The following is a 54,687-nucleotide window of genomic DNA, read 5'->3' on the forward strand; positions in this document are numbered from 1 at the left end:
CGTGCGCCCCGATGACTTGCAGTCGTTGACCCAGCCCGGCTCCGTGTCGGTGCGTGGGGACCTCGTCCTGGTGAACGTCTCCACCCCGGACGTCGCCGCGAACGCCTACCGGGGCGGACTGCACCGCGTCGCCCTGGACGGCGGCGGGACGAGGCGTTGGACGTGGGCGGAACGCGACCTGGCACCCCGGATCTCCCCGGACGGCCGCTGGGTCGCGTTCCTGCGCGTCACGGCGCGCGGCAAGGCGCCCCAGCTGCACGTGATGCCCGCCGACGGCGGCGAGGCGCGTGCGCTCACCGACCTGACGCTGGGCGCGGGCGCGCCGGTGTGGGCGCCGGACTCGCGGCGGATCGCGTTCACCTCGCGGGTGCCCGAAGCCGGTCGCTACGGCGCGCCGCTCGTCGAGGGCGGCGAAGCGCCGACGCCGGACGCCGAGGCGCCGCGGCGCATCACCCGGCTGGACTACCGGCTGGACGACGTCGGCTTCACCGCCGACCGGCACGCGCGGCTGTTCGCCGTGGACGCGCTGGACGCCGACGCCGAGCCGGTCGAGCTGACCGACGGCACGTTCTCCGCCGCGGAGCCCACCTGGACGGCGGACGGCGAGGCCGTGCTGTTCCTGGCCGAACGCGACCTCGGCGCGACCGAGGGGTTCAACAACGACGTCTACCGCGTGCCCGCGACCGGCGGGGAGCCCGAGCTGGTCGTGCAGACCCCCGGCTGGGCCGCGCACCCGGTCGCGCTGCCCGACGGCGGCGTGCTCTTCTACTCGCCCGAGCAGGCGCCGCGCACCGCCGCCATCGCGCGGAACATGAGCCTGTGGCGGTTCGACGGCGAGCGGCTCACCCGGCTCACCGACATGGAGACCGTCGACTGCGAGAAGGGCTCCGGCGCGCCGGTCGTGACCGACGCGGGCGTGCTCGTGGCGGTCCGCAACCGGGGCGCGGTCGAGCTGCGGCGCGTGCCGCTGGACGCCGACAACGCCGTGCTCGCCGACCTGGAGCTGCTGGCGGGCGAGCAGGCCGAGGTGAAGTCGTTCGCCGCCGACGGGGACCGGGTCGTGGCCGTGGTGTCCACGGCGGACAACACCGGCGAGGTCGAGCTCGTCGGCGGCGGCACGCTCACCGACTTCGGCTCGACCGTGCCGCTGCGGCCGTCGGTCGAGCTGACCGGCGCCGCGCCGGACGGCTACCCGGTGCACGGCTGGCTCGTGCTGCCCGAGGGCGAGGGGCCGCACCCGGTGGTGCTCGCCGTGCACGGCGGTCCGTTCATGTACCACGGCTGGGGCTTCTTCGACGAGGCCCAGGTGTACGCCGCGGCCGGCTACGCGGTCGTGCTGCCCAACCCGCGCGGGTCCGCCGGGTACGGCCAGGCGCACGGCCAGGCCGTGATCGGCGCGTTCGGCACGGTGGACGTGGACGACATCCTCGCCGTGCTCGACGTGGCGCTGGAGCGCCCGGACCTCGACGCCGACCGCGTGGGCGTGATGGGCGGCTCCTACGGCGGCTTCATGACCTCCTGGTTGGCCGCGCACCACGGCGAGCGGTTCCGCGCCGCGTGGAGCGAGCGCGCCGTCAACGCGTGGGACTCGTTCGCCGGCTCGTCGGACATCGGCTGGTTCTTCACCGACGCCTACTGCGGGTCGAGCCTGGAGACCCAGCGCGCGATGAGCCCGCTGACCTACGCCGAGAAGATCTCCATGCCGTTCATGGTGGTGCACTCCGAGCACGACTGGCGCTGCCCGCTGGAGCAGGCGCAGCGGCTGTTCGTCGCGTTGCGCCGCAACGGCGTCGAGGCCGAGATGCTGGTGTTCCCCGGCGAGGGCCACGAGCTGACCCGCTCGGGCAAGCCGCGCCACCGCGCGCAGCGGTTCGAGGCCGTGCTGGACTGGTGGGCCCGCCACTTGGCCTGAACCAGGGGGAATCAGGGGTCCACCTCCTCCGCGACCGGCACACTGGTCCTTGGCGGAGGAGGTCGATCGGGATGGCGATCGCATCGGGCTGGCCCACCGGCACGTACCTGGAGACGGTGTCCGACGCCGGTCGCGCGGCGCTGCTGCGGCTCGGCGTGCAGAAGGTGTTCCGGCGCGGCGACGCGCTCGTGCGCGAGTCCGAGCGGTCCGACCACGTGATCCTGCTCGTCCAGGGCCTGGTCAAGGCCACGGCGACGCTGGAGAACGGCCGGGTCGCGCTGCTCAACGTCAAGGTTGGCGGCGACCTGGTCGGCGAGATGTCGTTCCTGACCGGCGGGCCGCGTTCGGCGACCGTGACCGCGTGCGTCGACACCCGCACGCGGGTGATCACCGCGGCGCAGTTCACCGACTACCTCACCCGGTTCCCGGCCGCGCACTTCGACCTGGACAAGATGATCCTGCGCACGCTGGAGTGGAGCGAGCAGCGGCGCACGGACTTCAACGGCTACCCGGCGGCGGTGCGGCTGGCCCGGGTGCTGTCGTACCTCACCGATGCCTACGGCCACCGGGGCGTCGAGGGCATCGCGTTGAAGCTCAACCTCACCCAGGGGGAGATCGGTTCGCTCGTCGGGGTGGAAGAGGACACCGCGCGCCGGGATTTCCGCACGCTGCGCGATCGCGGCGTCCTGACCATGGGGTACCGGACCATCACGATCGTGGACCACGACGTGCTGAGGAAGATCGCCGAACTGTGAAACGGGAAACCCGGTGATCGCCCTACTTCCGAACGCCGACCGGGACGATGCTCCTCGTGTGACGCTGGAAATGGTGACGCCCCTCCGCGGACTGGTCTACCGCCTCGTGGTGGCCGTGGACGTCGAGGGCTACAGCAAGCTCGACGCGTTGGACCAGTCGCTGGTCCAGTCGCGGCTGAGCGACGTGCTGGACGTGGCCGCCCGCAAGGCCGGGCTGGACCGCGACCTGTGGTACCGGCAGGTGCGTGGCGACGGCGAACTGGCCGTGCTGCCACCCGACGCCGACGCCGCGTGGGTGGTCGCCCACTTCACCGAGCAGCTCGCCGAGGCGTTGGCCGACCTGCGCCGCGCGGGCACGCCGCTGCGGCTGCGCGTGGCCATGCACTGCGGCCCGCTCACCGCGGGCGCGTTCGGCCTGGTCGGCGACGCCCCGATCGTGACCTGCCGGCTGCTGGACGCCAAGGTGGTCCGCGACGCGCTGGCGGCCACCGACGACGACCTGGTGCTGGCGATCTCGCAGCGGCTGCACGACGACGTCGTGCGCACCCGGTTCCACGAGCTCGACCCCACCCGGTTCCGGTCGACCCGCTTCCGGGTGAAGAGCCGGCCGTACTCGGGCTACGTGTGCACCGGCGCGCCCCGACTCGGTTGGACCAATGGCTAGCGGACGGCGGCGTGGTTGCGGCACTCTCACCGGATGCAGTGGACCGTGCGGGCCGGGCGGCCCGACGACGCGCCCGAGATCGCCAGGATCAACGTGGACGCGTGGCAGCACTCGTACCGCGGGATAGTGGACGACCCGGTGCTGGACCGGATGCTGCCCGAGAGCAGGCTCCCGTCGTGGTCGCGCGTGCTGCGGCTGCCCGAACCCAGTCGGGTGTTCGTGGCGGTCGACGAGAGCACCGGCCGGATCGGCGCCTACTGCGCCGTCGACGCGGTCCGCGAGTCCCAGGACGCGCACCCCGACCTGCACACCGGGGAGCTGGTCGCGATCTACGCCGACCCGCGCTACCACGGTCAGGGCGCGGGGCACGAGGTGCACGAGGCCGGGCTGCGCCACCTGATGGACCAGGGGTTCCGGTACGCGGTCCTGTGGGTGTTCCAGGACAACGCCCGCAGCCGCGGGTTCTACGAGTCGCACGGCTGGCGGCACGACGGGCTGGTGCACTGCTACGAGCTCGGCGACCAGGAGCTGCCCGAGGTCAGGTACGGCCGGTTCCTCCCGGCGCCGCGCCGTCGCGGTCAGCCGAGCAGGGTGTAGTTCAGCTCCTCGCACACCCGCGCCAGCGGCAGGTCGAGGCCGGGGTGCTCCAACGGCAGCAGCACGTCCGGCGAGGCGGGCAGGCCGGTGCCGCCGGGCGGGTCCCACAGGCACACCGCCGGGTCGCCGGAGTCCATCGACGAGCGGTACCACAGCCCGTCCAGCTCGGGGTAGGCCGCGCGGATCGCCCGCGCCCACTGCTGCGTGATCGCCTTGGGCCCGGCGCTGATCTCCTGCGACGCGCCCGCCCGGGTCGGCCACAGGCCGGTGAGGTCGAGCAGCCGCAGCGTCCGGCGTGGCCGCAGCACCACCAGGAACGGGCTGCGCGTCCGCCGGTCCACCACCGACGTCGCCTGGAACACCTCGGCCACCGACGTCCGCACGGTCAGGCCGAAGTACAGCACTCCCTGGTCGTGCGCGTGCGTCGGCCCGCCGTCAGGGCCGGGCGGCTGGGTGTCGAACCGGGCGTGCGGCAGGGGACCGGTGTAGCGGAAGCTGTTCCACCGCTGCGGGTGCAGCCCCTTCGCGGCGAAGATGCGCACCAACCGGGTGGCCCGGTGCACCGCCACGACGTCCTCGGTGCGGCGCAGGTTCGCCTGGAGCACAGCGGGAGAGGGCGGCTGGGGGAGCCGTGACATGCGTGTCCAAGGTTCTCGGCGACAGGGGGTGGGCGCCCGGTCAGGCGGGCGTGCCCAGCTGCGCGGCCAGTGCCGCGACGCGGCGTGGTTCACCGCCGGCCAGCAGCCACTCGCGCGGCGTCGTCGGCGTGCCGTCCACCACCAGGTCCTCCTGATCGGTCGTCATGAACCCGGCGACCACGAGCGCGGGTTGGTCCGGTGGCACGGCCGCGAGCACGGCCTCCAGCCCCGGCAGCACGCCGGCGCCCGCGAACTGCCAGGCGGGCAGCCGCCAGCTGCCCCGGTCCTTCCAGCCGACCAGGCGGCCCACGCCGAGCCGGTGCCGGATGCGGCTGGTGTCCACGCCCAGCTGCCGTGCGGCCTCGGCCACCGTCAGCGCCGAGTCTCGCAGCACGGCGTGCGCCACCACGCTCCGCGCGCGTCCCTGGTCGTCGGTGACGCGGTGCGGGCTCAGGTCGAGGCCGACGTCCTCCAGCGCGTCGCGCTGGTCGGGTGGGAAGTAGCTCGCCGGGTCGGGGTGTGGCGGCGCCAGCTTCTTCGCCGCGTCGGCCACGAGCGACAGGAACTCGTCGGGGGTGACCTGCAGACCTGCCTTGGCCAACACCGCCTCCAGCGCGGGACTCATGCGCACAGGGTATCCCGGTCGTGCGCTTCTGTGCGCATACGTAACCCGATCGTCGGACCGCGTCGACAGAGTGCGCACATCTAGCGACTCTACGTAAACATCCGAGGTGGAGCATGGTGACCTCGGCCTCACTCACGGGGCAGGCCACGCCACGTCCGCCTCGCTCGTCGGAGCGGGAAGCACGAGGGCCGTACCGGCGAATCGTGCGCGCGGCACGTGACGTGGCGGCCGGTCGTCGTGCGGTGGCTCAGGCTTCGCCGGTGATCAGCGCGACCGCGCGGTCACGGGTCGCCTCGTCCACCTCGTCGAGCCGGAAACCGCGGGCCACGACGTGCGCCACCAGGTCGGGCTCCGGCGGGAGGCCGTGCTTGCGCAGGTAGTGCGGCACCGCGCCCGCCCAGATCCAGACGCCGTCGGTGCGGAAGTTCAGCGGCACGTCCTGGTCGCCGGGGATGAACTCGTCCACGTCCAGGTTGCGCGCGGCCAGCACGACCGGCGCGCCCTCCAGGTAGGTCAGCAGCGCGTCGACCAGCTGGGGGTCGAGCATCTGCCGGTTCACCACCGGGCGGCCCGCCTCGTCACGGCCGTCGTAGACGTGCGCGGTGCGCAGGTCGCCGTCCTGCTGCGTCGCCTCGGGTTCGGGCTCGGGCAGCGGCGGCAGGCCGACGCGCTGACGCAGCCACGGCGGGATCCGCTCGTCCTGGCGGGGGAACGTGCGCAGCTCGTCCTGGAAGCCGATCACCGGCGGCGGGTTGCGCCAGCGCGGCTCGTCGTCGGCGTTGAAGTCGACCGAGAACGCGGCCGGCGCCTCGATCTCGTACACCGCGCTCAGCCACGTGCCGCGCACGGGCTCGTACATCCCCGCCCGCAACTGCCCGAACAGCTGCACCACGTCCATCGGCGGGCGCACCGGCCGCCACTGCCCGTCGGGGCCCGCGAACGCCAGGTCCACCTCGATGTGCCGACCGGCCGCCCGGTACTCCGCGCGGATCCGCTGCCAGTCCGGCGGAAGGGCGGGGAGCATGGCCCGGCCGATCTGCTTGACGAGCTGGTTCTGCTCCTGCTCGGTCAGCGGTGTGGCTGGCTGGCTCATGCGTCGAACACCCCTTTGGCTCCCCCCGGACACGGTGGGCTGATCTTAACGGCCACAACACGCCGGCGTGGTCCGGTTGGGTGAGACCACAGGTCGGCGGTACCGCCGCCGGCCCTCGCACCGCTCGCCGCCCGGGTGCCGGCTCCGCCGGTCCCGGACGACCGTGCCGACCTCGCTGACGCCCTCGTCCTTCACCGGCCCGTTGGGGCACCGGCCTCCGGCGAGGTCAGGCAGGGGCGCCCTGCTCGTCCCACCGCCTCCTCGCCAGCTCTCGCCCGTGGTCGTCGAACTCGAGTTCCGAGGCGAGCCGTCCGTTGGGGTGCCACTCGCGGTGCAGGCCGACGGGCAGCCCGTCCCGCATCGTGCCTTCCTTGGCGACCTGCCCGCCGGCGAACCACTCGCGGTAGGGCCCGTGTGGGAAGCCGAACCGGTAGGCGTAGGAGGAGATGACGAAACCGTCGTCGGCCACGTCGACGAGCTCCCCGGTGAACCCGCTGCCCTCGTACAGGGCGCAACCGTCGGTGTCCCAGGTCACGTCGTCCATGGTGACGCGCATGTCGCTCATTCCGACTCGATCTCCACGTTGTTCGGGTCACCGGGCACCGACGAGTTGCGCCCGGTGCTGCTGGGCACGCCGGCGATCATGTTGTTGCAGTTGGCGCAGCACTTGGCCTTGGACGGGAACGGCTCCCAGTGCGGGAAGACGTTGGCCACCCTCATCCCGCGCAGGTGCTCGGCCAACTCCTCCGGTGAGACGTCGTCCGGCACACCGCGGTCGCGCAGCATCTGGTTGACGTTCTTCACCTCGGCGTGCCGCAGGGGGTTGTCGTTGATCGGGAACTCGGTGTGGTTGAGGACCTCGCCCGTTCGGCGGTCGAACTGGGGGTAGCCCTCACCCTCCACCGGGTCGCGGCGCATGTCCTCCATGCGGTCGCGCAAGGCGCCGTGCAGTTGGTCGTCGGGGATCACCGACGTCCGCGGCCCGTTGATCGACTCGTAGATCCGACCGGTCTGGCGGTCGACGGACACCGAGGTGCACATGACGTTGTTCTGCACCCAGTTCTTGGGCTTGCCCGGCGCGTTGTTCGGCGGCAGGGAGCCGTCGTTCATCATCGTCTGCACGACCCGCGCGCGGTCCACCATGACGTCGTTGAGGTAGGACTTGATGTCCTGGCCGTTGTAGTGCGTGATGAGCCCGTCGCCGTCGACCTCGCACAGCTTCGGGTCCAGTTCCTGCAACAGCCTCGGTTCGTGCGGCGTGGACGGCAGGTCGTCGGGCAGGCGGTCCGGGTTGCCGTCCTCGGAGAAGCGCGGGTCCCGTTCCTGGCGGTCGACCTCCGACTCCGGCTTGTCGTCGCCCCCGCGGTCGCGGGCGTCGTCCGGGGTGGTGTGGTCGGTCTTGTCGCTGTCGTGGGTGCCGGGTGCGTAGCCGTCTTCGCTCGTCTTGGTCCTGGTGCCGTCGGGGCGGTGGGTTTCCCATTCGCCGTTGGGCGGGATCTTGGGGTGGCGGTTGCCGTCGGGACCGGTGGTGGCGTCGCTGGTGTAGACGCGGCCGTTGCTGTCGGTCCAGGCGGGTTTGGTGGGTGCGAGGACGTCGGCGTCGGTGTGGCGGGACAGGCGGTTGGCGAAGTCGTTGGTGCCGGCGTCGCAGCCGATGAGGCGGATGGGTGTCCTGCCGTCCCAGCCGTTGCGGCGCAGCAGGTCGCCGTACTGCTCGGGGGTGTAGGTGTGGTTGCCGATGCGTGCACGGCCGTCGGGGGTGATGTGGACGTCGGCGGTGAAGTAGCGCGGGTCCGGTAGGACGCGGTGGGGCAGGTCGCCCATGTCCGAGTCGCCTCGGTGGTGGGAGATGCCGGCGGGGGTGGTCTCGCCGTGGCGGGCGTGCGCTTCGTCGATACTCGGCCGGTCGCCGTCGGGGCTGTCCGGGCGATCCGAGTCCGGGCGGTCGGTGTCGGGGCTGCTGTCGGGGCGGTCGCCGTTCGGGGTGTCGTTGTCCGGCCGGGTGGTGCCCGGGTCGGGGTCGCGGTGGGGCGGGGTCCACGCGTCCGGGTCGCGGCGCTGGGGCGGGATGCCGCCCTGGTCGTGGCGCGGCGGGGTCTGCGCATCCGGGTCGCGCCGGGGCGTGGGCGTCTGGGCGTCGGGGTGCCGCTGGGGTGGTGGGCCGTCGAACGGCCGGTTCGGGGTGTGGGGAGCTGGGCCGTTGGGGTGCGTGCCAGGGGCGGGGCCGCCGCGTTGCTGGGGCGGTCCCGCGGGTGAGTGCGGCGGGTTCGAGTGCGGCGCGTTGGGGTGCGGCGCGTTCGGGCCGGTCGGACCGGTGTGGGTCGGGCCGGTGCCCGCCGGACCGTGAGGCCTGGGGCCGGCGTTGCCCGGACCGGGGTTGCCGGGGTCGGGGTTGGACGGACCGTGGTGGGGACCGCCTGGTGCGTTCGGCCCGGCGTGCGAAGGACCGGTGCTGCCCGGCCCGGTGTGTGAAGGGCCGGTGTTACCCGGCCCGGTGTGGGTCGGGCGCGGGCCGGGGCCCTGGTTGGGTGGGCCGCTGTGCCCGGGACCGGGGTGGCCGGGGCCGTGGGCAGGTCCGTTGCCGGTAGGGCCGGAGGGCGGCTGGCCGGTGTGCGGTGGGCCTGCGGGTGGTCCGGCGTGGGACGGACCTGCGTGTGGTGGGCCGGCGTGGGACGGGCCGGTGCTCGACGGGCCGAACGACGACGGCCTCGGGCCTTCCGGGCCGCGCGGGGTCGGGACGCCCGAGCCGAGGTCGCCCCGGCCGCTCGGCACGGTGGGGCTGTTGCTCGGGGCACCGGGGCTGCCGGGCGTGCCGGTCCAGCCGCCACCGCCCGGCCTGCCGCCACCACCGGGTGAGCCGCCGCCGGGAGCCCCGCCACCCGGTGCACCGCCGCCTGCGGGCGCGGTTCCGGGTGCTGAGGTGGGCTGGTTGCCCTGCGGGGTGGTGCCAGGATCGCGGGAGGGTGCGGAGGTGTTCGGCTGGTCGGGGCGTGCCGGGGCGTCGGGGGTCGCGGCGTTGGCCGCGGAGGTCTGGTCGAAGCGTGGTGCGGGCGCGGGGTTCGGCGCGCCGCCGCCAGGGCTGCCGCCACCGCCGCTGTAGGAACCACCGCCGCCGCTGCCGCCACCGCTGGACGAACCGCTGCCGCCACCACCGCCGTGCGATCCACCGCCGCTACCGCTGCCATAGCCGCCGCCGCTCGGGCCGCCGCCGGTGGGGCTGCCGCTGCTGCTTGAACCGCCGCCAGTGCCGCCGCTGCTGTGTGAACCGCCGTTCGGGCCGCCGTTGCCGTAACCGCCGGGTGCGGGTTGTCCGCCGGGGCCGCCTCGGTGTTCGCCGATGGGCGGGTTGCCGGCGGGGTTGCCGGGGGTGGGGGTGTTGCCGCGTGGGAGGTCGTGGTCGGGGCTGCCGGGGTCGCGTCCCGGGCGGGTGGTGGGGGTGGGCACGTCGGTCGGGTCGCCCCGGCCGGGCCGCGACGCCGAGGACGTCGTGGGATCGGTGGTGGTGCCGGATGCGGAAGTGGTGTCGCCCGGCCGGTTCGACGACGGTGTGGTGCCGGTGCCCGGAGTGTCCGAAGTGGACGGATTGCCGTTGCCGGGGGAGTTGTTGCCTGAAGAGCTGTTGCCGGGGGAGTTGGTGTTGGAGGGGCTGGTGTCGGGGCTGCCGGAGGGCGTGTCGATGTCGGCGCGGCCGGTCCGCAGGAAACCGCCCGGCGTGATGTTGCCGGGGCTGAGCACGTCCAGGCCGGTGACCTTGCCGGCGAGTCTGCCGACCACCTTCATGATCTTCTCGAAGACCTCGACCAGACGCTTGAGCATCGGGGAGACCTTCTTGATGGTGTCGAGCAGGTCCTGGACGATCTTCGCGATCTTCGCGGCCCACTTCGAGATCGCGGTGACCGCCTGCGCCACGATCACCGGGGTGCCGAACCCCAGCGAGAACACCGCTTCCAGCACCCACGCGATCAGCTTGCCCACCAGGTCGGCGATCAGGTCGCGCACCACCTCGCGCACGAACCCCACCACCATGCCCATCAGACCCACGACCGTGCCCACCGTGCCCGCCGCCGACGCCGCACCCGTCAGCGCGTCACCGTGGACCTTCGAGTTGGTCAGGTAGGTCTCCGCCGCCGCACCGGTCCACCCCTCGGTGCCCCGCGCCACCCCGGAGGTGTACTCCTCGGCGATCTTCCCCAACTCTTCGGCGACGTTGTTCCACGTCGTGGAGTAGGACTCGATCACCGGCGGGTTCCCGGCCAGCCAGTCCAGCATGTCCTTGAGCGGCTGCATGTGTTCCATCAGGAACGACGCCGCCGAGGACAACAGGGTGCCGAACGGGTCGATCGCCATCGCCGCCGCGTCCGCCGCCAACCCGACCATGCCCAGGCCGGCCTCGACCCAGTTGCCGTCCTTGATCCCGTTGAACGTGTCCATCGCCGACTCCGCGATGGAGATCCCCGTCGCCCACCCGTTGTCACCGGTACCGGCGTTGAAGAACGACCCCGACTCCGCCGCCGGCGCCTCGACCAGCGGGTTCTCGCCCGCCATCAGTCACCGGCCTTGAAGCTGTCGCGGATCGCCTCTTCCATCTCCCGGTACTGGTCGACGGTGCCCTTCACGGCCTTGCCGGCGGCGTCCATCGCCTCCACCGCGCCCTGGAGCGCGTCCAGCCCGTACTGCTCGACCGGGTCGAGCATCATCCGGAACGGCTGGCAGATGATGCCGTAGGCGTCGGTCGGCATGCTCACCGTCTTCGCCGCGTCCACCGCGCCCTGAAGCCGCGAGCCCAGGTCGTCCAGCTGCTTGCTGTGCGCCTCGAGCGTGTCGGCGACGATCTCGAAACCGGCCATGTGATCCCCCTGGAAGGCTGGTCAGGAAAGGAAGGACTGTCCGCCGAAGTCGTCGTCCTCGTCCGGCCTGCGCGCGGGCCGGCGCGTGGGCGGCGGGGCGGACGGTGGCGTGGACGGCGGTCCGGGACGCGAGGCGGGCGGCGCGGACGTGTCGTCGTCCTCGATCCCGAAGCGCATCTCACGGCCCACCGGCGGCGGCGCGGGCTCTTCGTGCGGCGGCGTGGGGAAGTTGCGCTTGGCCTCGTTGAACAGCACGTTGGCCGTCTCGTCCTGCGTGCCGATGGTCTCGGCCATGGCCTGCTGGAGCAGTTCCGGGATGCGCGCCTGCGCGCGTTGCAACGTCCTCATCACCTCGGCCGACACCTCGGCCATCCGCTTGTCCCGCGCGGATTCGGCGATCTCCAGGTTGGTCAGGATGCCGTTCGAGCCGATGGTGAGCTTCACCGAGCCGTCGCGCGACGCCTCGGAGATGGTCATGCCCTGCACGCGGGCGGCCATCTCCTGGTAGCGCTCGGCCTTCTGCTCGATGCTCTGCTGCCACTGGCCGAGCATCCGCTCGGACGCGCCGATGTCCTCGGGCACGACGGCTCTCCCCCTCGAAGATGACGCGCGGTTGGTCCACTCAGGATGACGCAATGGGGAACGGCCCGGTTCCGATCCCGGGTCGAATGCTCCGATCGGAGCAGAGGTCACAACCGGGCCGTGCCGGCGCCAGTGCCGTGGCCGGGGGCCCTTGCCCCGTGCTCCGACGGTCGGACGGGTGGATCGCGGTGCCGGCCCCGCGTCCTCATCCTGGTCGGCTGTGGACGCGGGGCCGGTGCCGCGAGGCGCCCCGCCGAGCGCCGGAAGACGCGGCGAAGGTCGCCGGTCACGGCACTAGTTCACGCCGAGCAGGTCCACCACGAAGATCAGCGTCTCGCCGGGCTTGATCACGCCGCCCGCGCCGCGGTCGCCGTAGCCCAGGTGCGCCGGGATGACCAGCTTGCGCCGGCCGCCGACCTTCATGCCCGCGACACCGCGGTCCCAGCCGGCGATGACGCGGCCACCGCCCAGCGGGAAGCTGAACGCCTCGCCGCGGTCCCAGGAGGCGTCGAACTGCTCGCCGGTCGAGTGCGACACACCGACGTAGTGCACGTGCACGAGCTGACCGGGGGCCGCCTCGGGCCCGTCGCCGACGGTGATGTCCTCGATCACCAGGTCGGCGGGCGGGGCGCCCTCGTACGGCTCGACCTCGGGCTTGCTCGGGGCCATTTGACTCTCCTGTGGTCGCTCCGCCCCCGGACGCGAGGGCGTTGGGCAATCGGTCCTGCCCTACTCAATCATGTCGTCCCGGGTGCGGCCGACCGGCCTGCACCCGGACCGCAATCGAGGCCGCGCAACCCTTTGCCCCGTCCGTCCCGTCCTGGGTGCATGAGGCGATGGTCCTGGGGTACGCGTGCGGCGCTGTTCGGCGGCGCGGCACTGGTGGTGGGGGTGAGCGCGGCCTCCGCCGGGCCCACCGAGGCGGAGGACTGGCGGATCGTGCCGCCGATCGAGGCCGTGCCGGTGGAGCTGGTGGCGTTCGACACGTGCGACACCGCGCTGGCCGAACTGCGGCAGGCGATCTCGCCGCACGTCGGCGTGCACGGGGTGGGCGGTCACACCTTCCTGGCCAAGACCGACGGCGACGTCGCGATGGAGAGCCAGGCGGGCACGCGGGTGGGCAGCACGGCGCGTGACGCCGCCGCCGTGCCCGAGCACTCCAAGACGAACGCGCACGAGGCGGGCGTCGACGAGCCGGACCTGGTCAAGACCGACGGCAAGCGGGTCGTGACGGTGGCCGACGGCAAGCTGAGGGTGCTGGACGTGGCCACCCGGCAGCTCACCGGCACGCTCGACGTGCCCGGCGGCCACGCCTCCCAACTGCTGCTGCACGAGGACCGCGCGCTCCTCATCGGCGCCCGGCACGGCATCGCCGAGCGGGGGGTCGAGTTCGACAGCCCCACCGAGGTGCACGCCGAGGACTCGTCGGTGACGTTGGTCGACCTGTCCGCCGCGCCGCGCGTCCTGGGCACGCTCAGCGTGGACGGCCGGTACGTCGACGCGCGGCAGGTCGGCGGCGTGGTGCGGATGGTCGTGCACTCGGGGCCGCGGCTGCCGTGGGTGTACCCGACGAACGGCCGCAGCGAGGCGGAGTCCCTGATCGCGAACCGGGAACTGGTCGCCACCGCGCCGATCGAGTCGTGGCTGCCGCGCTACGAGCTGTCCGACGTCGACGGTTCGCGCTCGGAGGGCACGCTGGTCGCGTGCGACCGGGTCAGCCACCCCCAGGAGCACTCGGCCACGTCGATGCTCTCCGTGCTGACGTTCGACTTCCCGGGCGAGCTGGGCAACGGCGACGCGGTGACGATCATGGCCGACGGCGACACCGTCTACGGCACGGGCACGTCGCTGTACGTGGCCGACGACCACCACCTGCGGCCGATGACGCGGTTCGCGCCCACCACGTCCGCGACCACGGCGATCCACCAGTTCGACGTGTCGCAGCCGGGCCCGCCGAAGCACGTCGCCTCCGGGCAGGTCGCGGGCACGCTGCTCAACCAGTACTCGCTGTCCGAGCACCAGGGTCACCTGCGGGTGGCGACGACCTCCGGTGACGCGCCGGGCATCCCCGAGCGGGCGCCCGCGACGCAGAGCGCGGTCACCGTGCTCAAGCGGGACGGCGCGAAGCTCGCGGAGGTCGGCAAGGTCGACGGGCTCGGCGTCGGCGAGCGGATCTACAGCGTCCGGTTCGCCGGGCCGGTCGGGTACGTGGTGACGTTCCGGCAGGTCGACCCGCTCTACACGCTGGACCTGTCCGACCCGGCCAAGCCGCGCAAGGTCGGCGAGCTGAAGATCACCGGCTACTCGGCCTACCTGCACCCCGCCGGTGACGGGAAGCTGATCGGGGTCGGCCAGGAGGCCACGGAGCAGGGCCGCGTCACCGGCACGCAGGTGTCGCTGTTCGACGTGTCGAACCCGGCGGCGCCGACCAAGGTCGCGGGCCACCACCTGCCCGGCGCGAGCTCGGAGGTCGAGTTCGACCCGCACGCGTTCCTGTACTGGCCGGCCCGCGACCTGGTGGTGCTGCCGGTGTTCGGGTCGGGCGCGAGCGGGTCGTCGGCGGGCGGCCTGCTGGTGCTGCGGCTCGGTGACGGCGCGTTCTCCGCGCTGGGCACCGTCCGGCACGAGCAGTCGACCTACGACCCGGGCATCCGCCGGGCGCTGGTGATCGGCGACGACCTGTGGACGGTGTCCGCCGTGGGCGTGGGCGTGGACCGGATCGACGGGTTGGCGCGGCAGGCGTGGGTGCCGTTCACCTGATCTGGTCGTGGAGCAGGCGGTGCGCGAGGACCGTGCCGCCTGCCATCGCCGCCGGCAGCACCACCAGCGCCGCCAACGGGATCAGGCACAGCAGGTAGGTCGGCACGGCGAAGCCGAGCGTGACCGCGCGCCGCTTGCGCAGCGTCCGCCTGCGCACGTCGAGCTTGAGGCCGCGCCGGGTGAACGGGATGCCGGTCAGCTCGATCGCCAGCAGCGACGCGTTGACGAGCACCGCGACCACCGGCACCGCGGTCTGCCCGACGACCGGGATGAACCCGGCGGCGAACAGCGGGATGGCGAGCAGGATCGCGATGCCGACGAGCACGATCGCGTCCCGCGCGCCGACCGCCGCCGACTTCAGCCAGCTCACCTGCTCGGCCTCGGGCACGCCGCCGAGGTGCGTGTCCTCGACGGTCTCCGCGATGTGCTCGTAGAACGGTCCGCCGATGATCAGCGTGATCGCGGTGAACAGCAGCAGTCCGATCGCGACGAACGCGCCGATGATCGAGAACCCGGCGGCGAACCGGGTGGCCGCGCGCAGGCCCTCGTTCCAGTCGTCGGCGAACGGCGTGACCCAGGCGGCGATGTCGTCGATCCACAGCGCGAGCCCGACCAGGCCGCCGATCAGCAGCACGGTCGTGATCAACGCCGGGATCGCGCCGATGAGCAGCAGTTTCGGCGAGCGGAACACCAGCGAGAAGCCCTGGCCGAGTAGTCCGACACCGGTCGAGAAGTCCCGCAGCACCCTGATCACCGGCGGAGCATATCCACCGTGAGGCCCGTGAAGTCGAAAAACAGTGGTCGCGCCGTTCTGGGAGCGGTGCCAGACTGAGGGTCTCTGGGGAGAGGACGTTTCGTCATGGCACTGGATCACACCGAGCCCGTCCTGCTCGTGCGCAAGCGCGCAGACCTCGTCGGCGAGTGGGAGCGGAGCTGCCACCTGGCGCCGTTGCCCGACGACGGCACGCGGTCGACCCTGCTCACCTTGTGCGGGGAGCAGCTCGACCTGGACACGGCGGAGCTGCTGCCCGAGCCCGAGGGGATGCCGTGCGTGGCGTGCCTGCTCATGGTGCCGCCGCCGCACCGCTGAACCGCGTCGTCGTCCACCCGCCGTCGTCAGCCGACGCGGCGGGAGAGGGCCCGGAGGTCCTTGCGGAGGTTGGCGCGCACGAACCGCGCCACGAGAGGGCCGACCAGCCGGTAGTGCCGGCCCGCGTCGCCGCGGACGCGGATGGACGCCATCGTGCCGCCGGCGTGGGCGGTGTCGAACCGGTAGGTGACGTGCATCGGGAACGGCCCGGCGACCGACTTCATCTCCAGCAGCGTCGGCGGCTCGTGCGCCACGACCCGCAGCACGTAGTCGATGCGCCTGCCGAGGAAGTGCGCGGTGCGCGTGACCTCCGCGCCGACGCCGAACCCGCCGCCGGGCGCGGGCGCGCTCAGCTCGGCGCGCTTGATGCCCCGCGTCCACTCGTGGTCGTGGCGCCAGTCCATCGCGTACCGCGCCACGACCTCGGGCGGCTGGTTGACCAATCGGCGCGCGGACACGTCCACGCGCCGATTGTCCATCCGGGACGGCCCCCGCACCCGACGGGGGCCGTGCTCTCCTAGCGGCGACGGCGGAAGCTCAACGCCCGCGCGCCGGCGCCGACGCCGGCCAGGTGCAACGCCACGCACAGCAGGCCGGCCAAGAGCAGCGTCCCGCCGTCCAGGACCGAGCCCAGCGAGGCGTTCGCCAGGTCCAGCAGGAGGGCGAGGCCGAAGATGACCGCGGCGATGATCGCTAACACGGGAAACCTCCCTGGTGAGGTGGGGTGACCACCAGTTACCCCGCGGTGGGGTCCCCCAAGCGCGCGTTCGGCCGCACTTCGTGTGCCCAGGTAGGTCAACGGCTCCGCGTTCGGCACGTCGACCTCGTGGAGGCCACGCGACGATGGTCGGCACAAGCTCGGTGCCGGGAAAAGGCCTGGTCAGCGCGTCACGAACACCCGGTCAGCCGCGGCACGCCGGCACCCGCGGCGGCCCAGGCGACCAGGCCCGCCACGTCCACCCCGTGCGGCGGGTCGTCGCGGTACGGCGTGATGTTGCGCGCGCCGCGGCTCAGCAGCGCCGAAGCGCCCGAGGCGTTGCCGCGCGCGGCGTGGGTCATGCCCACGGCCAGTTGCGCCAGGCCGCGCCACAGCTCCCGCTCGGGCTCGGGCGCGGCCTTCCACGCGTCCTCCAGCACTTCGTGCGCGTGGAACGGCCGGCCGAGGTCGAGCAGGCGCTGGGCTTCGACGAGCGACTCCTCGGGCGTGCGCGGCACGCCTTCGGGCTGGCGCTCGACGCCCGGCAGCCCGTAGGGCAGCGGGCGGCCGAGCCCGTCGCGGGGGCGCGCGTTGCGGGCGCGGCCCTGCTCGTCGCGGTCGCGTGGGCTGGTCGACACGCCTTGATCGTGTCACGGACCGAGCCGTCGCGAAACGGCGCGGTTCAGCTCTTGAGCGGTTCGGAGAACCTCAGGTGGTTGCCCGAGGGGTCGCGGAACGCGCAGTCGCGCACCCCGTACATCTGGTCCACCGGCTCCTGCATGACCTCCGCACCCGCCGCGCGGAGCCGCTCGAACGTGGCGTCGCAGTCGTCCACCCGGAAGATGGCCGCGCCCAGGGAGCCCTTGGCCATCAGCTCCATCATCGCGGTCGCGTCGTCCGCGGGCCTGCCCATGCGCGGGTCCTCCAGGACGATCTCCACGTCGGGCTGGCCGGCCGGACCGACGGACAGCCAGCGGAACTCCTCGATCGGCGCGTCGGTGCGCACTTCGAGGCCGATCACGTCGCGGTAGAAGACGAGCGCCTCCTGCTGGTCGCGGACCTGCAGGAACGTGTGCGAGATCTTCATGCTCATGCCGGGGAACCTAACCGCGCCGGTCAGACTCGTGCTTCTCGAAATCTGCTCGGGCGGGTGACCATTTTGGACCAGCACGCGGGCACCGCGGCGACCTCGTCGTGGCGGCGTGCCCGGTACGCGCTGGGCGTCTCGCCGACCAGCTCGGTGAACCGGGAGCTGAACGAGCCGAGCGACGTGCAGCCGACCTCCACGCACACGTCGGTGACGCTGAGGTCGCCCCGGCGCAGCAGGGCTTTCGCGCGTTCCACGCGCCTGGTCATCAGGTAGTTGTACGGCGTCTCGCCGTAGGCCAGCTTGAACTGCCGGGCGAAGTGGGACGGCGACATGAGCGCGGCGCGCGCCATGGCGGGCACGTCCAGCGGACGGGCGTACTCGCGGTCCATCAGGTCCCGCGCCCGGCGCAGGTGGGCCAGTTCTTCCGGTCGCACGGTGACAGCCTCCCACGGCGATACTGGCGGGGTGTCCGGATCGGACTGGGTCCTGCACGTCGACCTCGACCAGTTCATCGCGGCGGTCGAGGTGGCGCGCCGGCCCGAGTTGCGCGGCAGGCCCGTGGTCGTCGGCGGAGCAGGCGACCCGACGCAGCGCGCCGTGGTGGCCACGGCGTCCTACGAGGCGAGGGAGTTCGGCGTCCACTCCGGGATGCCGTTGCGGCTGGCGAAGAAGCGCTGCCCGGACGCGGTGTTCCTGCCGTCCGACGCGCCCGCGTACGAGGAGGTGTCCGCGCACGTGATGGACGTGCTGCGGGAGCTGCCCGTGGTGGTCGAGGTGCTCGGCTGGGACGAGGCGTTCCTGGGCGCGCGCACCGACGACCCGGAGGCGTTGGCCGTCACCGCGCGCCGCGCGGTCAAGGAGGGGACCGGGCTGGAGTGCTCGGTCGGCATCGGCGACAACAAGCTGCGCGCCAAGCTCGCCACCGGGTTCGCCAAGCCCGCCGGGGTGTACCGGCTGACCAGGGACAACTGGGTCGAGGTGATGGCCGGACGGCCGGTGACCGCGTTGTGGGGCATCGGGGCGCGGACCGCGGCCAAGCTCGCGGAGCTGGGCATCGGCACGGTCGAGGAGTTGGCGCGGACTGCGCCGGAGGTGCTGGGGGCGCGGTTCGGGCCGGCGATGGGGCCCCACTTCCGGCAACTGGCGCTGGGCGCGGGCGACACGAACGTGACCGCGACGCCGTGGGTGGCCAAGTCGCGCAGCCGGGAGACGACGTTCCAGCGGGACCTGGCCGATCCGGCGGAGATCCGGGACCAGGTCCGGCTGCTCGCGCGGCGGGTGGTCGAGGACGTGCGGGCGGAAGGGCGGCCCGCGGTCCGGGTGGTGGTGAAGGTGCGGTTCGTGCCGTTCTTCACCTCCACGCGCGGCGTGTCGCTGGGGGAGCCGACCACGGAGTCCGGGCCGATCGAGGACGCGGCCGTGGCGGCGTTGGCAAGATTCGAGGACACCCGTGCCGTGCGCCTGCTGGGGGTGCGCGTCGAGTTCGCTGGAGGACCACCGTGACGAAGGTCGTGCTGAACGGCTCCGTGTCGCTCGACGGCTACAGCGCCGGGCCCGACGTGGGCGAGGAGCACCCGATGGGCGAGGGCGGCGAGCGGCTGCACGAGTGGCTGTTCGCCGAGGGGGCGGACGGCGACGCGGCGTTCGCGGCGACGGTCGGCGCGGTCGTGCTGGGCAGGCGGACGTTCGACCTGGGGCTGAAGTACTGGCAGGACACGCCGTTCCCGGCGCCGAGCTTCGTGCTCACGCACGAGCGGCGCGCGCCGTTGGCGATGAAGTCGGCGGCGTTCACGTTCGTCGCCGACGGCCCGGAGAGCGCGATCGCCCAGGCCCGTGCCGCGGCGGGGGACAAGGACGTGCTGGTCATGGCGGGCGCGGAGTCGGCTCGGCACGTGCTGCGCGCCGGGCTGGTCGACGAGATCCGGCTCCAGCTGGTGCCCGTGCTGCTCGGCGGGGGCTCGCGGCTGCTGGACGGCCTCCCGCCCGCCGAGCTGGAGCGGATCGAGGCGACCGAGGCGGACGACGTCGTGCACCTGAGGTTCCGCGTGCTCCGTTGACGCCGGTGTTCCGCTGACGCCCGGTGTTCGGGCAAGCCTGGTGTTCGGCGAGGCGGGGTGTCGCGAGGTGCGGCCGGGTGGTCAGGCGAGGTCGAGCGACGAGATCAGGTCGGCCAGCTCGGCCCGGTAGACCTTGCCCGGCTCACGGGTCTGCGAGCGCAGGTGGCCGTAGACCTCCAGCGCCACCAGGCCGTGCATCCGGCCCCACACCCGCAAGGTCAGCGCGAGGGCCGCCGGTGGCAGGTCCGGGTGCTCGGCCCGCGCGAGCTCCACGGTGTGCGGGTCGAAGTCCGACCACTCGTGCCCGCCGTGCGACTGCCGCCGGGCGGCCTTCGGCCAGGCGTCGGCGACCAGGCCGAGCAGGGCCGCGCACGCCCGCTGCTCGGCCTCCACGCCCTCCGCCGGCGGCTGGTAGCCGGGCACCGGGTCGCCGTAGATGAGCCGGAAGCCCTCCGGGTTGGCCAGCGACCAGCTGCGGAGGGTCTCCGCCCACGCCAGGATCCGGCCCGCCGCGTCATCGGCCGGCCGGGCGTCGCGGGCCGCCTCCAGGTGCCGCACGAGGTCGGCGTAGACGTCGCTGATCAGCGTGGTGACCAGGTCGTCGCGGGTGGCGTAGTAGCCGTAGATGGCGTTGGCCGTCATGCCCATCTCGCGGGCGATGGCGCGCAGCGAGATCGCGTCCGGGCCGCCGGTGGCCATGAGCTTGAGCGCGATCGCCTTGATCTCGGCCGACGTCTCCGCGCGCAGCCGCGCCCTCCGGTTGGGCACTCGGTCTCCCACGGTTGACACTCTACAGCGTTGCGGTACTGTCCGCCGTGTTGAAACTATACGCCGTGCAGTAAAAATACGGGGTGAATCACGCGTGGACACCACAGTGGCCCCGGCACGCACCCGTGCCGGGCTCGCGATCGCGTTGCTGGCGTTTGCCCAGTTCATCGTGGCCGTGGACTACAACATCGTGTACGTGGCGCTGCCCGACGTCGGGCGTGCGCTCGGGTTCTCCAGCCAGTCCCTGCAATGGGTGGTCAGCGCCTACGCCGTCGCGTTCGGCGGGCTCCTGCTCTGCGCGGGCCGGGTGGTCGACCGGCTCGGCGCGCGTCGGGCGTTCGTCGCCGGTCTGGTGGTGTTCGGGCTGGCGTGCCTGGTCGGCGGGCTCGCGACGACGCCCGGTGTGCTGGTCGCGGCACGTGCCGTGCAGGGCGTCGGTGGCGCGTTGCTGACGCCGGCGACGCTGGCGTTGATCAGCACGACGTTCGCCGAGGGTCCGAGCAGGACCCGGGCGTTGTCGGTGTGGGGCGCGGCGGGCAGCGGCGGGTTGGCGGCGGGCGCGCTGCTCGGCGGCGTCCTGACCGACGCGTTCGGCTGGGAGTGGACGTTGTTCGTGTTGGCGCCGTTGTCGTTGGGGGCCGCGGCGCTCGCGGTGTCGGTGCTGCCGGCCGACCGGGTCGGCGGTGAGCGGCGGCGGTTCGACGTGCCGGGCGCGCTGCTCGCCACCGCCGGGTCGGTGCTGGTGGTGTTCGGGCTGGTCACCGGCCCGGAGTCGGGCTGGGTCCGCGGCGGGCTCGCGGCGGCGGGAGGGGTGGTGGTGCTCGGCGTGTTCCTGGCCCTGCAACGGCGGACCCGCGATCCGCTGGTGCCGTTGCGGCTGTTCGGCAACCGGGCGCTGGTCCGCGCGATCGGCGTGGTGCTGGTGTTCCAGAGCTCGCTGGGCGGCGCGTACTACCTGTTCACGACCCACCTGCAGGACGGGCTGGGCTACCGGCCGCTGGCCGCCGGGTTGGCGTTCCTGCCGCTGACCCTGGTGTCGATGACCGCGTCGCTCAAGGGCACCGGCGCGGCGATCGCCCGGTGGGGCGTGCGGACCACGCTGGTGGTCGGGATGGTCGTCAACGGCGTCGGCCTCGCGCTGCTGGCCGGCGCGATGGCGTGGGACGGCGGGTTCGCGCTCCTGCTGCCGGGGCTGCTGGTGTGGGGCGTCGGCGGCGGGCTCACGTTCCCGGCGATGTTCGTGGCCGCCTCGTCCGGGGTGGCCGACGCCGAGCAGGGCGTGGCCTCCGCGTTGACCACCACGTCGCAGCAGGTCGGCGGCTCGATCGGGCTCGCGGCGCTGATCGCCTTGGCGGGCACGGGGTTCGGCGCGGCGGGCGCGTTGGCCGTCGGCGGGCTCGCGACCGTCGTCGCCGGGGTGGTGCTCGCCGTCGTGCCGCGTCACCGCGCCGAGGCGGTGATGTCCTCCAGCACGGCGTAGAGCCGGGCGGCGGCGGCCCGGTCGAGCTCCGGCCTGCCCGGGTCGACCGGCACACCCGCGCGGGACGCGGTGAACGGCGTGGCGGGCGGGTCGGCCAGGAACCGGTGGACCTGGCCCGCCGCGTCGGCCGTCGACCGGGCGACCAGGCGGGCCACCAGGTCCAGCGCCCGGCCGCGCAGCCCGCCGACCTGCGCGCCCAGCCCGCTGTCCACGAACATGGGGTTGTGCAGCACGTACCGCACCGCGCTGCCCGGGTGCCGGTCGGCGAACCCCGCGCCGAGCAGGTCGGCGGCCCGCGCGCCCTGGCTGACCGCCCCGAACGCCCGGAACCGGCGGCTCAGCGCGAGGTCGTCCCACTGGATGCCCGGCCCTCGCAGCCCGGCCACGCCGCACAGGCTCACGACCACCGGCGCCGCCGACCGCTCCAAGACCGGCAGCAGCCGTTCCACCAGGGCGAACCGGCTCACCGCGTAGAGCGCGAACGAGTGCTCCAGGCCGTCGGCGGTGACCTCGCGGCGCCGGGTGAACCGGCCCGCGCCGAGCACGAGGTGGTCGACCACGTCGAACCGCGACGCCACCTCGTCGGCCACCGCGGCGGTGCCGGCGACCGTGCGGAGGTCGCCCCGGATCAGCTCCACCCCGTCCGGCGCGGCGGCCGACCGGCCCACCACCGCGACCCGGTGCCCCTCGCCCGCGAGCCGTTCCGCCAAGGCCCGGCCGATGCCGTTCGTGCCGCCCGTGATCACCGCGTTCGCCATAACCTGGAGCCTGGTGCGTGCCGCGACGACCCGAAAGAAGGCACATCGATGTCACTGGTCCCGGTGCCGGTCACGGCCGCCGACCGCGCCGCCTGCTCGGTGTCCGACCTGCTCGCGCGCGTCGGCGACAAGTGGAGCCTGTTGGTGCTGGCCCTGCTCGCCGAACGCCCCTACGGCTTCAACGAACTGGACCGCACCGTGCACGGGCTGAGCCGCCGCATCCTCACCCGCACGCTGCGCAACCTGGAGCGCGACGGCCTGGTGAGCCGGGACGTGCGGCCGGGCAAGGCCGCCGGCGTGGCGTACGCGGCCACCGCGCTCGGCCGCTCCCTGCTGGACTTCGTCGTCCCCTTGGGACAGTGGGCGCTGCGGCACGAGGACGAGATCGAGGCCGCGCGATCGGCCTACGACAACGCTTCCAGCACCCGCCGCGCGGTGTCCACACTGGACTGAGGGTTCTGGCCGGTGACCAGGTTGCCGTCCACGACGACCGTGCTGGACCACGCCGGACCCGGCTGCGGCACCGCGCCGAGCTCACGCAGCCGCGCCTCCACGAAGTAGGGCACCGCCAAGCCTCCCTGGCGCTCCTCCTCGTCGGTGAACACCGTCAGCCGCCGCCCGGCGAACGCGAACGAACCGTCCTCGCGCACCGCGGACAGCAGCCCGGCCGGGCCGTGGCACAGCGCGCCGACGACCTTGCCCGCGTCGTCGAACGCCACCAGCAGCCGGCCGAGGTCCGCGTCGGGCGCCAGGTCCGCCATCGGGCCGTGCCCGCCGGGCAGCAGCACGCCGTCGTAGTCGGCCACGTCGACGTCCGCCAGCCGCAGCGGCGCCGCCAGCTCGTCGTCGAGGGACGCCAGGTACGCGCCGAACTCGTCGGTCAGGCTGACCGCGTCCACGGTCGGCCGCGCGCCGCCCGGCGTGGCGATGTCCACCCGCACGCCCGCGTCCCGCAGCACGCGCACCGACTCGACCACTTCCTCCGCCCAGAACCCGGTGGGGTGGCTCGACCCGTCGGCCAGCACCAGCCGGTCGGCCGCCGAGACGACCACGAGAACCCTGCTCATCCGTTCATTCCCTTCGAGAAGTCGCTGTTCTGCTCGGACAACGACCACCCCATCACGTTTCATCCGGTAGTGTTCGGCTGGCCATAAGCGTGCTTATAGCTCTGGAGTTGCGGTGACCGACCTCGACCTGCTGTCCACGTTCGTGGAGATCTACCGGTCCGGCTCGCTGACCGCCGCCGCCGGGCGCCGCGGCCTCACCCAGCCGGCGGTGAGCGGGCACCTGGCCCGGCTGGAGCGGGAGCTGGGCGAGCCGCTGTTCGTGCGCTCCAGCCGCGGTGTCACGCCGACCGCGCGGGCCGACGCGCTGGCCCGCCGCGTCGGCGCGCACGTGGACGAGCTGCGGTCGGCACTGTCCGAAGTGGACGACCGAGAGGCGTACGCGGGCACCGTGCACCTGGCGGGCGCGGTGGAGGTGGTGGCCGCACGGGTGCTGCCCGCGCTCGCGCCGTTGACCACGCGCGGGTTGCGGCTGCGGGTCACCCTCGGCCTGGCGGACGACCTGCTCGCCGCGCTCGTCAACGCGAGGTTGGACCTGGTGGTGTCCGCGGTGCGGCCCGCGGACCGGGCGGTGGTCGCGACGCCGTTCGTGGACGAGGAGTTCGTGCTGGTCGGCGCGCCGACGCTGGTGCGGACGATCGACCGCGCGCTGCTGGCGTCCGACCCGGTGCGCGCGTTGGCGCACCTGCCGCTGGTCGCGTACGCGGAGGAGCTGCCGATCGTGCGGCGGTACTGGCGCAGCGAGTTCGGCCGCCGACCGCCCAACCCGGTCGCGGTGGTGGTGCCCGACCTGCGGGCGGTGCTGGCGGCGGTGGTCGCGGGGGCCGGCGTGTCGGCGCTGCCGCGGTACCTGGCCGACCCGGCGCTGGCGGCCGGCTCGGTGGAGTTGGCGCACCAGGCGGTCGTGCCGCCGTTGAACACGCTGTTCCTGGCCACCAGGGTCGGCGGGCTGGCGAACCCGTCGGTGGCGCTGGTGCACGGCCACCTGATGGCCCGCTCGCGGGGCTGGGGCGTGCTGTGACGCCCCAGCCCGCGCGGGGGATCAGACGCCGGCGATGGATTGGATCCAGGACCGGTAGCGCGTCACGTTGGTGTAGGCGGTGGTGGTCTGCCGGTCGCTGGTGGACGCGACGCCGACCTGCACGCCGCCCGCCATCATCGGACCGCCCGAGTCGCCGCCCGCGGTGATGCCGTCGCCGCGCCGGGCGCAGATCGCGTTGCCGCCGTAGGCGTCGGTGCAGCCGCCGGTGACGGTCACGTTCGCGACCTTCAGGTACTGCGACTGGCAGTTGATCTCCGAGCCGCACCGGGACGTCGCGCCCCAGCCGTAGACCTGCACGTTCTGGCCGACGGTGACCGAGCCGGGCTGGCCGAGCCGGGCGTAGGTCGCGGACACGGAGCGGTCGAGCCGGACCAGCGAGAGGTCCGACGAGTGGTTGTGCGTCTGGACGCCGTTGGCCACCGTGCCGCCGGAGGTCTGGTCGAGGCTGCCGATGCGGAACGACAGCCCGCCGCCGCTGACGCAGTGCTTCGCGGTCAGGATCCACGTGGGCGCGATGATGGTGGCGCTGCACGTCTGCCTGCCGTTGGAGAACAGCCGGGCCGCCCACGGGGCGTTGCTCGCGTAGCTGCCGCCGATGATGTACGGCGTCACGCCACCCTCCGCCGCCGGCGCGGCCGGCGCCGACGGCGCCGACGGCGCGAGGGCGAGCAGGGAGAGCGACGCGGCCGCGAGCGCAGGGATCAACCTGGTGATTCGCAAGGGGTTCCTCGATTCCGAAGACACGCGATTGCTCGCGCACAGGGGTGTCTTGGGTCACGAGATTCGTACCACTCGACCGGGTGAAAAGGGATATATCGAAACAGTCATAACGCGCGCTATACGGTGGGCGACATGCTCGTCGAACTGGCCATCGGGGACGCGTACGGCGCGGGCTTCGAGTACGCCCCCGCATCGCTCGTGACCAGCCACAACACCCTTGCCGGGTACGTGCGGCACCCGCGGCACCACGGCATCGCGCCGGGCGCGTACACCGACGACACGCAGATGACGCTGGCGTTGGCGGAGTTGCGGGTCTCCGGCGCGCCGTGGACGCCCGAGTCGGTGGCGTCGGCGTTCGTGACCGCGTTCCACCGCGATCCGCGCGAGGGCTACGCGCGGGGTTTCCAGGCTTTCCTGGAGGGCGTGCACACCGGCGCGGAGTTCCTGGCCCGCATCCGGCCCGACAGCGACAAGAGCGGCGCGGCGATGCGCGCCGCCCCGGCCGGGCTGCTGCCCACCGTGGCCGACGTGCTGCACCACACCGACGTGCAGGCCAAGGTCACCCACGACACGCCGGACGGTGTGGCGTCGGCGCGGGCGGCGGCGTTGGCCGTGCACTACTGCCACCACGGGCTCGGTCCGGTGGCGGAGGTCGGCTCGTGGATCGCCGCACGGCTCGGTTCCGACGTGTGGGCGCGGCCGTGGCGGGGCAAGGTCGGGTCGAAGGGCGTGATGAGCGTGCGCGCGGCGCTGACCGCGTTGGCCGACGGCGGCTCGCTGAGCTCGGTGCTGCGGGCGTGCGTCGCCTTCACCGGTGACGTGGACACGGTCGCGACCGTCGCGCTGGCCGCCGCGTCGCGCTCCGCCGAGATCCGCGCCGACCTGCCCCGGGCGCTGGTGGACGGGCTGGAGAACGGGCCGTTCGGCCGCGACCACCTGGCCGGCGTGGACGCTCAGCTGCTGTAGCGGCCGACCAGTTCGGCGACCCGGTCCTCCGGCCACGGGCGGACGTCGCCGAACGTGGCCGCGAAGAACAGCTCCAGGTGCGCGTGCCAGGCCGCGAGCGCCCGCGGGGCGAACGCCGGGTCGGCCAGCGCGTGCGTCAGCTCGACCGTCGTGCCCTGGTCGGGGTCGTGCCGGAACTCCCAGCGCACCCGGCCGGTCGGCGAGTCGAACGCCAGCACGCGCGGCGGCGTCCGCTCGACCAGCGGGCCGGCCGGCACGTGCGGGTTGATCGCGCGGGCGGGCACGCCCTCCTCGCCGTCGGTGAGCAGCGTCCACACCTCGTCCAGCGGACGCCAGACGAGGTCGCGGACGAACCGCACCACGCCGTCGTCCACCCGGCCCTCGTCCAGCCCGAACTCGCGGATGTAGCGCTCCATCGGGCCGCGCACGTCCGTCGGCGGCTCGAACGGGCGGTCGGCGAGCCGGGCCTCCAAGCCCGCGAGGCAGGTGTCCCACCCGGCGGCGTTGCGCCCGGCGCCGTGCTCGTCGCCGAGGACGTGCGTGAACACCAGCAGGCAGCCGCGCTCGTGCGGCACCAGCTCGAACCGCAGCACGTCGGTGTTCCAGCGGAACGCGAACACCCTGGGCGGGTCGGACTCCAGCACCTCGCCGGTGGTGACCTGGTCGGGGAAGGAGAACGTCATCTCCCGGCCGTCGATCGCCACGGCCGCCGGGAACCAGTGCGCCAGCTCGGCGGGCTCGGTCACCGCCCGCCACACCTTGACCGGTGGGTGCGCCAGCACCCGTTCGAACCTCAGCACGGGCTTGCCGTCGATCCGCCTCAACTCGGTGCTCACGAGTCACTCCCGTCCGATCCGTCGATCCCGTCCAGTCGCCGTTCCAGAGCGTCCAGGCTGTCCTCCCACATCCGCCGGTACGGCGCGAGCCAGGCGTCGACCTCGGCCAACGGCCCCGGCCGCAGCCGGTAGAGCCGCCGCTGGGCGTCCCGCCTGACCTCGACCAGCCCCGCCTCGCGCAGCACCTTCAGGTGCTTGGACACCGTCGGCTGGCTCACCGACAGCCCCTCGACCAGGTCGTTGACCGGTCGCTCACCCCCGCGGAGCACGTCGAGGATCCGGCGCCGGTGCGGGTCGGCGAGCACGGCGAACGTAGATGCCATGACAGGAATATAGCCATGCTGGCATATATGCTGTCAACACGGGCCGGAAAGGTAGGATGGGTTCGGCGCCTCGACCCCAGTGCGGCCTACCTCATGCGTGGCACAACCGCGTGAACCCTTCCGCTCGACCTTCGAGGAGCCCTTCCATGCCGCGCACGTTCGCCGGCTCGCCGGTCCGCGACCTGCTCGCCCTCACCTCCCGGCCCGAGGTCATCTCGTTCGCGGGCGGCCTGCCCGCGCCCGAGCTGTTCGACGTCGACGGCCTGCGCACGGCGTTCGACCAGGCACTGTCCCGCCGTTCCCTCCAGTACGCGCCCACCGAGGGCGACGTGGACCTGCGCGGTCTGGTCGCCGACCGGCTGACCCGGCGCGGCCTGCCGACCGCGGTGGAGGACCTGCTGGTCACGTCCGGTTCGCAGCAGGCGTTGACGTTGGTCGTGACCGCCCTGCTGGAGCCGGGCGCGGTCGTCGCGGTGGAGGAGCCGACCTACCTCGCCGCGCTGCAGTGCTTCCAGCTCGCCGACGCGCGGATCGTGCCCGTCGCGGGTGACGAGCACGGCATGGACCCGGCCGCGCTGGCCGAGGTGGTCGAGCGGGAACGGCCGGAGCTGCTGTACCTGGTGCCGACGTTCGCGAACCCGACCGGCCGGACGTTGACCGCGCGACGGCGGGCCGAGATCGCCGCGCTGGCCGACCGGCACGGCCTGTGGGTCGTCGAGGACGACCCGTACAGCGAGCTGCGCTACCGGGGCGAGCCCGTGCCGTCGCTGGCCTCGATGAGCGACCGCGTGCTGCACGCGGGCAGCTTCTCCAAGGTCGGCGCGCCCGGCATGCGGCTGGGCTGGCTGCGCGCGCCCGCGTCGATCATGCGCACGCTGGTGATCGTGAAGCAGGCGGCGGACCTGCACACGTCCACCATCGACCAGGCCGCGGCGGCGGCCTACCTGAAGGCGAACGACCTGGACGAGCACATCCGCGGGCTGTGCGCGGCCTACCGGGAGCGGCGGGACGCGATGATCGGCGCGCTGGCGTCGGCCGTGCCCGACGGCACGCGGTGGAGCGACCCGGACGGCGGGATGTTCGTGTGGGTGGCGCTGCCGGGCGAGGTGGACACGTCGTCGCTGATCACGGCGGCGTTGGCGCGGGACGTGGCGTTCGTGCCGGGCGCGCCGTTCTACGCGACGACGCCGGACCGGTCGACGCTGCGGCTGTCGTTCACCACCAACGCGGTGGACGAGATCGTCGAGGGGATGCGGCGGCTGGCGACCGTGCTGCGTTAGCGCATCGTCGGACCGTGCGATCCGCACGGGTTCTTCGTGACACCGCGGGGGTGGGGCTTGTGCGCGGCCGGCCCCAACGTGGTGGGCATGAAACGTTCTTCGATCCTCTCCTTGGTGATCTCGACGGCGCTGGGCATCGCGATCGTGGCCGACGGCGACGACGGCTGGACCGGTTTCGGCACGTGGGGCCTGGTCGCGTGCGCGTTGGTCTACCTGGTGGCGGGCCTGCTGCGCGGCGAGGTGCGCCGCACCCGGCTGGTGTGGGCGCAGGTGGCGGGTGTGGTCGGGTTCGGCGCGGTGGCGGGGATCGCCCTGCTGGTGGACCCCGAGGTCGGCCGGTACCTGGTCGCGGCGGGCTGGTTGGCGCACGCCGGCTGGGACCTCGCGCACTTCCGCGCCAACCTGGTCGTGCCGACCTGGTACGCGCTGGCGTGCGCCGTGGTCGACGCGTTCGTCGGCGTGTCGCTGGCATGGTGAGCGCATGATGCGGCAGGCGAGGGTGCTCACGCTCGTGTCGCTGGGCGTGGCGTGGTCGACCAGCCTGGTCGGGCCGGGTGTCGGCGTGCTGCTGGAGACCCGGCCTGCCTGGGTGGTGGCGGGGCTGGTCGGCGTGGTGCTGTTCGGCGCCACGCACGCGGGCGTGCTCTACGCGGCCGTGACGCCGGGTGTGGCGCGGGGCCGGTGGGACGTGGCGTTCGTGGCGGCGTCGCTGCTGTCGGTGCCGTTGCTGGCGCCCGTCGCCGCGGGGCGGTGGGACACGTGGGCGTGGGTCGGCGCGGCGCTCGTCGGCACGGCCCCGGTGCTGGTGCGGCGGCGTTCGTGGGCGGTGGCGCCCCTGGTGGTCGCGGTGGCCGTGGTGGTGTCGCCGGATCCGGTGCGCGCGTTGGTGGTCGCCGGTGGCGTCGGTGTCGGGTTGGCGCTGATGCACGTGCTGCCGGTGTGGTTGTGGGACCTGGTCGTGCAGGCGCAGCGGGGGCGTGAGGCGCGGGCGCGGCTGGCGGTGATCGAGGAGCGGCTGCGGTTCGCCCGGGACGTGCACGACCTGCTGGGGCACCGGTTGACCGTGATCGCGCTGAAGGCGGAGCTGGCGTCGCGGCTGGCGGTCGTGGACGGTGAGCGGGCCGGCGCCGAGGCGGACGAGGTGCGCGCGCTGGCCTCGGCGGCGTTGTCGGAGCTGCGGGAGGCCGTGCGCGGGTACCGGACCGTGGAGCTGGCCGAGCAGGCGTCGGCGATCGAGCAGGTGTTGACCTCGGCCGGGGTGCGGTGCACCGTGTCGGTTCCGGTGGAGTTGCCCGCGGCGGCGCGCGAGCTGTCGTGGGCGTTGCGGGAGGCGGGGACGAACGTGCTGCGGCACAGCCGGGCGCGGTGGTGCTCGGTCGACGTCGTGGCGGGCGCCGACGAGGTGCGGCTGACCGTGGCGAACGACGGCGCGTCCGGCGGCGCGCGCGGGCCGCGTGGGTCGGGGTTGAGCGGGCTGGCCGAGCGGCTGGCCCGGGTGGGCGGGACGGTGCGCACCGGGGAGGAGGACGGGGTGTTCACGCTGGTGGCGACCGTGCGGACGTGATACGCGTGCTGCTGGCCGACGACGAGGAGCTGATCCGCGTCGCGGTGGCGGCGTTGCTCGGGCTGGAGCCGGACATCGACGTGGTGGCGCAGGCCGGCGACGGCCGGGAGGCGGTGCGCGCGGCGCTGGCGCACCGGCCCGACGTGGCCGTGGTCGACCTGCAGATGCCGGAGCTGGACGGGTTCGAGGTGACCGCGGCGCTGGCGTCGTCGTTGCCGGGGTGCGCGGTGGTGATCCTGACCGGGCGCGGCAAGCCTCCCCACCTGCACCGCGCGCTGTCGGCCGGCGCGAAGGGCTTCCTGCCGAAGGGGTCGCCGGGCGGCACGCTGGCGGACGTGATCCGGCGGGTGCACGGCGGCGCCCGGTACGTCGACCCGGAGCTGGCGGCGGACGCGCTGACCACGCCGCCGTGCCCGTTGACGCCGCGTGAGCTGGAGGTGCTGCGGCTGGCCGAGTACGACACGCCGGTGGCGGTGATCGCGCGCCGGACGCACCTGTCCGCCGGGACGGTGCGCAACTACCTGGCCGCGGCGGTGGCGAAGCTCGGCGCGGCGAGCCGGTCGGAGGCCTACGTCACCGCGCACGACAACGGCTGGCTCTGAGCAACCCCGGATCCCCGGACCGGCCCGGTCCGGGGACGGGTTCGGCGTGGTCCCCGGCAGGTAGCGGAAGTTTCCGGCGGCCCGAGGCTTGGCCGGTGGCCGCCCGTGTCCCTACTTTCGTGGCATCTCAAGGGAAATAAGGGGACCACATGACCGACCACGCGCTGTCGATCCCGTCACCGCCACCACCGCCGCGGCCCCGGGCACGTGCCGCCGTCGTGCTGCTGGGCCTGCTCGCCGTGGTCCTGGTCGGCGCGTCCGCGCTGGCGATCGTGCTGTTCGTCGGGGCGAAGGAGGAGCACGGCCTGGAGGTCCAGCGCCTGGACCAGACCAGCCGGTCGCTCGCCGAGGCCGAGGAGCGGCTGGAGGAGACCGAGTCGGCCAACGACACCGTCATCGGCCGGATCTCCACGCTGGAGGCGCAGAACGCCGAGCTGCACAAGTGCGCCGACCCGGCCAGGGACTCGATCATCGCGGCGCGGGACGACGATGACGCGGCCCTCGGGCCCGCCGTCGACCGCGCCTCCGACAACTGCTGAGCCGGGGAGCCGACATGACCACGCCAGAACCCGACCAGGTGTTCACGCCGCCCTCGTCGAACCCGTCCGCGCCGACCTCGTTCGCGCCGACGCCGCCAACACCCCTGACACCGCCGAACGGCGTGCCGATGCAGCACCAGCCGACGCCTCCGCCACCCGCGCGCCCCAGCCGGGCGCCGATCGTCGCGCTGGCCGCGCTGGCCGCCGTGTTCGCCCTCGTGGCGGGCGTGTTCACCGTCCTCTACCTGGGCGAACGCGCCGACCGCGACGCGCTCGCGGCCACCAGGGCCGACCAGGAGCGCAGCCTCGCCGACGTGTCCGGCAAGCAGGAGGAGGCCGACGCGACGCTGGAGACGAACCGGTCCCGGGAGTCCACCCTGTCCACCGAGCACGACCTGCTCACCCGGTGCGTCGAGGCCGCCAAGGGCTACTTCGACCTGCCGCCGGAGCAGAGCCCGGAGTCCTCACGCCTGTTCCGCATCATGTACGACGTCTGCCCGCAGATCTGACTCCATCGCCGCCCGGACGCCGCGGACCGCCAGCCGGTCCGCGCGTTCGTTCTCCGGGTGCCCGGCGTGCCCCTTCACCCAGTGCCACTCGACCTCGTGGGGCGTGGCGGCGGCGTCGAGGCGCTGCCACAGGTCGACGTTCTTGACTGGCTGCTTGCCCGAGGTGAGCCAGCCGTTGGCCTTCCACTTGGCCATCCACGACAGGACGCCGTTGCGGACGTACGTGCTGTCGGTGTAGATCCGCACGACCGACGGTCGCTTCAGGGTCTCCAACGCGCGGATCGGCGCCATCAGCTCCATCCGGTTGTTGGTGGTGGCCGACGACTCCCCGCCGAACAGGTCCCGCTCGTGCGCCCCGTACCGCAGCACGGCGCCCCACCCGCCCGGTCCGGGGTTGCCGCTGCACGCGCCGTCGGTGTAGATCTCCACCACCTGCTCCATGCGGGGAACATACCGACCGGTTCGAGCCGGCCGGGACACGGCTTGCGGTGCGGGATCAGGACATCGGCCCGTGCGTCACACGGGGGTGGACGTCGTTCCGCCGTCAGCGCAATCGCTTCCGCCCGTGCGGCGGCGGCGGGCACGCTGTCCGGCATGGCGCAGGGTTTCCGGGGTGACGTGGCCGAGTTCTACCACCGCTACCGGCGCGGCTACCCGCCGGCGGTGTTCGACGCGGTGGTCGACGTGTTCGGGCTGACACCGGACGACGTCGCGGTGGACCTCGGCTGCGGCACGGGCCAGGTGACCGTGCCCCTGGCGGCCCGGGTCCGCGCCGTGATCGGCGTCGACCCGGAGCCGGACATGCTGGCCCACGCCCGCCGTGCGGGGGAGGAGCGGGGCGCGGCGAACCTGGCGTGGGTGGTGGGGACGGACGCGGACGTGCCCGCGTTGCGCGCGGTGCTCGGCGACGGGTCGGTCGGCGTGGTCACGATCGGCCAGGCGCTGCACTGGATGCGGCGCGACGAGCTGTTCCGGACGGTGCACCCGCTGGTCAGGCCGGGCGGCGGGGTGGCCGTGCTGACCAACGGCACGCCCCTGTGGTTGCAGGACGAGGACTGGTCGCGGGCGTTGCGCGAGTGCCTGGAGCAGTGGCTGGGCACGCCCGCCGGCACCACGTGCGGCACCGACGAGGAGAGCCAGGCGCGGTACCGGGAAAGCCTGGTCGCGGCCGGGTTCCGGGTCGACGTGCACGGGGTGGACTACACCGACCCCCTGGACTGGGAGTCCATTGTGGGCGGTGTCCTCTCGGCGCTGCCCGCCGACCGGCTGCCGGCGGATCGCCAGGCGTTCACCGACCTGGTCCGTGACGCGCTGGAGCCCCACGCGCCGTTCACCGAACACGTCCACGTCACCGTGCTGATCGGGCGGCGGTGAGGTCCCCGGCTTCCCGGTCGGGGGATGACCCGGTGGCTCACCCGTCCGCACGACCAGCGAGGGTTGCCCCGGTCTCCCGCCCGGATCCCGCCGCTCGCGCCTAGGCTCGGCGGGGTGGACGAGCCGAGCAGCCCCGTGGCCGGGATGACGATCAGCGTGCGGACCCGCCGGGACGTCGTGGTGGTCGATCCGGAGCGCTTCATGGCCGCCGCACGGGCGGCGTACCGGGAGCTGAACCCGGACCTCACCGACGCCGAGGTGGCCGAGGCGGTCGCCGACGTCGCCGACGCCGCGTACGCGTTGATCGACCGCGACGGCGACCTCGTCCCCGATCCCGCCCGCGCCGGCCGCCCGCCACTGCCCGGCGCCCGCGTCCCGGACCGCCCGGACGGCCTGTCGCCCGCCGGCCGCGTCCAGGAGCTCGTCCTGGACGCGCCGCGGCCGTTGCAGGACTACGGCTGCTTCCTCCCGGAGGACGTGTTCGCCCGCTCGACCGCGGCCCACCACAAGTAGTCACGCGCCCGCGTGGCGGCGACGAGGCGTTGCCTGGTCCGCAGCTCGGACTGCTCCTCGTGCACATCGTCGTCCGCGCGGAGGAACTCGACCACCAGGACCGCCTGGAACTCCAGGCCTTTGGCGCGGTGCACCGTGCCGACCTTGAGCCGGTCGTCCTGCTCCCCGGTGTAGTCCTCCAGCGACCGTGACGGGACGCCCGCCCGTCGCAGCACGGCGGCGCAGCGCTGGGCGTCCTGGTTGCCGAACGTGATCACCGCGGCCTGTCCGACGGGAACCGGCAGCCCGCGCACCGCGCTCACGAGCGCTTGAGGCAGGTCCGGCTCGCCGCCTCGCCACACGTGCGCCTCGCCACCCGCCGCGGCCACGTCGGCTTGGCGCAACGTGACGCCGAGTGCGCCGTCGAGGTCGTCCACCGTGTTGCTCGCGTCGAACCGCCGGGCGAAGTCGAGCACGCCCTGGCGGTTGCGGTAGTTCACCCGCAGCACCTCGCCCCGCCCCTGGATCGGGATGCCGGCGTCGGACAGCCGCCAGCCGCCCGGGTACACCTGCTGCTGGCCGTCGCCGACGAGGAGCAGCCGGTTCGGCGCGTCACCCGCCAGCTCGCGCAGCAGCCGCAACCCGGTCAACGGGATGTCCTGCACCTCGTCCACCACCACGGCGGCGTACCGCTCGGACGGTCCCTGTCGCTCGAGCTCGTCCAAGGCGATGGCGATGAGGTCGTTGTGGTCGTGCACGCCCTTGTCGGCGAGGAACCGCTCGTAGGTGAGGTAGAGCTGCCAGACCCGTTCGCGTTGCCCGGCGTCCAGGCGCACGGTGCGGCCACGCCGGACGACCCCTTGGTACTCCTGGAGCGTCCGCAGGCCGCGACCCTTGATCACCCGATCGATCTCCGTCCGCCAGTAGGCCGCGGCGGGTTCCCACGGGGCCAGCGCCTCGCGGTGCGCCATCCAGGCCCGGCTGAACTGCGTCTGCGCCTGGATCGGTTGGACGTCGACCCGCCTGCCGCGCGCGGAGAGGAAGTCGCGGGCCCACGAGTGCAGGTTGGTGAACTCGACCCGCCCGCCCAGCTCCGGGGCCAGCCGCAGGAACGCGGCGCGGTGGACGTGCGGCAGGGTGCGGACGAACGTGGTGAACAACAGCGGACCGGTGGACTGCCTGGCCAGGTGCCGCAGGCGGTGCAGGGCCACCACGGTCTTGCCCGTGCCCGCCGGGCCGCTGATCCGCGCCGGACCGTTGTAGCGGCGGTTGACCACGGTCTGCTGCTGCGGGTGCAGGAAGGTCAGCCACGTGTCGAAGGGCTTGAGCTGGGCGGCCGCGAGCTGGTCCTCGGTCACCTCTTCGACGTCCAGCAGCCCGACCTGCTCGGGCGTGCGTTCGGGCGCGCGGACCCTCAGCTCCTGGTAGCGCGACAGCCGCTTGCCGAGCTGCTCGGCGATGGAGTCGACCTGCTTGCGGTCCAGGTGGGCGGCGTCGTGGCGGAACAGCAGCTCCAGGCGGCCCTCGTCCAGCACCCGGAACGGGGGCACGTCGCTGCCCGCGCCGATCAGCGCGAAGTGGATCGCGCTGCGCACCAGCACCTGCCCGCGCGGCCCTCGGATGCCTGCGCACCGCTCCTCGGCGTGCCGGACGACCGCTCGCGCGTCCCCGACCTCGCCGATCACCACCGCCGTGACGCCAGTGGCCCCGACCACGAAGGCATCCGCCCGATCCCGCCGCCCGGGGTCACCGTGGACGAAGAACCGCCGACCGGTGGCGGTGCCGGAGAGCAAGGCGGTGAGGACCCGGCGAGACCGGGGCGACAACCCCGGCACGGCCCGGGCGAGCACCTCGCCGGCCTCTTGCTGCACCCTTCGCCAGGCGTGCGCGCTGAGAGCCATGCACCCTCCGTTCGTCACCTGCTGTGACGAACGTAGAACGCGACGCGGTCGCCGGGCGACGATGATCAGTTGATCACCCGGATGTCGCAGCCGTCCCGCGGTGGCCCGGCCTGGTCCTCGTACAGTCGGGCGAGTGGAAGTCTTCCTGCTCTGGCACGTCCGCCACGCCCGGAACCTCGACGGCTCGCCGGTCGGGCACGTCGACGAGGACGGTGAGCCGTCCTACCACGAGGAGGACGGCGACGACGTGAAGTTGCTGGGCGTCTACTCGACGGAGAGCCGTGCCCGCGACCGGATCGAGCGCGCACGGCTGACTCCTGGTTTCTCCGAAGAGCCGGACTGCTTCGAGGTCTCCCGGTACGGGGTCGACGAGGACACGTGGAGCGAGGGGTTCGTCACGATCGTCCACTGACCGCCGTCAGCGGCCAGGGCCGCCGGCCCCCTGTACTTTCGACTCTCGGGCATCTGCTGGAAGAGCTCGAGCCACGGTCCGATCGCGCCTGGGATTCGTACGAGATGGGACCGGCAAGTCGCTCAGGGTGACATTCCGCGCGGAGGGGCCTGCGGGCCGACCTCGCCTGCGGTCACCAGCCCCGCGCGCGCCACTCGTCCAGGTGAGGTCGCTCACGCGCCAACGTGGTGTCGTCGCCGTGACCTGGGTAGACCCACGTGTCGTCGGGCAGTTCGGCGAAGATCCGGGTCTCCACGTCGTCGATCAGGGAAGTGAAGGTTTCGGGCGACGTGGTTCTGCCGACCCCTCCCGGGAACAGCGAGTCCCCGGTGAAGAGGTGGGGGTGTCCGGTTGGGTCGCGGTACAGCAGGGCGATCGAGCCCGGCGTGTGGCCGCGCAGGTGGATCACCGTCAAGGGGACTTCGCCGACGTGCACGGTGTCGCCGTGCGCCACCAGCACGTCCGGCGGGATCGGCAGCACCTCCGCGTCCGCCTCGTGCGCGATGGTGTTGGAGCCGTTCGCGCCCGCGACCGCGCCGAGGGCGCCCCAGTGGTCCTGGTGCCGGTGCGTGGTCACGACCGTCTTCAGCCTCGGCCGGTCCACTTCGTGGCCGACCACGTCCGACAGCCGCTCCGGGTCGGCCGCCGCGTCGATGAGCAGTCCCTCGTTCGTCGCGCGGCAGACCAGCAGGTACGCGTTGTTGTCCATCGGGCCGACCGAGACCTTCGTGATGGTCAGCGCGTCGAGAGTCCGCCGTGCCGCCGGGCCGCCCGGCGACACGTGTCCTTTGTAGTCCTCTAGTACGTCCACAATGGCCGACCGTATCCGACCGGGCACCCTTCAGGGTTCCCACAGGTCGACCCCATAGGGTTGGTAACAATCTCCGCCGCTCCTCCGATAACGTCTGATTAGGGTTCTTCCTCCTCGTGCCTACCAAACGTCGGATCAACTGGGACGTCCTGCGCATCCTCGCCGTGCTGTGCGTGCTCCTCCAGCACGCCACCCGCGTCGGCCCGGCCAACCACCCGGAGCTCAGCCGGCCGTCGTTCGTCTTCGGCTTCGAGTTCGGCGCGAGCACGCTCGTGGTGATCTCCGCCTTCTTCGCCTGCGCCGCGCTGGCCAAGGGCGAGCCCGGCCGCTTCCTGCACAACCGCCTGGCCCGCCTGCTGCCCGCCTACGTGGTCGCCGCCGTGTGCACGTACACCGTGCTGCGCCACCTCACACCGGACGGCTGGAGCGAACTCGAACCGCGCGACCTGCTCGTCAACGTCCTCATGCTCCAGAGCTGGTTCCCCGACGCACGCCTGGTCGACGTCTCCTACTGGACGCTCCCGATCCAGGTCACGGGATTCGTCGCGGGCGCCCTGCTGGCGTCGCGGATCCGCGGCCGGGCGGTCAAGGCGCTGCTCTGGGTCCTCATCGTCGTCCCCCTGGCCATCAGGGACTGGACGGCCGACCCCGGCCTGGTCCACACCCTGTACAACGGCCTCGGCGCCCAGCGCGCGCAGCTGTTCGCCATCGGCGTCGCCATCTGGCTGTGGTCCAAGGAGCGCCTCGGCGACCGGCACCTGTTCGCCCTGCTCACGGCGACCCTCCTGGTGCAGGTCGGGCACAGCGGCGACCTCGCGTCGACCGTCGGCTTCGGCGTCCTGCTGATCGGCGTGTGCGCCGCGGCGGGCGGCCCCGACTGGGACGTCGCGCCCGTGCGCCTGCTCTCCCGGCCGATCAAGTGGCTGGCGGGCATCTCCTACGGCGTGTACCTGGTGCACCAGGAGCTCGGCTACCTCGTCATGGCCAAGGTCTCACCCTACGGCGGGCCGTGGCTCGAACTGGCGTTCTTCACCGGCTCGGCCGTCCTCCTCGGCTGGCTGCTCACCAAGTTCGTGGAACGCCCGGCGCACCGGGCCCTGACGGCGAGCCGGCCGACGCTGGCCGGCCTGCTGCTCACCGCCCGCCTGCACGCAGCTCAGAGCCACTTGGGCAGCGTCGGCGCCGTCCCGTTCAGCCGGGCGCCGCTGTGGCGTCCGGTCAGCCACCCCAGCACGTCCGCCGCCGCGCCGCCGACCGCGGGCGACGTCGCGCTGTCCGCGGTCAGCGCCCAGCTGCGCTGACGGCCGTCCGGGAACACCGCCTCCACCCGTGCCGACGGCGTGTCGGCCCGGTCGGCGTACTGGCCGACGGCCTCCTCGAGGAAGTGCTCCAGCAGCTCCGGCGGCAGGTCGGCGAACCCGACGCCCCGGTCGAGGTCGACCAGGTGGAACCACACCTCGCGCAGCCGCAGCCACGGCACCCGGTGCGCCAGGAACGGACCCGACGTCGGGTGCACGACCTCCGCCTCCCACGCCGTGGCCGGCAGCTCGCGGGCGGCCGTGGCGAACCGCTGGCACGCCGCGTCCAGGTCCGCCCGCAGCAGCTGAGGCAGCCGTCCCGCGCCCTCGGCGATGTCGGCGTCGCGGTCGACCGCGCTCGGGTACATCTGGTGCTCGACGCCCGTCTTCGCCCACATGAGCAGGTTGACCAGGGCGTCGGCGTTGCGTGCGAGGTGCGTCACCACGTGCGCCCGGCTCCAGCCGGGCAGCAGGCTCGGACCGCGCAGCGCGGAGAGGTCCAGGGCCGCGACGACCTCGTACAACGCGCCTGTCGCCCGTTCGACCTCGGCGAGCCCGGCGACCGCGTCCTGGACCGCGGCCGACTGCTCGCGGGGCGCGGGTACGCTCGTCTGGGCGGATCGGACCTGGGCGGCATCAGCGAAGCTCATGGGCACCTCATCCCGGCGTTTGCGGCCGAACGGCCTATCACCCCAGCGTAGGGGCGCTGACTACCGACCGGTAGAGCCGTTGGCGCACGATCGCGGGAGTGTGCCCGTCACGATTTGTCGGTACCCGGCCCTAGCATGGTTGACGCCCTCCCCGACAGGGCCGACGCGGTGGCAGGGCCGACGTGGTGGTCCGATACGCTTTTCGAACGTCTGTTCGGGGGAAGGTCAAGAACCGAAGGGAACCGTTGTGGCCGACCGGCTTGTCGTTCGCGGGGCGCGCGAGCACAACCTGCGAGGGGTGGACCTCGACCTGCCGAGGGACAGCCTCATCGTGTTCACCGGGCTGTCCGGCTCGGGCAAGTCCAGCCTCGCCTTCGACACGATCTTCGCCGAGGGCCAGCGCCGCTACGTCGAATCGCTCTCGGCCTACGCGCGGCAGTTCCTCGGTCAGATGGACAAGCCGGACGTCGACTTCATCGAGGGCCTCTCGCCCGCGGTGTCGATCGACCAGAAGTCGACCAGCCGCAACCCGCGGTCGACCGTGGGCACCATCACCGAGGTCTACGACTACCTGCGGCTGCTCTACGCGCGCGCCGGCAAGGCGCACTGCCCCACGTGCGGCGAGGCGATCAGCAAGCAGACGCCCCAGCAGATCGTGGACCAGGTGCTGGCCATGGAGTCGGGCACCAAGTTCCAGGTGCTCGCGCCGGTCATCCGCGGACGCAAGGGCGAGTACCTCGACCTGTTCTCCACGCTGCAGTCGCAGGGCTACTCGCGCGCCAAGGTCGACGGCGTGGTCCACGCCCTCGGCGAGGTGCCGAAGCTGAAGAAGCAGGAGAAGCACGACATCGCGGTCGTGATCGACCGGCTGAGCGTGAAGGCGAGCTCCAAGCAGCGGCTGACCGACTCGGTGGAGACGGCGCTGCGCCTGGCCGACGGCCTGGTCGAGCTGGAGTTCGTCGACGTGCCGGAGCACGACCCGGGCCGGGTGCGCGGCTTCTCCGAGAACCTGGCCTGCCCGAACGGCCACGCGTTGGCGATCGAGGACTTGGAGCCGCGGTCGTTCTCGTTCAACTCGCCCTACGGCGCCTGCCCGGCGTGCACCGGCATCGGCGTGCGCAAGGAGGTCGACCCGGAGCTGGTCGTGCCGGACGACGAGCTGTCGCTGGCCGAGGGCGCGATCGCGCCGTGGGCGTCCGGCCAGACCGCCGAGTACTTCACCCGGCTGCTGGAGTCGCTCGGCCTCGCGATCGGGTTCCGGATGGACACGCCGTGGCGGCAGCTGCCCGCCAAGGTGCAAAAGGCCGTGCTGCACGGCGTCGACGAGCAGGTCAACGTCCGCTACAAGAACCGCTACGGCCGTGAGCGCTCCTACTACGCCAACTACGAGGGCGTGATCCCGTTCCTGGAACGGCGGCAGGAGCAGACCGAGTCCGAGTACATGCGGGAGAAGTACGAGGGCTACATGCGGGAGGTGCCGTGCCCGACGTGCCAGGGCACGCGCCTCAAGCCGGAGATCCTGGCCGTCACGCTGCACCACGGGCGCAAGGGCGACAAGTCCATCGCCGAGGTGTGCGCGATGTCGGTGTCGGAGTGCTCCGAGTTCCTCGACGGGCTCAAGCTGGGCAAGCGCGAGTCGATGATCGCGGGCGCGGTGCTCAAGGAGATCCAGGCCCGGCTGCACTTCCTGCTCGACGTCGGCCTCAACTACCTGTCACTGGACCGCGCGTCCGGCACTCTTTCGGGTGGAGAAGCTCAGCGGATCAGGTTGGCGACGCAGATCGGCTCCGGTCTCGTCGGCGTGCTGTACGTGCTGGACGAGCCCTCGATCGGGCTGCACCAGCGTGACAACCACAAGCTGATCGAGACCCTCGTCCGGCTGCGCGACCTGGGCAACACGCTGATCGTGGTCGAGCACGACGAGGACACCATCCGCACCTCCGACTGGGTGGTCGACATCGGCCCCGGCGCGGGCGAGCACGGCGGCAAGGTCGTGCACAGCGGCCCGTACCGGGAACTGCTGAAGAACAAGGAGTCGATCACCGGCGCGTACCTGGCGGGGCGCAAGGAGATCCCCATGCCCGCCACCCGCCGCAAGGTCGACAAGAAGCGGCAGCTCACCGTGGTCGGCGCGCGGGAGCACAACCTGCGCGGCATCGACGTGTCGTTCCCGCTCGGCTGCCTGGTCTCCGTCACCGGTGTGTCCGGCTCGGGCAAGTCCACGCTGGTCAACGACATCCTGGCGACCGTGCTGGCGAACAAGCTCAACGGCGCGCGGCAGGTGCCGGGCAGGCACACGCGCGTGCGCGGGCTGGACCAGGTCGACAAGCTGGTGCAGGTCGACCAGTCGCCGATCGGCCGCACCCCGCGGTCCAACCCGGCCACCTACACGGGCGTGTTCGACCACATCCGCAAGCTGTTCGCGGCCACCACCGAGGCGAAGGTGCGCGGCTACCAGCCGGGTCGGTTCTCGTTCAACGTCAAGGGCGGGCGCTGCGAGGCCTGCGCGGGCGACGGCACGATCAAGATCGAGATGAACTTCCTGCCGGACGTCTACGTGCCGTGCGAGGTGTGCAAGGGCGCCCGGTACAACCGCGAGACGCTGGAAGTGCACTACAAGGGCAAGACGATCTCCGAGGTCCTCGACATGCCGATCGAGGAGGCGGCGACGTTCTTCGAGCCGATCAACGCGATCCACCGGCACTTGCGCACGCTCGTCGACGTCGGCTTGGGGTACGTGCGGCTGGGGCAGCCCGCACCCACGTTGTCCGGTGGTGAGGCGCAGCGGGTGAAGCTGGCGGCGGAGCTGCAGAAGCGGTCGACCGGCAAGACGGTCTACATCCTCGACGAGCCGACCACCGGGTTGCACTTCGAGGACATCCGGAAGCTGCTCGGCGTGATCAACGGGTTGGTCGACAAGGGCAACACGGTGATCGTGATCGAGCACAACCTCGACGTGATCAAGACGTCGGACTGGCTGGTCGACATGGGGCCGGAGGGCGGGTCCGGCGGCGGAATGGTGGTGGCGGAGGGCACGCCGGAACAGGTCGCGGACGTGCCGGACAGCTACACCGGGCAATTCCTGCGCGAAGCCCTGCCGGCCGCAGCCGCCGTCGGCTGACCGCGGGGACCGCTGACCGGCGGGCCGACGACCCTGCCGGTCAGCTGACCCAAGATCACCCAAAGGCGTTAGGGCCTCCGGGTATGAATGGAAAGCCGGATAGCGTTGCCGGAAATGACAGGGAGGCGCGGCGGCCCCGGTCACACCACCATCCCGGTGGCCACGGGTGCTCGCGTCCACGACCGGTGTACGTGACTATGGCGTCATGCCGCTGAACGATGGCTCCACGTCGCTGACTCATGGCTTCACGTCGCTGAACGACAGCGTCAGGTCGCCGAACACGTACCGCTTCCGCAGCGTCTGGTCGGTGGACAGCACGCCCGAGCGGACCTTCGGCGTCCTCGCGGACCTGGGCAGCTACCCGCGGTGGTGGCCGCAGGTGCGCGCGGCCCGCCGGGTCGCCGACGACGTGGCCGAGCTGCGGTGCCGCTCGGCGCTGCCCTACGACCTGGTGTTCCAGGCGCGCCACAACGCCCGCGAGCCGGCGGCGGGACTGCTGCGCGCGGACCTCGTCGGCGACCTCGACGGCACGGCGAGCTGGCGGATCTTCGCCGAGGGCCGCGGTTCGCGCCTGGTCTACGACCAGGAGGTGGTGGTGCGCAAACCGCTGCTGCGCCGCGTGGCTCTCCTCGCCCGGCCGCTGCTCCTGGCCAACCACGAGCTGATGATGCGCAGCGGCCAACGGGGTCTGCGCACCTACCTGGCCGGGTTCCACGCGGCTCTGGGCACTTGCTAGCCGAGCTGCCGGCCGGCTGAAGCACCGCCCGAACCCGAGCCACGCCGCCGCCCGCGCCCGAGCAGCACCCGAGCCGCGCGAGAGCTGGCCGAGCTGCCGCAAGAGCCCGAGCCGCCGCCGAAGCCCGGGGCCGAGGGGAGCCGCCGCCCGAGCGGCGGACGGCCTGGTGCTGCCGGCGGACCGGCCGCTGCGGGACGTGGTGGCCGACGCGATCTCCGGCTGGCACCCGGACCTGGTGCGCGAGTCGCCGCACGACTCGGTGTCGCACTGGCCGATCCGCACGTCCGTGCCGGTGGACCCGTGGCCGACGACCGCCGTGACGCTGCTCGGCGACGCGGTCCACAGCATGACGCCGATGCGCGGGATCGGGGCGAACACCGCGTTGCGCGACGCGATGACGTTGTGCCGCAACCTGGTCGAGCGGGCGCCGCTGGACGCGATCGCCGACTACGAGCGGCGGATGCGGGAGTACGGGTTCGCGGCGGTGACGGCGTCGTCGCGCAGCGCGCGGCAGTTCGTGTCGGGCAACGCGGTCGGCCGGGTGGCGTTCAAGTCGGTGTTGCGGCTGTTCGAGGCGGTGCCGCCGCTCAAGCGGGTGGCGTTCCGTGATCACGGCCTCGACTGAGCGCGCGAAAGATCACCGAATCCAGTGAACCGTTCGGGCCGGGGGAGGACCGGGAGGACGGCGGTGGGCGCAGCCGCAGGGGGAGGCGCCCGCTACACCACCAGGCTCAGCAGCGCGGCCACGACGAAGCCGCGAGTGGTCCAGGTCCGCCACGACGGGCACGACGATGCCGGTCGTGGTCACGATCGCGACGGTGGCCGAGCCCTGCGCGACGCGCATGCCGCAGCTGATCGCGTACGACAGCGCGATCACCGGCAGCCCGACGTCGGCCGGCGACGTGGCGAGCACCTCGCCGACGCCCTCCCAGCACGGTGGACCCCTTGGGTAGCAAGCACGATCGACCGGACGCTGCGCTTCGCGGCCGGATGCCTCAAGGATCGAGCCGAGCAGCGTGCCGAGGCCGATGATCGCGGCGACGTGGCCGAGGATGCCACCGAAACCCTTCTCCACCAACGAGTCCGATGCCTTAGCCCTCCCGCGGTGTGCTGCGACCAGTCGATCACGAGCGGGGCCGGTGGCGTCGCAGGGAACGGCCGGGCAGGGCGTCGGTCCGCCCGCCGTCGTCGAGCACGGGCACCCCGTTGACGACGACGTGGGTGATGCCCGCGGCGGCCTGCCGGGGCTCGTCGAACGTCGCGGTGTCGGCGATCGCGTCGGGGTCGAACAGCACGAGGTCGGCCGCGTGCCCCTCGCGGACGAGCCCGCGGTCGGTCAGCCGCAGCCGGCGCGCGGCCCGCCCGGTCAGGTGGGCCACGCACTCCTCCAGGCCCAGCACGCCGAGTTCGCGCACGTACCGGGCGAGGTAGCGGGGGAACGTGCCCCACGCGCGCGGGTGCGGCCGGTCGCCGACCAGCAGGCCGTCGCTGCCGCCGGTGTGCGCCGGGTGCCGCATGATCGCGCGGACGTTGTCCTCGTGGCCGACGTGCATCAGGCACGAGGCGCCGAGCCGTTCGGAGAGCAGGACGTCGAAGTACAGCTCGGCGGGCGGCCGTCCGGCCCGGCGCGCCGACTCGGCGACCGAGTGCCCGACCAGGTGCGCGTTCTCGGCCTCGCGCACGCCGTTGACCTCGATCGCGGACCAGTCGACCGGCACGCCGTGGCAGCCGTCGGAGCCGGTCTCCTCGACCTCGACCCGGATCCGCGCGCGGGTGTCCGGATCGGACAGCCGGGCCAGGGTCGCCTCCGGTCCGCCTTCGCCTGCCCAGCTCGGCAGCAGGGCCGACAGGTACGTCGCGCCGGGCAGGTAGGGGTAGGTGTCGAGGGTGATGTCCGCACCGTCCGCGATGGCCCGGTCGAGCAGGTCGAGCAGCTCGCCCGCCCGGCCGCGGTTGACCTCGAAGTTCATCGTGGCGTGCGCGAGGTGCAGCGGGCAGCCGGCGTCCCGCGACACGCGCACCACCTCCGCGTACGCCTCCAGCGCGCCCGCGCCGTAGCTGCGGTGGTGCGGGCTGTAGAATCCGCCGTGCTCGCCGACGACCCGGCACAGCTCGGTCAGCTCGGCGGTGTCGGCGTACATGCCGGGCGTGTAGGTCAGGCCGGACGACAGGCCCATCGCGCCCTCGCGCAACGACCGCGCCAGGACCTCGCGCATCCGGTCCAGCTCGGCGTCGGTCGCGGGCCGGTCGTCGTAGCCGACGCACAGCATCCGCAGCGTGCCCTGCGGCACGAGGTAGGCGGCGTTGACCGCGATGCCCCGGTCGAGGCGGTCCAGGTACTCGCCGACGGAGCGCCAGTCCCAGTCGAAGCCGGGCGGGTCGTCGTTCCACCCGGCCAGTTGCGCGCGCAGCACGGCCAGCACGTCGTCGTCCACCGGCGCGTAGGACAGCCCGTCCTGGCCGAGGACCTCGGTGGTCACGCCCTGGGACACCTTGGCCAGGTGGTCGGGGTTGGCCAGGACCTGGAGGTCGGAGTGGGAGTGCATGTCGATGAAGCCGGGCGCGAGGACCCGGCCGTCGGCGTCGACCACCCGCCGCCCGTCGAGCCGGTCGCCGATCGCGGCGATGCGCCCGTCGCGCACGCCCACGTCCGCCCGGTAGGAGGGCGCGCCCGTGCCGTCCACGACCCGTGCGCCCCTGAAGACGATGTCCACGCCGAACCCCTAGAAGTAGGTGCGCACCAGGTCGACCACGGTGGTGCCCTCGACCACCGGGATCAGCGGCCACTTGTCGAACACCGTGCAGGGGTGCGACAGGCCGAGGCCGACCCAGTCGCCGACCTCGACCTCGTCACCGGACAGGCGCACGAACGCGTGCTGGTCGTTGAGCGCGGTGACCTCGGCGGAGAACGGCCGCTCGACGCCGTCCCGGCCGCGCACGACCTGCGGTTCGGGCAGGCCCTCGTCGAACGACGCGTCGCGCTTGCCCAGCGTCAGCAGCGCCAGGTCGGGCTGCGGGCGTGAGGTGACCTGCGCCCAGGCGCGCAACGCGCTGCGGAACGGTTGCGCGCCGGGCGTGCGGCCCAGGGGTGAGATGCCGCGGTAGAACCCGTCGTCGTGGGTGATGTACGCGCCGCTGCGCAGCACCGGCCGCACCGGGAACGGCCACGGCTCGGTGAGCTTCGCCGCCACCTGGTCGAAGTACGCGCTGCCACCCGCGGTGACGATCGGCTCGTCCACGTCGAAGAGGTCCCGCAGCGCGATCGCCAACTCGCGCACCGAGTCCAGGTAACCGTCCACGACGGACCGCGCCGCGGGTGACGCGTCGTGCGCCAGCGCGCCCTCGTAGCCGCCGACGCCGGCCAGGCGCAACGCGGGGCTCGCGGCGGCGGCCCGCGCCACCTCCAGCGCGGTGGCCCGGTCACGCGCGCCGGTCCGCCCGCCGCGCGCCCCGAGCTCGACCAGCACGTCGACCGGCCGTTCGACCGCGCCCAGCGCCTCGGTCATCCGCGCCACCCCCGCGACGGAGTCGACCCAGCAGGTGAACTCGAACGTGTCGTCGGCGGCCAGTTCCGCGGCCAGCCACCGAAGCCCGGCGGGGTCGACGAGCTGGTTGGCCAGCACCACCCGCTCCACCCCGAACGCCCGGTAGACCCGCAGCTGGCTGGTGTTGGCCGCGGTGATCCCCCACGCGCCGTGCGCCAACTGGCGGGCGAACAGCTGCGGGGCCATGGTCGTCTTCCCGTGCGGCGCCAGCAGCACGCCGTGGTCGGCGCACCACCGGGCCATGGTGGCGAGGTTGTGCTCCAGCGCGGCGGCGTCCAGCACGACCAGGGGACCGACGAACCCGTCGGCGAACAGGTCGAGCCGGCGGGCCGCCACGTCGCCGATCGTGGCGCCGAACGCGTCGGCGGGCAGGCCCTTGAACCGCCAGTCGACCCGCTCGTCGCGGATGGCGGCCACAGCGTCGAGATCCACGTCTCCCGCTCCTAACGTTGCGTACAATGCAACGGCTATTGCGCGATGTGCTGCTCGAGTGTGTAACATTCGGTCACCGGCGCCGTCAATCGAGGAGTCCGGATGCGGTTCGACCTGCCGGGCGGCGTGGTGTGCCTGGGCGAGACCATGGCGGTGCTGGTGCCCGCCGAACCCGGTCCGGTGCGCGCGGCGCGCACGTGGACCCGGGCGATCGGCGGCGCCGAGTCCAACGTGGCCATCCACCTGGCCCGGCTCGGCGTGCGCAGCCGCTGGGTGAGCGCGGTGGGCGACGACGCGTTCGGCGGCGCGGTCCTCGACGCGGTGGGCGGCGCGGGCGTGGACGTCACCGGCGTGCGCGTCGACCCCGACCGCCCGACCGGCCTCTACGTCAAGGAAGCCGACGCCGCGGGCAGCCCCGTGCGGTACTACCGGCGCGGCTCGGCGGCGTCCGCGATGGGACCGGCCACGTTGGACCGCCTGCGCTGGGACGACGTCGCCCTGGTGCACGTCAGCGGCATCACCGCGGCGCTCTCGGACAGCTGCCTCGAACTGCTGCGCGCCGTCCTGAGCAGGCCGCGGTCCGCGCCGGTGTCGTTCGACCTGAACTGGCGGCCCGCGCTGTGGCACGACCGCGACCCGTCCGTGCTGCGGGAACTCGCCGACGCGGCGGACATCGTGCTCGCCGGCGCCGACGAGGCGCAGGCCGTGTGGGGCGCCGGCGACCCGGCGGAGCTGAGGAGGTTGCTGCCGAGTCCGACGACGCTCGTGGTCAAGCACGGCGCACGCGGCGCGACCGTCGTCGAAGGCGGTGCGTCGACGTTCCAGCCGGGCCTGCGGGTGGACGTGGTGGAACCCGTCGGCGCGGGCGACGCGTTCGCCGCCGGCTACCTCGCCGCGCACCTCGCCGGCGAGCCGCCGACGCGCCGACTGCGCGCCGGGCACCTCCAAGCCGCCTCCGCGCTGCTCACCAGGGAGGATGTCGGCGAGTCGCTGCCGCCCGCGGTGACCGTGCCCCTGCTGGACGCCGATTCCCGCACGTGGGCCGCCGCACACCTGAGGAGACGTCGATGAGCCAAAGCCTGGACCGGGCGCTGACCCTGGTGGGGGAACTGGCCACCGGGCCGAAGACGCTGGACGAGCTGTCGGGCGTCATCGAGGTGCACAAGTCGACCACCATGAGGCTGCTGCGCACGCTGGAGTCGCACCGGTTCGTTCAGCGCGAGGGCGTGCACCACTACCGGCTGGGCACCGCCCTGTTCGACCTCGCCAACCGGGCGCTGGAGGAACGGGACGTGCGGCGCAGCGCCGAGAACGCCCTGCGCGACCTCAACGCCCGCACCGGCTACACCGTCCACTTGGCCTCCTACGAGGACGGCGAGGTCATCTACATCGACAAGTACGACAGCACCCACCCGATGCGGATGTACTCGCGCATCGGCAGACGGGCCCCGCTGCACTGCACCGCCGTCGCCAAGGTGCTGCTGGCGGACCTGCCCGAACCACGCCGCCGCGAGGTCGCCGGGTCCATCGACTACGTGCCGCTGACCGCGAACACCATCACCACGCCGGACGCCTACCTGGCCGAGCTGGACCGCGTCCGCGCCGCCGGCTACGCCGTCGACGACGGCGAGCACGAGGACTTCATCCACTGCGTCGCCGCGCCCGTCCGAGGCGCCCGCGGCGAGGTCGTCGCCGCCGTGTCGATGTCCGTGCCCAAGGTGCTGCTGGACTTCGACGGCCTGCTCGGCCACGTGCCCGACCTGCTCGCCACCGCGCGGGCCGCCTCCGTCGAGTGCGGCTGGACGCCGCGCGACTGACGAACCGTCACCGCCGCCGCGCGGCCGACGGACCACCAGAGAGAGGAACGCACGACCCATGGCGAAGACCGAGATCAGGACCGCCGACGCGCCCACCCCGGTGGCCGCGTTCTCCCAGGGCGTCCGCAAGGGCCCCGTGCTCCAGGTGGCGGGCCAGGTCGCGTTCGACCCGGCCACCGGCGCCGTCGTCGGCGACACCGCGGCCGAGCAGACCAGGCAGGCGATGCGCAACGTGATCGCCGTGCTGGCGGCCGGCGGCGCGACCCTCGCCGACGTGGTGATGCTGCGCGTCTACCTCACCGACACCGCGCACTTCGCCGAGATGAACGCCGCCTACGGCGAGTTCGTCACCGAGGAGCCGTTCCCCGCCCGCACCACCGTCTACGTCGGCCTGCCCGACAAGCTGCTGGTCGAGATCGACGCGCTCGCCGTGGTCGACTGACACCCGACCGGCAGGACACCTGAACGGGTGACCGCCCGTACTTCTGCCGGTTGTTCTGCGTGGTGCCGGGATGGCGCAGGCGATTGACTGGGCGCACCCCCAAGTAGCACGCAGGCAGGGAAGGACCCGGCGATGGCTAGGAACGCATCACCGATCGGCTGACTCCACGGCCGCGGCCCGGTCGCGGGACACCCCAGCCTCGACCGGGTCGCCCAGGGCCTCGTGGACATCGGCCAACGCGCCGAGCACCACCGCCAGGCGGGGGTGCTCGTGCTCCTCGGCCACCGCCGCCGCCCGCACCAGCTCGGCCCGCGCACCCATCGCGTCACCCAGCTCGTGCAGCGCCCGCCCCCGCAGGTACAGCGCGTCGCACAAGCTCGAGAGCGCGGTCGTCGCCCGCAGCAGCTCCAGCGCCTCGTCCACCGCCGCCAGCACCTCCGGCCACCGCTCCAACCGGCTCAGCGTGTCCGCCGTGCGCACCAGCAGCGTCGCCGACATCTCGCTCGCCATCACCGGCGCCAGGTCCAGCTTCCCCGCCCGCACGTTCGCCAGCAGCTCCCGGTGCACCCGCACCGCGTCCTCGTACCGCGCCAACCCGTCGAGCACCAACCCCAGGCACGACAACGAGATCTGCTCACCCAGCGGGAACCCCGCCTGCCGGAACAGCTCCTGCGCCCGCACCGCGCTGACCTGCGCCTCCTCCAACCGCCCGGTCCGCAGCTCCGACACCGACCGGTAGTGCACGGCCCAGCCCTGCTCCCTCACGTCACCCGCCGCCACCGACGCGCGCCACGCCTCGTCGTACAACGCCAACGCCTCCGGGTACCGGCGCATCAGCACCGACAGCGTCCACGTCAGGAAGTTCAGCTGCACGGCCTCGTCACGCACGCTGCCCAACACCCGCGCCGCCGCCACACCCGCGGTGAACACCTCGACCCACGTCTCGGCCCGCCCGCGCTGGTCCGAGTACCAGTGCATCGCGGTGGCCAGCCGCAACACCTCCGCGTGCAACCCGTTCGTGCCCGCCCACCGCATCGCGCCCAACCAGTTCGCGGCCTCCGCCGTCAGCCACGCGTCCGCGTCCTCCTGGCTGCTCAACGGCCCCGACGGCGTCGTGCGCGCGTCCGGGCCGAAGAACCCGGCCGCCGTCACCGCCGTGCCCAGCAACCAGTCCGCCATCCGCCGCCGCCCCTGCGCCACCACCGGCGCCGGCTCCTCGTGGACCAGCCGTTCACCGGCGAACACCCGGATCAGGTCGTGGAACACGTACCGACCGGGCACCTCCGCGGTGTCCAGCAGGCTCATGTCCACCAACTCCTCCAACGTGTCCTCGGCCGCGAACCGGTCCACATCGGCCAGCACCGCGGCCAGGTCCGGCCCGAAGTCCGCGCCCGGCACGAGCGACAACCGGCGGAACAACACCGCCGCCTTCGCCCCGAGCTGCCGGTACGACATCTCGAACGCCGTCCGCACCTGGAGGTCGCCCGCCGTCAACGCCGACAACCGCCGCCGTTCGTCCACCAGCTGCCCGGCCAGGTGCCCGATCGTCCACTTCGGACGGCTCGCGAGCCGGTTGCCCGCGATCCGCAGCGCCAGCGGCAGGTGACCGCACAGCTTCGCCACCCGCGCCGTCGCCACCGGCTCCGCGCCCACCCTGGCCCGCCCGGCGATCGCGCCGAGCAGGTCGAACGACTCGACCGGGTCCAGGACGTCCAACCCCAGCCGCCGGCCCGCCTCCAACCCGCCGAGCACCAACCGGGACGTCACCAGCACCAACGACCCCGACCCCGTCGCCAACAACGGCCGCACCTGCGCCTCGTCGGACGCGTTGTCCAGCACCAACAACGTCGACCGCTCCCGCAGCCGCGCCCGGTACAGGTCGGAGCGCTCCGCCTCACCCGCCGGGATCTCCTCCTCCGGCACGCCCAGCGCCGACAACATCCGGTGCACGACCTCCGACGGGTGCACCGGCCGCACGTCCATCCCGCGCAGGTTGAAGAAGAAGCACCCGTCCGCGAAACGAGACGCCAACCGGTAGGCCGCCCGCACCGCCAACGCCGTCTTCCCCGCGCCCGGCGGACCGTGCACCACGACCAACGACGTCGTCCGCGTCCCCTCCGCCACCGCCGCCAACTCGGCCAACTCACCCTCGCGACCCGTCAGGTCGGCCACGTCCGGAGGCAACGCCGACGGCGTCGCGGGCGACGGCGCGCGCCGCGCCCGACCCTCCTTGGCCGCGTCCAGCAACTCCCGGATCTCGTGCTCCGCCAACGAGAGCACACCAGCCAGCGCCTCCACCGTGCGCCGCTGGGGCCCCTTCGCGCGACCGCGCTCCATGTCGCTGATCGCCCGCACGCTGACCCCGGAACCCTCCGCCAGCTCCTCCTGCGTCAACCGGACCCGCAGCCGGTGTGCGCGCAGCAGCTCACCGAACGTCATCCCCACGCTTGCGACATTAGCGCCACCGGCCGCGACACCCGCCCGCGGTCGCGGCGACGACCGTCACGTCGGTTTCCGGTAACGCCAGGGTGGTAAGACCACACCTCATGAAGTGGTACGCGGATCGCCCGCCCCGGCTGGTGTGGCAAGTGGTCGCCGACCTGCTCGCGGTCGCCTGGACGTGGTTCTGGGTCGACGTCGCCACGGGGGTGGGCGACGCGGTCCGCGCGTTGCGCGCCCCCGGCGACGGCCTGTCCAACGCCGGGCAGAGCCTGACCGACACGTTCGGCGACGCCGCCGCCAAGGCCCGCGAGGTGCCGCTGGTCGGCGGGAAGCTCGCCGACGCGCTCGAACGCGGCCGGTCCGCCGGCGGCACGCTGACCGACGCGGGCCAGGCCCAGGTGCAGGCCGTCGAGTCCACCGCGCTGTGGCTCACCATCGCGCTCATCGCCATCCCGCTGGCGTTCGCGCTGATCACGTGGCTGCCGCTGCGGCTGCGGTTCGCCCGACGGGCCGCGGTGGCGCGGCGGCTGCGTGACCAGGAGCGGTTCGACCTGCTCGCGCTGCACGCGTTGACCACGCTGTCGCTGCGCGACCTGGCGGCGTTCCCCGGCGACCCGGTGGAGGGCTGGCGGCGCCGCGACCCCGAGACCATCAAGGCGCTGGCCGACCGGCGGCTGCGGGCCAGCGGGGTCCGGCCGTGACGCCGGGGCCTACGTCGACCCCGGCGTCACCTCTCGATCAGGCCAGGCGGTGCCAGAAGACCTGGCCCGTCGGGCCGTAGAGGACCACGTTCGAGTCGTTCTGCACGATCAGCCGGTCGGCCGCCGTGCCGTGCGTGCTCGTGTGCCACACCGGCTGACCGGCCGCCGTGTAGATCACCAGGTTGCCGTCGTGCTGGAGGACCACCTGGGCCGCGCCCGTGCCGTGCGTGCTGGTGTGCCACAGGGCCTGACCGGCCGCCGTGTACAGCACCAGGTTGCCGTCGCCCTGCATGACCAGCGTGAACCGGCCGTCCTGGGACACCTTGGCCTGGCCCGCCCGGAGGCTCTCGCCCCGGACCAGCGTGTCGGCGCCCGGCTGCGGCGGCGGCGCGGAACCGGTGAACAGCAGCGCGTTCGGCGAACCCGTGCCCGGGTTGCCCACCTTGTTCGGCGTCGCGGCGGACACCAGGGCGTCCCGGACCTGCTGCGGCGACGAGCCCGGGCTGCCCGCCAGGACCAGCGCGGCGGCGCCCGCCACGTGCGGCGACGCCATCGACGTTCCGCTGATCGTGTTCGTGGCGGTGTCGCCCGTGCTCCACGCCGACGTGATGCCCACGCCCGGCGCGAACACGTCCGTGCACGTGCCCCAGTTCGAGAACGTCGCCCTCGCGTCGGAGCTGTCCGACGCGTTGACCGTGATCGCCTCCGCCACCCGGGCGGGAGAGTAGGAGCACGCGTTGGCGTTCGAGTTGCCGGACGCGACGGCGTACGTGACGCCCGACGCGATGGACCGGCGCACGGCCGCGTCCAGCGTGTCGTTCGCGCCGCCACCGAGGCTCATGTTCGCCACGGCCGGCTTCTGCGCGTTCGCCGTGACCCAGTCCACGCCGGCCACGACGCCCGCGATCGTGCCCGAACCGGAGCACGTGAGCACCTTCACGCCGTGCAGCCGGACGGCCTTCGCCACACCGTGCGCCGCGCCGCCGACCGTGCCCGCGACGTGCGTGCCGTGGCCGTTGCAGTCCGTGTTGTTGCCGTCACCGGTGGTGTTGGCGTCGAAGGTGGCCCGGCCGCCGAAGTCCGCGTGCGTGGCGCGGATGCCGGTGTCGATGATGTAGGCGTGCACGTTGCCCGCCGTGGTGGCGTAGCCGTAGTTCGCGTCGAGGGGCAGGTCGCGCTGGTCGACGCGGTCCAAGCCCCACGACGGCGGGTTCGGCTGGTCGGCCAGGACGTCCACCCGCTGGTCCTGGGCGACGTAGGCCACCGCCGGGTCGGCTGCCAACCGCTTCGCCGCCCGTTCGCTCATGGTGGCGGCGAAACCGTTCAGCGCCGACCGGTAGCGGTGGGTGACGCGGGCGCCCACCTTCGCGGCCAGCACGTCCGTGCCGGCGCCGTCCTCCAACACCACGATGTAGCTGCCCGGAACGGCCGTCGGGCCGCCGGCGTCGCGGATCTGCGGCTCGGCGGCCTGCGCCGGCGTCACGGCCAACGCCGCCGCCAACACCACCGCCGCACCGACGCCGACCGCTCGGTCCAATCGAATCCAGGGCGCGCGGAACTCTCCCATGTCGGGTTCTCCCTCGTGCAGGGTCGAGGATCAGGAGTTCGCGCGAACCCCTCCGACCCTGGCACGCCCGCGAGCCGAACGCACACGTCCCGCAGACCGGAACTTCGGCATCGGGCGGCGGAGGCGCAATCGTGCGGGGCACGGCACCGACCAACGGGTGAACTTCGCCGCCGGCGGCCCGCGACGGCGGCCCGGCTGCCGGACCCTCGGATGACCCGCACGGCGATCCGGAGGTGTCGCAGCCGTGGTGCGCCGACCCGAGCCGACCGTGCGGAACACGTCGACCGCCGACACCATCGGCACCGTCGTCCAGGTCGGCGTGGTGAAGGGCGACATCCACGTCCACCACCCGCACCCGCCACCCGTTCCCCGGAACCTCCCACCCCGGACGCCGGCCTTCACCGACCGCCGCGACGACCTCGCCCGCATCTGCGCCGAAACCGCCGGCACACCGCCCGTCCTCGTGGTGGACGGCATGCCCGGCGTCGGGAAGAGCGCCCTGGTGGTGCACGCCGCGCACGACCTGGCCCAGCGCTACCCGGACGGCCAGGTCTACCTCGACCTGCGCGGGTACACCGCCGGACAGCCACCGCTGCGCGCCGGTGAAGCGCTCGGCATCCTGTTGGAGATGCTCCACGTGCCGCCCCGGACCGTCCCCCGATCACTCGAAGCCAGGGTGGCGCTGTGGCGCTCGTTGCTCGCTCCCCGGAAGCTCCTGATCGTCCTGGACAACGTCGCGCGCTTCGCCGACGCCAAACCGCTGCTGCCCGGAACGGGGATGTCCCGGTGCCTGGTCACCAGCCGACGGAGGATCGGTGGCGCGGACGGCGTCACGACGCTCTCCCTCCGCACCCTGCCCGCGCGGGAAGCGGTCGACCTCTTCGAGAAGCGCGCGGGACTCCCGCCGGCCCCCACGATGCGACCCGACACCCTCCACCTGGTCCGCAGCTGCGGCCACCTCCCGCTGGCGATCACCATCGCCGCGGCCTGGCTCGGCAAGCACCCCGCCTGGAGCGTCGCGGAACTCGACACCAAACTCGGCGACGCGG

The 54,687-nt window shown here is 73.1% G+C and carries 58 protein-coding genes and 2 pseudogenes (1 of these 60 running past the window's edge); 30 read left to right on the forward strand and 30 right to left on the reverse strand.

All coding sequences use genetic code 11. The features are described 5' to 3' along the window. Position 1: 1 nt before the first annotated feature. The 4 genes from AB0H12_RS08050 (at position 2) to AB0H12_RS08065 (ending at position 3,928) form a co-directional block, all read left to right on the forward strand. On the forward strand, positions 2–1,912 hold the full coding sequence (locus AB0H12_RS08050; RefSeq protein WP_499621666.1) for a S9 family peptidase: 1,911 nt from the start codon (positions 2–4) through the stop codon (positions 1,910–1,912). Between the two features lie 71 nt (positions 1,913–1,983). After that, entirely contained in the window at positions 1,984–2,667 is a 684-nt protein-coding gene (locus tag AB0H12_RS08055; protein WP_499621667.1) for a Crp/Fnr family transcriptional regulator, read from the forward strand. Between the two features lie 58 nt (positions 2,668–2,725). Further along, positions 2,726–3,331 carry a hypothetical protein gene (locus tag AB0H12_RS08060; protein WP_499621668.1) on the forward strand — a complete coding sequence of 202 codons (606 nt, stop codon included), beginning with the start codon at positions 2,726–2,728 and terminating at the stop codon, positions 3,329–3,331. Positions 3,332–3,364: 33 nt separating this feature from the next. Beyond that, positions 3,365–3,928 carry a GNAT family N-acetyltransferase gene (locus AB0H12_RS08065; protein ID WP_499621669.1) on the forward strand — a complete coding sequence of 188 codons (564 nt, stop codon included), beginning with the start codon at positions 3,365–3,367 and terminating at the stop codon, positions 3,926–3,928. On the opposite strand, the gene AB0H12_RS08070 is transcribed toward AB0H12_RS08065, so the two are convergent. The 8 genes from AB0H12_RS08070 to AB0H12_RS08105 all read right to left on the reverse strand — a co-directional run bounded on the left by AB0H12_RS08070 (position 3,910) and on the right by AB0H12_RS08105 (position 12,382). Further along, on the reverse strand, positions 3,910–4,566 hold the full coding sequence (locus tag AB0H12_RS08070; protein ID WP_499621670.1) for an RES family NAD+ phosphorylase: 657 nt from the start codon (positions 4,564–4,566) through the stop codon (positions 3,910–3,912). The genes AB0H12_RS08065 and AB0H12_RS08070 overlap by 19 nt on opposite strands. Positions 4,567–4,606: 40 nt before the next feature. Next, positions 4,607–5,191: a DNA-binding protein gene (locus AB0H12_RS08075; RefSeq protein ID WP_230566891.1), complete on the reverse strand. Its 585-nt coding sequence runs from the start codon at positions 5,189–5,191 to the stop codon at positions 4,607–4,609. Positions 5,192–5,438: 247 nt separating this feature from the next. Beyond that, on the reverse strand, positions 5,439–6,284 hold the full coding sequence (locus AB0H12_RS08080; RefSeq protein WP_499621672.1) for a hypothetical protein: 846 nt from the start codon (positions 6,282–6,284) through the stop codon (positions 5,439–5,441). A 226-nt stretch (positions 6,285–6,510) separates the two neighbouring features. Next, on the reverse strand, positions 6,511–6,849 hold the full coding sequence (locus AB0H12_RS08085) for a toxin-antitoxin system YwqK family antitoxin (RefSeq protein WP_499618560.1): 339 nt from the start codon (positions 6,847–6,849) through the stop codon (positions 6,511–6,513). Continuing rightward, positions 6,846–10,829, reverse strand: a complete 3,984-nt coding sequence (locus tag AB0H12_RS08090; protein ID WP_499621674.1) for a DUF8616 domain-containing protein — start codon at positions 10,827–10,829, stop codon at positions 6,846–6,848. Before AB0H12_RS08090 ends, AB0H12_RS08085 begins: the two co-directional genes overlap by 4 nt. After that, positions 10,829–11,131 (reverse strand): type VII secretion target, encoded by a 303-nt coding sequence (locus AB0H12_RS08095; protein ID WP_499621675.1) that lies wholly within the window; start codon positions 11,129–11,131, stop codon positions 10,829–10,831. Before AB0H12_RS08095 ends, AB0H12_RS08090 begins: the two co-directional genes overlap by 1 nt. 21 nt (positions 11,132–11,152) lie before the next feature. Then, complete coding sequence (locus AB0H12_RS08100; protein ID WP_499621677.1) at positions 11,153–11,713, reverse strand: YbaB/EbfC family nucleoid-associated protein; 561 nt, start codon at positions 11,711–11,713, stop codon at positions 11,153–11,155. Positions 11,714–12,007: 294 nt separating this feature from the next. Further along, positions 12,008–12,382 (reverse strand): FKBP-type peptidyl-prolyl cis-trans isomerase, encoded by a 375-nt coding sequence (locus tag AB0H12_RS08105; protein ID WP_230572641.1) that lies wholly within the window; start codon positions 12,380–12,382, stop codon positions 12,008–12,010. A gap of 159 nt (positions 12,383–12,541) precedes the next feature. On the opposite strand from AB0H12_RS08105, the gene AB0H12_RS08110 reads away from it, so the two are divergent. Then, complete coding sequence (locus AB0H12_RS08110; protein ID WP_499621678.1) at positions 12,542–14,473, forward strand: beta-propeller domain-containing protein; 1,932 nt, start codon at positions 12,542–12,544, stop codon at positions 14,471–14,473. Here the strand turns inward: AB0H12_RS08110 and AB0H12_RS08115 are convergent. Beyond that, the gene (locus tag AB0H12_RS08115) at positions 14,466–15,218 is read right to left on the reverse strand and encodes an EI24 domain-containing protein (RefSeq protein WP_499621798.1); all 753 of its coding nucleotides are present in this window, start codon (positions 15,216–15,218) and stop codon (positions 14,466–14,468) included. The genes AB0H12_RS08110 and AB0H12_RS08115 overlap by 8 nt on opposite strands. A 114-nt stretch (positions 15,219–15,332) precedes the next feature. Between AB0H12_RS08115 and AB0H12_RS08120 the strand changes: the two genes are divergently transcribed. After that, positions 15,333–15,563: a hypothetical protein gene (locus tag AB0H12_RS08120; protein WP_499621679.1), complete on the forward strand. Its 231-nt coding sequence runs from the start codon at positions 15,333–15,335 to the stop codon at positions 15,561–15,563. A 26-nt stretch (positions 15,564–15,589) separates the two neighbouring features. Here AB0H12_RS08120 and AB0H12_RS08125 read toward each other — a convergent pair whose 3' ends face one another. From AB0H12_RS08125 to AB0H12_RS08145, 5 genes are all read right to left on the reverse strand, one after another. Then, positions 15,590–16,027 (reverse strand): SRPBCC family protein, encoded by a 438-nt coding sequence (locus tag AB0H12_RS08125; RefSeq protein ID WP_499621681.1) that lies wholly within the window; start codon positions 16,025–16,027, stop codon positions 15,590–15,592. Positions 16,028–16,080: 53 nt separating this feature from the next. Beyond that, complete coding sequence (locus AB0H12_RS08130) at positions 16,081–16,263, reverse strand: hypothetical protein (RefSeq protein ID WP_106620345.1); 183 nt, start codon at positions 16,261–16,263, stop codon at positions 16,081–16,083. 188 nt (positions 16,264–16,451) lie between these two features. Then, entirely contained in the window at positions 16,452–16,898 is a 447-nt protein-coding gene (locus AB0H12_RS08135; RefSeq protein WP_499621683.1) for a DUF309 domain-containing protein, read from the reverse strand. Positions 16,899–16,942: 44 nt separating this feature from the next. Beyond that, the gene (locus AB0H12_RS08140) at positions 16,943–17,353 is read right to left on the reverse strand and encodes a VOC family protein (protein WP_499621685.1); all 411 of its coding nucleotides are present in this window, start codon (positions 17,351–17,353) and stop codon (positions 16,943–16,945) included. Positions 17,354–17,376: 23 nt separating this feature from the next. Continuing rightward, the gene (locus AB0H12_RS08145; RefSeq protein ID WP_499621686.1) at positions 17,377–17,784 is read right to left on the reverse strand and encodes a helix-turn-helix domain-containing protein; all 408 of its coding nucleotides are present in this window, start codon (positions 17,782–17,784) and stop codon (positions 17,377–17,379) included. Between the two features lie 31 nt (positions 17,785–17,815). On the opposite strand from AB0H12_RS08145, the gene AB0H12_RS08150 reads away from it, so the two are divergent. Continuing rightward, a complete protein-coding gene (locus AB0H12_RS08150; protein WP_499621687.1) occupies positions 17,816–18,853 on the forward strand; it encodes a DNA polymerase IV in 1,038 nt (345 codons plus the stop codon). After that, the gene (locus AB0H12_RS08155; RefSeq protein WP_499621688.1) at positions 18,850–19,407 is read left to right on the forward strand and encodes a dihydrofolate reductase family protein; all 558 of its coding nucleotides are present in this window, start codon (positions 18,850–18,852) and stop codon (positions 19,405–19,407) included. The genes AB0H12_RS08150 and AB0H12_RS08155 overlap by 4 nt, the downstream gene beginning before the upstream one ends. Positions 19,408–19,488: 81 nt before the next feature. On the opposite strand, the gene AB0H12_RS08160 is transcribed toward AB0H12_RS08155, so the two are convergent. Beyond that, positions 19,489–20,187 (reverse strand): TetR/AcrR family transcriptional regulator, encoded by a 699-nt coding sequence (locus AB0H12_RS08160; RefSeq protein WP_499621689.1) that lies wholly within the window; start codon positions 20,185–20,187, stop codon positions 19,489–19,491. Positions 20,188–20,269: 82 nt separating this feature from the next. Between AB0H12_RS08160 and AB0H12_RS08165 the strand changes: the two genes are divergently transcribed. After that, positions 20,270–21,655, forward strand: coding sequence for an MFS transporter (locus AB0H12_RS08165; protein WP_499621690.1), 1,386 nt, complete (start codon positions 20,270–20,272; stop codon positions 21,653–21,655). Here AB0H12_RS08165 and AB0H12_RS08170 read toward each other — a convergent pair. Continuing rightward, positions 21,616–22,413 (reverse strand): SDR family NAD(P)-dependent oxidoreductase, encoded by a 798-nt coding sequence (locus AB0H12_RS08170; RefSeq protein WP_499621691.1) that lies wholly within the window; start codon positions 22,411–22,413, stop codon positions 21,616–21,618. The genes AB0H12_RS08165 and AB0H12_RS08170 overlap by 40 nt on opposite strands. Before the next feature lie 48 nt (positions 22,414–22,461). Between AB0H12_RS08170 and AB0H12_RS08175 the strand changes: the two genes are divergently transcribed. After that, the gene (locus AB0H12_RS08175; RefSeq protein WP_499621692.1) at positions 22,462–22,866 is read left to right on the forward strand and encodes a winged helix-turn-helix transcriptional regulator; all 405 of its coding nucleotides are present in this window, start codon (positions 22,462–22,464) and stop codon (positions 22,864–22,866) included. Here the strand turns inward: AB0H12_RS08175 and AB0H12_RS08180 are convergent. Continuing rightward, positions 22,818–23,480, reverse strand: a complete 663-nt coding sequence (locus AB0H12_RS08180; protein WP_499621693.1) for a type 1 glutamine amidotransferase domain-containing protein — start codon at positions 23,478–23,480, stop codon at positions 22,818–22,820. The two genes, AB0H12_RS08175 and AB0H12_RS08180, sit on opposite strands and share 49 nt — an antisense overlap. A gap of 112 nt (positions 23,481–23,592) precedes the next feature. On the opposite strand from AB0H12_RS08180, the gene AB0H12_RS08185 reads away from it, so the two are divergent. Continuing rightward, positions 23,593–24,498 (forward strand): LysR family transcriptional regulator, encoded by a 906-nt coding sequence (locus AB0H12_RS08185; RefSeq protein WP_499621695.1) that lies wholly within the window; start codon positions 23,593–23,595, stop codon positions 24,496–24,498. A gap of 21 nt (positions 24,499–24,519) precedes the next feature. Here AB0H12_RS08185 and AB0H12_RS08190 read toward each other — a convergent pair whose 3' ends face one another. Continuing rightward, positions 24,520–25,239: a S1 family peptidase gene (locus AB0H12_RS08190; RefSeq protein WP_499621697.1), complete on the reverse strand. Its 720-nt coding sequence runs from the start codon at positions 25,237–25,239 to the stop codon at positions 24,520–24,522. 132 nt (positions 25,240–25,371) lie between these two features. On the opposite strand from AB0H12_RS08190, the gene AB0H12_RS08195 reads away from it, so the two are divergent. After that, entirely contained in the window at positions 25,372–26,205 is an 834-nt protein-coding gene (locus AB0H12_RS08195; protein ID WP_499621699.1) for an ADP-ribosylglycohydrolase family protein, read from the forward strand. Here the strand turns inward: AB0H12_RS08195 and AB0H12_RS08200 are convergent. Continuing rightward, a complete protein-coding gene (locus AB0H12_RS08200) occupies positions 26,193–27,041 on the reverse strand; it encodes an SRPBCC family protein (RefSeq protein WP_499621700.1) in 849 nt (282 codons plus the stop codon). The genes AB0H12_RS08195 and AB0H12_RS08200 overlap by 13 nt on opposite strands. After that, entirely contained in the window at positions 27,038–27,364 is a 327-nt protein-coding gene (locus tag AB0H12_RS08205) for an ArsR/SmtB family transcription factor (RefSeq protein ID WP_499621701.1), read from the reverse strand. The genes AB0H12_RS08200 and AB0H12_RS08205 overlap by 4 nt, the downstream gene beginning before the upstream one ends. Positions 27,365–27,510: 146 nt before the next feature. On the opposite strand from AB0H12_RS08205, the gene AB0H12_RS08210 reads away from it, so the two are divergent. The 6 genes from AB0H12_RS08210 (at position 27,511) to AB0H12_RS08235 (ending at position 31,858) form a co-directional block, all read left to right on the forward strand. Next, positions 27,511–28,644 (forward strand): aminotransferase-like domain-containing protein, encoded by a 1,134-nt coding sequence (locus AB0H12_RS08210; RefSeq protein WP_499621702.1) that lies wholly within the window; start codon positions 27,511–27,513, stop codon positions 28,642–28,644. 87 nt (positions 28,645–28,731) lie between these two features. Continuing rightward, entirely contained in the window at positions 28,732–29,121 is a 390-nt protein-coding gene (locus AB0H12_RS08215; RefSeq protein WP_499621705.1) for a hypothetical protein, read from the forward strand. A gap of 4 nt (positions 29,122–29,125) precedes the next feature. After that, positions 29,126–30,208 carry a sensor histidine kinase gene (locus AB0H12_RS08220; protein WP_499621706.1) on the forward strand — a complete coding sequence of 361 codons (1,083 nt, stop codon included), beginning with the start codon at positions 29,126–29,128 and terminating at the stop codon, positions 30,206–30,208. Further along, positions 30,205–30,810 (forward strand): response regulator, encoded by a 606-nt coding sequence (locus AB0H12_RS08225; RefSeq protein WP_499621708.1) that lies wholly within the window; start codon positions 30,205–30,207, stop codon positions 30,808–30,810. Before AB0H12_RS08220 ends, AB0H12_RS08225 begins: the two co-directional genes overlap by 4 nt. A gap of 149 nt (positions 30,811–30,959) precedes the next feature. Continuing rightward, positions 30,960–31,349: a hypothetical protein gene (locus AB0H12_RS08230; RefSeq protein ID WP_499621709.1), complete on the forward strand. Its 390-nt coding sequence runs from the start codon at positions 30,960–30,962 to the stop codon at positions 31,347–31,349. Between the two features lie 14 nt (positions 31,350–31,363). After that, a complete protein-coding gene (locus AB0H12_RS08235) occupies positions 31,364–31,858 on the forward strand; it encodes a hypothetical protein (protein WP_499621711.1) in 495 nt (164 codons plus the stop codon). Here the strand turns inward: AB0H12_RS08235 and rnhA are convergent. Continuing rightward, entirely contained in the window at positions 31,814–32,299 is a 486-nt protein-coding gene (gene rnhA / locus AB0H12_RS08240; protein WP_499621712.1) for a ribonuclease HI, read from the reverse strand. The two genes, AB0H12_RS08235 and rnhA, sit on opposite strands and share 45 nt — an antisense overlap. A 153-nt stretch (positions 32,300–32,452) precedes the next feature. Here rnhA and AB0H12_RS08245 point away from each other — a divergent pair, with 153 nt between their 5' ends. Beyond that, the gene (locus AB0H12_RS08245; protein WP_499621713.1) at positions 32,453–33,232 is read left to right on the forward strand and encodes a class I SAM-dependent methyltransferase; all 780 of its coding nucleotides are present in this window, start codon (positions 32,453–32,455) and stop codon (positions 33,230–33,232) included. A gap of 114 nt (positions 33,233–33,346) precedes the next feature. After that, positions 33,347–33,745 carry a hypothetical protein gene (locus AB0H12_RS08250; RefSeq protein ID WP_499621715.1) on the forward strand — a complete coding sequence of 133 codons (399 nt, stop codon included), beginning with the start codon at positions 33,347–33,349 and terminating at the stop codon, positions 33,743–33,745. On the opposite strand, the gene AB0H12_RS08255 is transcribed toward AB0H12_RS08250, so the two are convergent. Then, positions 33,685–35,625, reverse strand: coding sequence for a UvrD-helicase domain-containing protein (locus tag AB0H12_RS08255; RefSeq protein WP_499621716.1), 1,941 nt, complete (start codon positions 35,623–35,625; stop codon positions 33,685–33,687). The genes AB0H12_RS08250 and AB0H12_RS08255 overlap by 61 nt on opposite strands. 133 nt (positions 35,626–35,758) lie before the next feature. Here AB0H12_RS08255 and AB0H12_RS08260 point away from each other — a divergent pair, with 133 nt between their 5' ends. Then, complete coding sequence (locus AB0H12_RS08260) at positions 35,759–36,037, forward strand: DUF7336 domain-containing protein (RefSeq protein WP_499621717.1); 279 nt, start codon at positions 35,759–35,761, stop codon at positions 36,035–36,037. Between the two features lie 172 nt (positions 36,038–36,209). Here AB0H12_RS08260 and AB0H12_RS08265 read toward each other — a convergent pair whose 3' ends face one another. Further along, the gene (locus AB0H12_RS08265; RefSeq protein ID WP_499621719.1) at positions 36,210–36,887 is read right to left on the reverse strand and encodes an MBL fold metallo-hydrolase; all 678 of its coding nucleotides are present in this window, start codon (positions 36,885–36,887) and stop codon (positions 36,210–36,212) included. Between the two features lie 116 nt (positions 36,888–37,003). Between AB0H12_RS08265 and AB0H12_RS08270 the strand changes: the two are divergent. After that, positions 37,004–37,942 (forward strand): annotated as a pseudogene (locus AB0H12_RS08270) (acyltransferase family protein); the annotation flags it as partial. Positions 37,943–38,043: 101 nt separating this feature from the next. Here the strand turns inward: AB0H12_RS08270 and AB0H12_RS08275 are convergent. Next, positions 38,044–38,835 (reverse strand): maleylpyruvate isomerase family mycothiol-dependent enzyme, encoded by a 792-nt coding sequence (locus AB0H12_RS08275; protein WP_499621720.1) that lies wholly within the window; start codon positions 38,833–38,835, stop codon positions 38,044–38,046. A 247-nt stretch (positions 38,836–39,082) separates the two neighbouring features. Between AB0H12_RS08275 and uvrA the strand changes: the two genes are divergently transcribed. The 3 genes from uvrA to AB0H12_RS08290 all read left to right on the forward strand — a co-directional run bounded on the left by uvrA (position 39,083) and on the right by AB0H12_RS08290 (position 43,317). Further along, complete coding sequence (gene uvrA / locus AB0H12_RS08280; RefSeq protein ID WP_499621722.1) at positions 39,083–41,956, forward strand: excinuclease ABC subunit UvrA; 2,874 nt, start codon at positions 39,083–39,085, stop codon at positions 41,954–41,956. A gap of 205 nt (positions 41,957–42,161) precedes the next feature. After that, positions 42,162–42,692, forward strand: a complete 531-nt coding sequence (locus tag AB0H12_RS08285) for an SRPBCC family protein (protein WP_499621723.1) — start codon at positions 42,162–42,164, stop codon at positions 42,690–42,692. A 166-nt stretch (positions 42,693–42,858) separates the two neighbouring features. Next, a complete protein-coding gene (locus AB0H12_RS08290) occupies positions 42,859–43,317 on the forward strand; it encodes an FAD-dependent oxidoreductase (RefSeq protein ID WP_499621724.1) in 459 nt (152 codons plus the stop codon). Between the two features lie 12 nt (positions 43,318–43,329). Here the strand turns inward: AB0H12_RS08290 and AB0H12_RS08295 are convergent, their stop codons facing one another. The 4 genes and pseudogenes from AB0H12_RS08295 to AB0H12_RS08310 all read right to left on the reverse strand — a co-directional run bounded on the left by AB0H12_RS08295 (position 43,330) and on the right by AB0H12_RS08310 (position 46,669). Then, complete coding sequence (locus tag AB0H12_RS08295; protein ID WP_499621799.1) at positions 43,330–43,605, reverse strand: GntT/GntP/DsdX family permease; 276 nt, start codon at positions 43,603–43,605, stop codon at positions 43,330–43,332. A 72-nt stretch (positions 43,606–43,677) separates the two neighbouring features. After that, positions 43,678–43,785: pseudogene (locus AB0H12_RS08300) on the reverse strand (GntT/GntP/DsdX family permease); the annotation flags it as partial. Between the two features lie 31 nt (positions 43,786–43,816). Then, complete coding sequence (locus AB0H12_RS08305; RefSeq protein WP_499621725.1) at positions 43,817–45,406, reverse strand: N-acyl-D-amino-acid deacylase family protein; 1,590 nt, start codon at positions 45,404–45,406, stop codon at positions 43,817–43,819. 9 nt (positions 45,407–45,415) lie between these two features. Next, entirely contained in the window at positions 45,416–46,669 is a 1,254-nt protein-coding gene (locus AB0H12_RS08310; protein ID WP_499621726.1) for an amino acid deaminase, read from the reverse strand. A gap of 102 nt (positions 46,670–46,771) precedes the next feature. Between AB0H12_RS08310 and AB0H12_RS08315 the strand changes: the two genes are divergently transcribed. The 3 genes from AB0H12_RS08315 to AB0H12_RS08325 are packed head-to-tail and all read left to right on the forward strand — an operon-like array spanning position 46,772 to position 48,928. Continuing rightward, entirely contained in the window at positions 46,772–47,740 is a 969-nt protein-coding gene (locus AB0H12_RS08315) for a sugar kinase (RefSeq protein WP_499621728.1), read from the forward strand. Next, positions 47,737–48,486, forward strand: a complete 750-nt coding sequence (locus tag AB0H12_RS08320) for an IclR family transcriptional regulator (protein ID WP_499621730.1) — start codon at positions 47,737–47,739, stop codon at positions 48,484–48,486. Before AB0H12_RS08315 ends, AB0H12_RS08320 begins: the two co-directional genes overlap by 4 nt. Positions 48,487–48,544: 58 nt before the next feature. Next, on the forward strand, positions 48,545–48,928 hold the full coding sequence (locus AB0H12_RS08325; RefSeq protein ID WP_499621731.1) for a RidA family protein: 384 nt from the start codon (positions 48,545–48,547) through the stop codon (positions 48,926–48,928). Positions 48,929–49,075: 147 nt separating this feature from the next. Here the strand turns inward: AB0H12_RS08325 and AB0H12_RS08330 are convergent, their stop codons facing one another. Further along, the gene (locus AB0H12_RS08330; RefSeq protein WP_499621800.1) at positions 49,076–51,367 is read right to left on the reverse strand and encodes an ATP-binding protein; all 2,292 of its coding nucleotides are present in this window, start codon (positions 51,365–51,367) and stop codon (positions 49,076–49,078) included. Positions 51,368–51,474: 107 nt separating this feature from the next. Here AB0H12_RS08330 and AB0H12_RS08335 point away from each other — a divergent pair, with 107 nt between their 5' ends. Next, the gene (locus AB0H12_RS08335) at positions 51,475–52,071 is read left to right on the forward strand and encodes a hypothetical protein (protein WP_499621732.1); all 597 of its coding nucleotides are present in this window, start codon (positions 51,475–51,477) and stop codon (positions 52,069–52,071) included. 37 nt (positions 52,072–52,108) lie between these two features. Here AB0H12_RS08335 and AB0H12_RS08340 read toward each other — a convergent pair whose 3' ends face one another. Further along, the gene (locus AB0H12_RS08340) at positions 52,109–53,638 is read right to left on the reverse strand and encodes a S8 family peptidase (RefSeq protein ID WP_499621734.1); all 1,530 of its coding nucleotides are present in this window, start codon (positions 53,636–53,638) and stop codon (positions 52,109–52,111) included. Between the two features lie 244 nt (positions 53,639–53,882). Between AB0H12_RS08340 and AB0H12_RS08345 the strand changes: the two genes are divergently transcribed. Continuing rightward, positions 53,883–54,687, forward strand: the 5' portion of a protein-coding gene (locus AB0H12_RS08345) for an ATP-binding protein (protein WP_499621735.1). It continues 1,451 nt past the right edge of the window; 805 of the gene's 2,256 nt are visible here — the first part of the coding sequence; it begins with the start codon at positions 53,883–53,885; its stop codon lies beyond the right edge, outside the window.

The sequence above is a fragment of the Actinosynnema sp. NPDC023794 genome, assembly GCF_040639675.1.
Taxonomy (GTDB): domain Bacteria; phylum Actinomycetota; class Actinomycetes; order Mycobacteriales; family Pseudonocardiaceae; genus Actinosynnema; species Actinosynnema luteola.

What these genes read in the sequence shown, in the direction of transcription:
- AB0H12_RS08230 (WP_499621709.1), top strand. Translation starts at nt 30,960, where the DNA reads ATGACCGACCACGCGCTGTCGATCCCGTCACCGCCACCACCGCCGCGG.
- AB0H12_RS08255 (WP_499621716.1), bottom strand. Translation starts at nt 35,625, where the DNA reads ATGGCTCTCAGCGCGCACGCCTGGCGAAGGGTGCAGCAAGAGGCCGGC.
- AB0H12_RS08245 (WP_499621713.1), top strand. Translation starts at nt 32,453, where the DNA reads ATGGCGCAGGGTTTCCGGGGTGACGTGGCCGAGTTCTACCACCGCTAC.
- AB0H12_RS08235 (WP_499621711.1), top strand. Translation starts at nt 31,364, where the DNA reads ATGACCACGCCAGAACCCGACCAGGTGTTCACGCCGCCCTCGTCGAAC.
- rnhA (WP_499621712.1), bottom strand. Translation starts at nt 32,299, where the DNA reads ATGGAGCAGGTGGTGGAGATCTACACCGACGGCGCGTGCAGCGGCAAC.
- AB0H12_RS08120 (WP_499621679.1), top strand. Translation starts at nt 15,333, where the DNA reads ATGGCACTGGATCACACCGAGCCCGTCCTGCTCGTGCGCAAGCGCGCA.
- AB0H12_RS08220 (WP_499621706.1), top strand. Translation starts at nt 29,126, where the DNA reads ATGATGCGGCAGGCGAGGGTGCTCACGCTCGTGTCGCTGGGCGTGGCG.
- AB0H12_RS08070 (WP_499621670.1), bottom strand. Translation starts at nt 4,566, where the DNA reads ATGTCACGGCTCCCCCAGCCGCCCTCTCCCGCTGTGCTCCAGGCGAAC.
- AB0H12_RS08140 (WP_499621685.1), bottom strand. Translation starts at nt 17,353, where the DNA reads ATGAGCATGAAGATCTCGCACACGTTCCTGCAGGTCCGCGACCAGCAG.
- AB0H12_RS08085 (WP_499618560.1), bottom strand. Translation starts at nt 6,849, where the DNA reads ATGAGCGACATGCGCGTCACCATGGACGACGTGACCTGGGACACCGAC.
- AB0H12_RS08175 (WP_499621692.1), top strand. Translation starts at nt 22,462, where the DNA reads ATGTCACTGGTCCCGGTGCCGGTCACGGCCGCCGACCGCGCCGCCTGC.
- AB0H12_RS08180 (WP_499621693.1), bottom strand. Translation starts at nt 23,480, where the DNA reads ATGAGCAGGGTTCTCGTGGTCGTCTCGGCGGCCGACCGGCTGGTGCTG.
- AB0H12_RS08210 (WP_499621702.1), top strand. Translation starts at nt 27,511, where the DNA reads ATGCCGCGCACGTTCGCCGGCTCGCCGGTCCGCGACCTGCTCGCCCTC.
- AB0H12_RS08315 (WP_499621728.1), top strand. Translation starts at nt 46,772, where the DNA reads ATGCGGTTCGACCTGCCGGGCGGCGTGGTGTGCCTGGGCGAGACCATG.
- AB0H12_RS08325 (WP_499621731.1), top strand. Translation starts at nt 48,545, where the DNA reads ATGGCGAAGACCGAGATCAGGACCGCCGACGCGCCCACCCCGGTGGCC.
- AB0H12_RS08095 (WP_499621675.1), bottom strand. Translation starts at nt 11,131, where the DNA reads ATGGCCGGTTTCGAGATCGTCGCCGACACGCTCGAGGCGCACAGCAAG.
- AB0H12_RS08065 (WP_499621669.1), top strand. Translation starts at nt 3,365, where the DNA reads ATGCAGTGGACCGTGCGGGCCGGGCGGCCCGACGACGCGCCCGAGATC.
- AB0H12_RS08080 (WP_499621672.1), bottom strand. Translation starts at nt 6,284, where the DNA reads ATGAGCCAGCCAGCCACACCGCTGACCGAGCAGGAGCAGAACCAGCTC.
- AB0H12_RS08275 (WP_499621720.1), bottom strand. Translation starts at nt 38,835, where the DNA reads ATGAGCTTCGCTGATGCCGCCCAGGTCCGATCCGCCCAGACGAGCGTA.
- AB0H12_RS08340 (WP_499621734.1), bottom strand. Translation starts at nt 53,638, where the DNA reads ATGGGAGAGTTCCGCGCGCCCTGGATTCGATTGGACCGAGCGGTCGGC.
- AB0H12_RS08335 (WP_499621732.1), top strand. Translation starts at nt 51,475, where the DNA reads ATGAAGTGGTACGCGGATCGCCCGCCCCGGCTGGTGTGGCAAGTGGTC.
- AB0H12_RS08055 (WP_499621667.1), top strand. Translation starts at nt 1,984, where the DNA reads ATGGCGATCGCATCGGGCTGGCCCACCGGCACGTACCTGGAGACGGTG.
- AB0H12_RS08205 (WP_499621701.1), bottom strand. Translation starts at nt 27,364, where the DNA reads ATGGCATCTACGTTCGCCGTGCTCGCCGACCCGCACCGGCGCCGGATC.
- AB0H12_RS08195 (WP_499621699.1), top strand. Translation starts at nt 25,372, where the DNA reads ATGCTCGTCGAACTGGCCATCGGGGACGCGTACGGCGCGGGCTTCGAG.
- AB0H12_RS08105 (WP_230572641.1), bottom strand. Translation starts at nt 12,382, where the DNA reads ATGGCCCCGAGCAAGCCCGAGGTCGAGCCGTACGAGGGCGCCCCGCCC.
- AB0H12_RS08330 (WP_499621800.1), bottom strand. Translation starts at nt 51,367, where the DNA reads ATGACGTTCGGTGAGCTGCTGCGCGCACACCGGCTGCGGGTCCGGTTG.
- AB0H12_RS08075 (WP_230566891.1), bottom strand. Translation starts at nt 5,191, where the DNA reads ATGAGTCCCGCGCTGGAGGCGGTGTTGGCCAAGGCAGGTCTGCAGGTC.
- AB0H12_RS08110 (WP_499621678.1), top strand. Translation starts at nt 12,542, where the DNA reads ATGAGGCGATGGTCCTGGGGTACGCGTGCGGCGCTGTTCGGCGGCGCG.
- AB0H12_RS08320 (WP_499621730.1), top strand. Translation starts at nt 47,737, where the DNA reads ATGAGCCAAAGCCTGGACCGGGCGCTGACCCTGGTGGGGGAACTGGCC.
- AB0H12_RS08215 (WP_499621705.1), top strand. Translation starts at nt 28,732, where the DNA reads ATGAAACGTTCTTCGATCCTCTCCTTGGTGATCTCGACGGCGCTGGGC.
- AB0H12_RS08170 (WP_499621691.1), bottom strand. Translation starts at nt 22,413, where the DNA reads ATGGCGAACGCGGTGATCACGGGCGGCACGAACGGCATCGGCCGGGCC.
- AB0H12_RS08285 (WP_499621723.1), top strand. Translation starts at nt 42,162, where the DNA reads ATGCCGCTGAACGATGGCTCCACGTCGCTGACTCATGGCTTCACGTCG.
- AB0H12_RS08090 (WP_499621674.1), bottom strand. Translation starts at nt 10,829, where the DNA reads ATGGCGGGCGAGAACCCGCTGGTCGAGGCGCCGGCGGCGGAGTCGGGG.